The sequence below is a fragment of the Pseudomonas sp. TWR2-1-1 genome (genome assembly GCF_049897045.1).
Taxonomy (GTDB): domain Bacteria; phylum Pseudomonadota; class Gammaproteobacteria; order Pseudomonadales; family Pseudomonadaceae; genus Aquipseudomonas; species Aquipseudomonas versuta.
Window position 1 is genome coordinate 458,504 of the sequence record NZ_JAFCVM010000004.1, and the last position, 57,671, is coordinate 516,174.

General features: G+C 56.9%; 52 protein-coding genes and 1 pseudogene (1 of these 53 cut by a window edge). 24 read left to right on the forward strand and 29 right to left on the reverse strand.

Annotated features, from left to right (window positions below; genetic code table 11):
- Window positions 1-676 precede the first annotated feature (676 nt).
- Entirely contained in the window at window positions 677-1,405 is a 729-nt protein-coding gene (locus ACP7BO_RS13235; protein WP_060691341.1) for a dienelactone hydrolase family protein, read from the reverse strand.
- 59 nt (window positions 1,406-1,464) lie between these two features.
- Window positions 1,465-3,369, reverse strand: a complete 1,905-nt coding sequence (gene htpG / locus ACP7BO_RS13240; RefSeq protein WP_397456157.1) for a molecular chaperone HtpG — start codon at window positions 3,367-3,369, stop codon at window positions 1,465-1,467.
- A 235-nt stretch (window positions 3,370-3,604) separates the two neighbouring features.
- On the opposite strand from htpG, the gene ACP7BO_RS13245 reads away from it, so the two are divergent.
- A complete protein-coding gene (locus ACP7BO_RS13245) occupies window positions 3,605-3,865 on the forward strand; it encodes a hypothetical protein (RefSeq protein WP_003446926.1) in 261 nt (86 codons plus the stop codon).
- Between the two features lie 185 nt (window positions 3,866-4,050).
- Here ACP7BO_RS13245 and brnQ read toward each other — a convergent pair whose 3' ends face one another.
- From brnQ to sdhC, 10 genes are all read right to left on the reverse strand, one after another.
- Complete coding sequence (gene brnQ / locus ACP7BO_RS13250; protein ID WP_060691339.1) at window positions 4,051-5,364, reverse strand: branched-chain amino acid transport system II carrier protein; 1,314 nt, start codon at window positions 5,362-5,364, stop codon at window positions 4,051-4,053.
- 441 nt (window positions 5,365-5,805) lie between these two features.
- Window positions 5,806-6,687 (reverse strand): succinate--CoA ligase subunit alpha, encoded by an 882-nt coding sequence (gene sucD / locus ACP7BO_RS13255; protein WP_060691338.1) that lies wholly within the window; start codon window positions 6,685-6,687, stop codon window positions 5,806-5,808.
- Window positions 6,687-7,853 (reverse strand): ADP-forming succinate--CoA ligase subunit beta, encoded by a 1,167-nt coding sequence (sucC, locus tag ACP7BO_RS13260; protein WP_003446919.1) that lies wholly within the window; start codon window positions 7,851-7,853, stop codon window positions 6,687-6,689. The genes sucD and sucC overlap by 1 nt, the downstream gene beginning before the upstream one ends.
- Window positions 7,854-8,079: 226 nt before the next feature.
- Window positions 8,080-9,516: a dihydrolipoyl dehydrogenase gene (gene lpdA / locus ACP7BO_RS13265; RefSeq protein ID WP_060691337.1), complete on the reverse strand. Its 1,437-nt coding sequence runs from the start codon at window positions 9,514-9,516 to the stop codon at window positions 8,080-8,082.
- Window positions 9,517-9,610: 94 nt separating this feature from the next.
- Window positions 9,611-10,825, reverse strand: a complete 1,215-nt coding sequence (odhB, locus tag ACP7BO_RS13270) for a 2-oxoglutarate dehydrogenase complex dihydrolipoyllysine-residue succinyltransferase (protein WP_426210841.1) — start codon at window positions 10,823-10,825, stop codon at window positions 9,611-9,613.
- A gap of 40 nt (window positions 10,826-10,865) precedes the next feature.
- Complete coding sequence (locus ACP7BO_RS13275; protein ID WP_060691335.1) at window positions 10,866-13,697, reverse strand: 2-oxoglutarate dehydrogenase E1 component; 2,832 nt, start codon at window positions 13,695-13,697, stop codon at window positions 10,866-10,868.
- A 260-nt stretch (window positions 13,698-13,957) separates the two neighbouring features.
- The gene (locus ACP7BO_RS13280; RefSeq protein WP_060691334.1) at window positions 13,958-14,662 is read right to left on the reverse strand and encodes a succinate dehydrogenase iron-sulfur subunit; all 705 of its coding nucleotides are present in this window, start codon (window positions 14,660-14,662) and stop codon (window positions 13,958-13,960) included.
- Window positions 14,663-14,673: 11 nt separating this feature from the next.
- Window positions 14,674-16,449 (reverse strand): succinate dehydrogenase flavoprotein subunit, encoded by a 1,776-nt coding sequence (sdhA, locus tag ACP7BO_RS13285; RefSeq protein ID WP_426210844.1) that lies wholly within the window; start codon window positions 16,447-16,449, stop codon window positions 14,674-14,676.
- Between the two features lie 3 nt (window positions 16,450-16,452).
- A complete protein-coding gene (sdhD, locus tag ACP7BO_RS13290; RefSeq protein WP_003446906.1) occupies window positions 16,453-16,821 on the reverse strand; it encodes a succinate dehydrogenase, hydrophobic membrane anchor protein in 369 nt (122 codons plus the stop codon).
- Window positions 16,815-17,201 carry a succinate dehydrogenase, cytochrome b556 subunit gene (sdhC, locus tag ACP7BO_RS13295; protein ID WP_085985560.1) on the reverse strand — a complete coding sequence of 129 codons (387 nt, stop codon included), beginning with the start codon at window positions 17,199-17,201 and terminating at the stop codon, window positions 16,815-16,817. The genes sdhD and sdhC overlap by 7 nt, the downstream gene beginning before the upstream one ends.
- 350 nt (window positions 17,202-17,551) lie before the next feature.
- On the opposite strand from sdhC, the gene gltA reads away from it, so the two are divergent.
- Window positions 17,552-18,841 (forward strand): citrate synthase, encoded by a 1,290-nt coding sequence (gene gltA, locus ACP7BO_RS13300; protein ID WP_060691332.1) that lies wholly within the window; start codon window positions 17,552-17,554, stop codon window positions 18,839-18,841.
- A gap of 246 nt (window positions 18,842-19,087) precedes the next feature.
- On the opposite strand, the gene ACP7BO_RS13305 is transcribed toward gltA, so the two are convergent.
- From ACP7BO_RS13305 to ACP7BO_RS13315, 3 genes are all read right to left on the reverse strand, one after another.
- The gene (locus ACP7BO_RS13305) at window positions 19,088-20,746 is read right to left on the reverse strand and encodes a cation acetate symporter (RefSeq protein ID WP_060691331.1); all 1,659 of its coding nucleotides are present in this window, start codon (window positions 20,744-20,746) and stop codon (window positions 19,088-19,090) included.
- On the reverse strand, window positions 20,743-21,054 hold the full coding sequence (locus tag ACP7BO_RS13310; RefSeq protein ID WP_060691330.1) for a DUF485 domain-containing protein: 312 nt from the start codon (window positions 21,052-21,054) through the stop codon (window positions 20,743-20,745). Before ACP7BO_RS13310 ends, ACP7BO_RS13305 begins: the two co-directional genes overlap by 4 nt.
- A 223-nt stretch (window positions 21,055-21,277) precedes the next feature.
- Window positions 21,278-22,132 carry a glycine betaine ABC transporter substrate-binding protein gene (locus tag ACP7BO_RS13315; RefSeq protein ID WP_397456155.1) on the reverse strand — a complete coding sequence of 285 codons (855 nt, stop codon included), beginning with the start codon at window positions 22,130-22,132 and terminating at the stop codon, window positions 21,278-21,280.
- A 294-nt stretch (window positions 22,133-22,426) separates the two neighbouring features.
- On the opposite strand from ACP7BO_RS13315, the gene ACP7BO_RS13320 reads away from it, so the two are divergent.
- Window positions 22,427-23,974 carry a beta (1-6) glucans synthase gene (locus ACP7BO_RS13320; protein ID WP_426210848.1) on the forward strand — a complete coding sequence of 516 codons (1,548 nt, stop codon included), beginning with the start codon at window positions 22,427-22,429 and terminating at the stop codon, window positions 23,972-23,974.
- Between the two features lie 67 nt (window positions 23,975-24,041).
- Here the strand turns inward: ACP7BO_RS13320 and ACP7BO_RS13325 are convergent, their stop codons facing one another.
- Window positions 24,042-24,401, reverse strand: coding sequence for a hypothetical protein (locus tag ACP7BO_RS13325; RefSeq protein WP_060691327.1), 360 nt, complete (start codon window positions 24,399-24,401; stop codon window positions 24,042-24,044).
- A gap of 231 nt (window positions 24,402-24,632) precedes the next feature.
- Between ACP7BO_RS13325 and ACP7BO_RS13330 the strand changes: the two genes are divergently transcribed.
- Window positions 24,633-25,931 carry a serine/threonine protein kinase gene (locus ACP7BO_RS13330; RefSeq protein WP_060691326.1) on the forward strand — a complete coding sequence of 433 codons (1,299 nt, stop codon included), beginning with the start codon at window positions 24,633-24,635 and terminating at the stop codon, window positions 25,929-25,931.
- Window positions 25,924-26,712 carry an MlaA family lipoprotein gene (locus ACP7BO_RS13335; protein WP_060691325.1) on the forward strand — a complete coding sequence of 263 codons (789 nt, stop codon included), beginning with the start codon at window positions 25,924-25,926 and terminating at the stop codon, window positions 26,710-26,712. The genes ACP7BO_RS13330 and ACP7BO_RS13335 overlap by 8 nt, the downstream gene beginning before the upstream one ends.
- Window positions 26,713-26,757: 45 nt before the next feature.
- On the opposite strand, the gene ACP7BO_RS13340 is transcribed toward ACP7BO_RS13335, so the two are convergent.
- Together ACP7BO_RS13340 and ACP7BO_RS13345 are read right to left on the reverse strand one after the other, a co-directional pair.
- Window positions 26,758-27,900, reverse strand: coding sequence for a patatin-like phospholipase family protein (locus ACP7BO_RS13340; RefSeq protein WP_397456152.1), 1,143 nt, complete (start codon window positions 27,898-27,900; stop codon window positions 26,758-26,760).
- 27 nt (window positions 27,901-27,927) lie between these two features.
- On the reverse strand, window positions 27,928-28,860 hold the full coding sequence (locus ACP7BO_RS13345) for a lipid A biosynthesis lauroyl acyltransferase (protein WP_073510750.1): 933 nt from the start codon (window positions 28,858-28,860) through the stop codon (window positions 27,928-27,930).
- Between the two features lie 119 nt (window positions 28,861-28,979).
- Here ACP7BO_RS13345 and minC point away from each other — a divergent pair, with 119 nt between their 5' ends.
- The 7 genes from minC (at window position 28,980) to ACP7BO_RS13380 (ending at window position 35,848) form a co-directional block, all read left to right on the forward strand.
- Entirely contained in the window at window positions 28,980-29,717 is a 738-nt protein-coding gene (gene minC, locus ACP7BO_RS13350; RefSeq protein WP_060691322.1) for a septum site-determining protein MinC, read from the forward strand.
- Window positions 29,718-29,917: 200 nt separating this feature from the next.
- A complete protein-coding gene (gene minD / locus ACP7BO_RS13355; protein ID WP_060691321.1) occupies window positions 29,918-30,730 on the forward strand; it encodes a septum site-determining protein MinD in 813 nt (270 codons plus the stop codon).
- 3 nt (window positions 30,731-30,733) lie between these two features.
- Entirely contained in the window at window positions 30,734-30,988 is a 255-nt protein-coding gene (minE, locus tag ACP7BO_RS13360; protein ID WP_003446880.1) for a cell division topological specificity factor MinE, read from the forward strand.
- A 90-nt stretch (window positions 30,989-31,078) separates the two neighbouring features.
- Window positions 31,079-31,714, forward strand: a complete 636-nt coding sequence (locus ACP7BO_RS13365) for an RluA family pseudouridine synthase (RefSeq protein WP_003446879.1) — start codon at window positions 31,079-31,081, stop codon at window positions 31,712-31,714.
- A 236-nt stretch (window positions 31,715-31,950) separates the two neighbouring features.
- Window positions 31,951-33,240 (forward strand): M18 family aminopeptidase, encoded by a 1,290-nt coding sequence (locus ACP7BO_RS13370; RefSeq protein ID WP_060691320.1) that lies wholly within the window; start codon window positions 31,951-31,953, stop codon window positions 33,238-33,240.
- Between the two features lie 157 nt (window positions 33,241-33,397).
- Window positions 33,398-33,589 (forward strand): hypothetical protein, encoded by a 192-nt coding sequence (locus ACP7BO_RS13375; protein ID WP_003446877.1) that lies wholly within the window; start codon window positions 33,398-33,400, stop codon window positions 33,587-33,589.
- 99 nt (window positions 33,590-33,688) lie between these two features.
- Window positions 33,689-35,848 (forward strand): mechanosensitive ion channel family protein, encoded by a 2,160-nt coding sequence (locus ACP7BO_RS13380; protein ID WP_397456150.1) that lies wholly within the window; start codon window positions 33,689-33,691, stop codon window positions 35,846-35,848.
- Window positions 35,849-35,970: 122 nt separating this feature from the next.
- On the opposite strand, the gene ACP7BO_RS13385 is transcribed toward ACP7BO_RS13380, so the two are convergent.
- Complete coding sequence (locus tag ACP7BO_RS13385; RefSeq protein ID WP_426210854.1) at window positions 35,971-36,690, reverse strand: UTRA domain-containing protein; 720 nt, start codon at window positions 36,688-36,690, stop codon at window positions 35,971-35,973.
- 335 nt (window positions 36,691-37,025) lie between these two features.
- Here ACP7BO_RS13385 and ACP7BO_RS13390 point away from each other — a divergent pair, with 335 nt between their 5' ends.
- The 6 genes from ACP7BO_RS13390 to ACP7BO_RS13415 all read left to right on the forward strand — a co-directional run bounded on the left by ACP7BO_RS13390 (window position 37,026) and on the right by ACP7BO_RS13415 (window position 42,270).
- The gene (locus ACP7BO_RS13390; protein WP_397456149.1) at window positions 37,026-38,093 is read left to right on the forward strand and encodes an ABC transporter substrate-binding protein; all 1,068 of its coding nucleotides are present in this window, start codon (window positions 37,026-37,028) and stop codon (window positions 38,091-38,093) included.
- Between the two features lie 67 nt (window positions 38,094-38,160).
- On the forward strand, window positions 38,161-38,976 hold the full coding sequence (locus tag ACP7BO_RS13395; RefSeq protein ID WP_426210943.1) for an alkaline phosphatase family protein: 816 nt from the start codon (window positions 38,161-38,163) through the stop codon (window positions 38,974-38,976).
- Window positions 38,973-39,809 (forward strand): ABC transporter permease, encoded by an 837-nt coding sequence (locus ACP7BO_RS13400; protein WP_060691315.1) that lies wholly within the window; start codon window positions 38,973-38,975, stop codon window positions 39,807-39,809. The genes ACP7BO_RS13395 and ACP7BO_RS13400 overlap by 4 nt, the downstream gene beginning before the upstream one ends.
- Complete coding sequence (locus tag ACP7BO_RS13405; RefSeq protein WP_426210857.1) at window positions 39,796-40,596, forward strand: ABC transporter permease; 801 nt, start codon at window positions 39,796-39,798, stop codon at window positions 40,594-40,596. The genes ACP7BO_RS13400 and ACP7BO_RS13405 overlap by 14 nt, the downstream gene beginning before the upstream one ends.
- Window positions 40,593-41,582, forward strand: a complete 990-nt coding sequence (locus tag ACP7BO_RS13410) for an ABC transporter ATP-binding protein (protein ID WP_426210859.1) — start codon at window positions 40,593-40,595, stop codon at window positions 41,580-41,582. Before ACP7BO_RS13405 ends, ACP7BO_RS13410 begins: the two co-directional genes overlap by 4 nt.
- Before the next feature lie 34 nt (window positions 41,583-41,616).
- Window positions 41,617-42,270, forward strand: a complete 654-nt coding sequence (locus ACP7BO_RS13415; RefSeq protein WP_397456147.1) for an HAD family hydrolase — start codon at window positions 41,617-41,619, stop codon at window positions 42,268-42,270.
- Between the two features lie 118 nt (window positions 42,271-42,388).
- Here the strand turns inward: ACP7BO_RS13415 and ACP7BO_RS13420 are convergent, their stop codons facing one another.
- Window positions 42,389-43,351: an NAD(P)H-quinone oxidoreductase gene (locus ACP7BO_RS13420; RefSeq protein WP_397456146.1), complete on the reverse strand. Its 963-nt coding sequence runs from the start codon at window positions 43,349-43,351 to the stop codon at window positions 42,389-42,391.
- 139 nt (window positions 43,352-43,490) lie between these two features.
- Here ACP7BO_RS13420 and ACP7BO_RS13425 point away from each other — a divergent pair, with 139 nt between their 5' ends.
- Window positions 43,491-45,572: a carboxy terminal-processing peptidase gene (locus ACP7BO_RS13425; protein ID WP_426210862.1), complete on the forward strand. Its 2,082-nt coding sequence runs from the start codon at window positions 43,491-43,493 to the stop codon at window positions 45,570-45,572.
- A gap of 148 nt (window positions 45,573-45,720) precedes the next feature.
- On the opposite strand, the gene ACP7BO_RS13430 is transcribed toward ACP7BO_RS13425, so the two are convergent.
- From ACP7BO_RS13430 to ACP7BO_RS13445, 4 genes are all read right to left on the reverse strand, one after another.
- Window positions 45,721-46,167, reverse strand: coding sequence for a tetratricopeptide repeat protein (locus ACP7BO_RS13430; protein ID WP_426210864.1), 447 nt, complete (start codon window positions 46,165-46,167; stop codon window positions 45,721-45,723).
- On the reverse strand, window positions 46,168-46,536 hold the full coding sequence (locus ACP7BO_RS13435) for a hypothetical protein (protein ID WP_060691308.1): 369 nt from the start codon (window positions 46,534-46,536) through the stop codon (window positions 46,168-46,170).
- The gene (locus ACP7BO_RS13440; RefSeq protein ID WP_397456144.1) at window positions 46,533-46,892 is read right to left on the reverse strand and encodes a multiprotein-bridging factor 1 family protein; all 360 of its coding nucleotides are present in this window, start codon (window positions 46,890-46,892) and stop codon (window positions 46,533-46,535) included. The genes ACP7BO_RS13435 and ACP7BO_RS13440 overlap by 4 nt, the downstream gene beginning before the upstream one ends.
- Before the next feature lie 415 nt (window positions 46,893-47,307).
- The gene (locus ACP7BO_RS13445; RefSeq protein WP_426210866.1) at window positions 47,308-48,027 is read right to left on the reverse strand and encodes an FKBP-type peptidyl-prolyl cis-trans isomerase; all 720 of its coding nucleotides are present in this window, start codon (window positions 48,025-48,027) and stop codon (window positions 47,308-47,310) included.
- 279 nt (window positions 48,028-48,306) lie between these two features.
- Between ACP7BO_RS13445 and ACP7BO_RS13450 the strand changes: the two genes are divergently transcribed.
- A complete protein-coding gene (locus ACP7BO_RS13450; protein WP_426210868.1) occupies window positions 48,307-50,121 on the forward strand; it encodes a di-heme-cytochrome C peroxidase in 1,815 nt (604 codons plus the stop codon).
- Window positions 50,122-50,164: 43 nt separating this feature from the next.
- Complete coding sequence (locus ACP7BO_RS13455) at window positions 50,165-51,301, forward strand: catalase family protein (protein ID WP_426210870.1); 1,137 nt, start codon at window positions 50,165-50,167, stop codon at window positions 51,299-51,301.
- Between the two features lie 62 nt (window positions 51,302-51,363).
- On the opposite strand, the gene cysB is transcribed toward ACP7BO_RS13455, so the two are convergent.
- The 4 genes from cysB to ACP7BO_RS13475 all read right to left on the reverse strand — a co-directional run bounded on the left by cysB (window position 51,364) and on the right by ACP7BO_RS13475 (window position 54,388).
- On the reverse strand, window positions 51,364-52,338 hold the full coding sequence (gene cysB, locus ACP7BO_RS13460; protein ID WP_060691303.1) for an HTH-type transcriptional regulator CysB: 975 nt from the start codon (window positions 52,336-52,338) through the stop codon (window positions 51,364-51,366).
- A 112-nt stretch (window positions 52,339-52,450) separates the two neighbouring features.
- Entirely contained in the window at window positions 52,451-52,951 is a 501-nt protein-coding gene (locus ACP7BO_RS13465; protein WP_426210873.1) for a universal stress protein, read from the reverse strand.
- A gap of 94 nt (window positions 52,952-53,045) precedes the next feature.
- Window positions 53,046-53,963, reverse strand: coding sequence for a 5'-nucleotidase (locus ACP7BO_RS13470; RefSeq protein ID WP_397456140.1), 918 nt, complete (start codon window positions 53,961-53,963; stop codon window positions 53,046-53,048).
- A gap of 38 nt (window positions 53,964-54,001) precedes the next feature.
- Window positions 54,002-54,388, reverse strand: a complete 387-nt coding sequence (locus ACP7BO_RS13475) for a thioredoxin family protein (protein WP_060691300.1) — start codon at window positions 54,386-54,388, stop codon at window positions 54,002-54,004.
- Here ACP7BO_RS13475 and ACP7BO_RS13480 point away from each other — a divergent pair.
- From ACP7BO_RS13480 to ACP7BO_RS13490, 3 genes and pseudogenes are all read left to right on the forward strand, one after another.
- Complete coding sequence (locus tag ACP7BO_RS13480; protein WP_397456138.1) at window positions 54,387-54,833, forward strand: PilZ domain-containing protein; 447 nt, start codon at window positions 54,387-54,389, stop codon at window positions 54,831-54,833. The two genes, ACP7BO_RS13475 and ACP7BO_RS13480, sit on opposite strands and share 2 nt — an antisense overlap.
- A gap of 131 nt (window positions 54,834-54,964) precedes the next feature.
- On the forward strand, window positions 54,965-56,041 hold the full coding sequence (locus ACP7BO_RS13485) for a 3-deoxy-7-phosphoheptulonate synthase (protein WP_060696869.1): 1,077 nt from the start codon (window positions 54,965-54,967) through the stop codon (window positions 56,039-56,041).
- Between the two features lie 201 nt (window positions 56,042-56,242).
- Window positions 56,243-57,351 (forward strand): annotated as a pseudogene (locus ACP7BO_RS13490) (DUF2817 domain-containing protein).
- 111 nt (window positions 57,352-57,462) lie between these two features.
- Here the strand turns inward: ACP7BO_RS13490 and ACP7BO_RS13495 are convergent.
- Window positions 57,463-57,671, reverse strand: partial view of a GNAT family N-acetyltransferase gene (locus ACP7BO_RS13495; RefSeq protein WP_060691297.1) — the 3' portion only. The gene runs 73 nt beyond the window's last position; 209 of the gene's 282 nt are visible here — the last part of the coding sequence; the start codon falls outside the window, past its right edge; the stop codon is at window positions 57,463-57,465.

The window sequence follows — 57,671 nt, forward strand, 5'->3', positions numbered from 1 at the left end:
GCCAGCGATGCAGGCAACCGACTGTATCTGCAGGATTGAGCCGAAACCATCGCCAGCAAGCTGGCTCCCACAGGGCCCGGACCTGACACATACACCCTTGTGGGAGCTGGCTTGCCAGCGAAGCAGGCAACCGCCTGTATCTGCAGGATTGAGCCGAAACCATCGCCAGCAAGCTGGCTCCCACAGGGCCCGGACCTGACACATACACCCTTGTGGGAGCTGGCTTGCCAGCGATGCAGGCAACCGCCTGTATCTGCAGGATTGAGCCGAAGCCATCGCCAGCAAGCTGGCTCCCACAGGGCCCGGACCTGACACATACACCCTCGTGGGAGCTGGCTTGCCAGCGATGCAGCCAACCGGCTGTATCTGCAGGATTGAGCCGAAACCATCGCCAGCAAGCTGGCTCCCACAGGGCCCGGACCTGACACATACACCCTTGTGGGAACTGGCTTGCCAGCGATGCAGGCAACCGGCTGTATCTGCAGGATTGAGCCGAAGCCATCGCCAGCAAGCTGGCTCCCACAGGGCCCGGACCTGACACATACACCCTTGTGGGAGCTGGCTTGCCAGCGATGCAGGCAACCGGCTGTATCTGCAGGATTGAACCGAAACCATCGCCAGCAAGCTGGCTCCCACAATGTTAACGCCCCATCAAGGCAGCGCCCACAGTGTGGTGTCAGTCCCTGAATACTTCATCCAGCAGGTTGTGCATGGCGGTGAAGGCTCGATGTGCGGTTTTGGCGTCGTACATCATTTTGCCCGGCACGTTGGCATGGGGGTCTGTGAAGGAGTGCACGGCGCCGCCATAGCTGGTCAGTTGCCAGTCGATGCCGGCCGCGTTCATCTCGGCTTCGAAAGCCGGCAATTGTTCATGGGGCACCAGCGGGTCGGACGCGCCATGCAGCACCAGCACTGATCCGGTGATGCTCTTGGCATCGATCGGATTCGGTGTATCAAGGGATCCGTGGAAGGAAATGGCAGCTTTCAACGGTGCACCACCACGCGCCAGTTCCAGCGAGCAGCAGCCACCGAAACAGAAGCCAAACGTCGCCAGCTTGCTGCTGTCGACCACGGCCAGGCCCTGGTTTTTCAGCACGTCATAGGCCGCCCACATGCGCTTGCGCAACAGGGCGCGGTCGTTCTTGAGCGGCATCATCGCAGCGCCCGCCTCGTCACCGTTGGCCGGGCGAATGGCCTGGCCGTACAGGTCAGCGATCAGCACCACATAACCCTGCTCTGCCACTGATTTGGCAATCTCTTCAGCGCCTTCGCTAATACCCATCCAGTTTGGTGCCATCAGCAAGCCCGGCAGCGGGTCTTCTCGACTCGGGTCAAAGGCCAGACGGCCTTCGTAAGACAGGCCGTCAATTTGATAGGCAACGGAACTGACCGTAATAGATTTCATTAAAAACTCCTGAATTCGAAACAAAAAAAACCCGCCGAAGCGGGTTTTTTATAGCTCAGTTATACCGACAACTCTACTAACAGTTTATTTAGACGACGGACATAGGCCGCGGGGTCTTTCAAACTGTCACCGGCCGCCAGGGCTGCCTGATCAAAGAGGATGTGCGACAGGTCGCCAAAACGCTCTTCGCTTTGCTCCGCGTCGAGTTTCTCGATCAGCGGATGAGCCGGGTTGAACTCGAAGATCGGTTTGGAATCCGGCACTTTCTGCCCGCTGGCTTCCAGGATCTGGCGCATTTGCATGCCCAGGTCCTGCTCACCGATGGCCAGAATGGCAGGTGAGTCGGTCAGACGGTGCGATACCCGCACTTCGCTGACGCTTTCGCCCAGGGCTGCCTTGATGCGCTCAACCAGACCTTCTTTGGACTTGGCGACTTCTTCTGCGGCTTTTTTGTCCTCTTCCGAGTCCAGGTTGCCCAGATCGAGATCACCGCGTGCCACGTCGACAAAGCTCTTGCCGTCGAAATCGCTGAGGTAGCTCATCAGCCACTCGTCGATACGATCGGTCAGCAGCAGCACTTCGATGCCTTTCTTGCGGAAGACTTCAAGGTGCGGGCTGTTTTTGACCTGGGCGTAGGTTTCGCCGGTCAGGTAGTAAATCTTGTCCTGACCTTCTTTGGCACGGGCCAGGTAGTCGGCCAGAGCAACGTTTTGCTCGCCGTCGTCACCATGGGTCGAAGCAAAACGCAGCAGACCGGCGATTTTTTCCTTGTTGGCGAAATCTTCAGCCGGGCCTTCTTTCATGACCTGGCCAAAGTTCTTCCAGAAGCCCTGATATTTCTCAGGCTCGTTCTTCGCCAGTTTTTCCAGCATGTCGAGTACACGCTTGGTCAGCGCCGACTTCATGGAATCGATGATCGGGTCTTTCTGCAGGATTTCCCGCGACACGTTCAACGACAGATCATTGGAATCGATCACGCCTTTAATGAAGCGCAGGTACAGCGGCAGGAACGACTCTGCCTGATCCATCACGAATACACGCTGCACGTACAGCTTCAGACCTTTTGGCGCTTCGCGCTGATACAGGTCGAACGGAGCACGGGCCGGCACGTAGAGCAGCGAGCTGTATTCCAGCTTGCCTTCTACCTTGTTATGGCTCCAGGCCAGCGGGTTCTCAAAATCGTGAGCAATGTGCTTGTAGAACTCCTGGTACTCCTCGTCTTTGACTTCAGTACGAGGACGGGTCCACAGAGCACTGGCGCGGTTAACGGTTTCCCACTCCAGAGCCGGTGCTTCTTCGCCCTCCGCTACGGTCTGCTCTTTAGGCAGCTCGATTGGCAGGGCGATATGGTCGGAATACTTTTTGATAATGTTGCGCAGACGCCAGCCATCAGCGAACTCTTCTTCGCCTTTCTTCAGGTGCAGCACGATTTTGGTACCGCGATCAGCTTTCTCGACGGTAGCAACTTCAAACTCGCCTTCGCCCTTGGAGGACCAATGCACGCCTTCACTTGCAGGCGTACCGGCACGGCGGCTGAATACGTCAACCTTGTCAGCCACGATAAAGGCCGAGTAGAAACCCACGCCGAACTGGCCGATCAGGTGCGAGTCTTTCTTCTGGTCGCCCGACAGGTTCTTCATAAAGTCAGCAGTACCGGACTTGGCGATCGTACCCAGGTGGGTGATCACGTCGTCACGGTTCATACCGATACCGTTGTCTTCGAGGGTGACGGTATTAGCGTCCTTGTCGAAGCTCACACGGATTTTCAGGTCAGCACCGCCTTCCAGCAGTTCAGGCTTGGAAAGCGCTTCGAAACGTAATTTGTCGACAGCATCAGAGGCGTTCGAGATCAATTCGCGAAGGAAGATTTCCTTGTTGGAATACAGCGAATGGATCATGAGGTGTAGCAGTTGCTTGACCTCGGTCTGGAAGCCCAGGGTTTCTTTTTGAGTTTCCACGCTCATTGTTATCAAACTCCGATTAGATGGCATGAGCCACGCCCGAGAGGGTTGGCGGCGGGATGTCATGAAAGTTGGGGGCTAAGGTTCAAATTTCAAGGCCCGCACAATCAATGCCGCACTTTTCACTCCGTGACAGCTGCATATAACCTCTCGTTTATATATCTGAACGGCCATGGAACTTAAGCGCACAGCACGTGCTCAAACGCCCAGTAGATCTACTCATAAGGAGAAACACCCCATGCGTAATACTTTTGCTGTTGCCCTGATGCTTGCTGCCACCCTCGGTCTCGCTGCTTGCGACAAAAAATCCGAAGACAAGGCCCAGGAAGCTGCTCAACACACCGAGCAATCTCAAGAAAAAATGAATGAAGCCCAAGACAAAGTAAACGATGCGGCCAAAGAGAACGCTGAAGCGGCTAAAGCCCAGGCTGAGTCGAATGAAGCTGCAGCTAAAGAAGCTGCTCCGGCTGCACCTGTGGCAACTCCAGAAAGCAAGTAATCCGCTTTTGTGAGCTGCAACACAAAGCCTGCCAAGTGCAGGCTTTGTTGTATCTGGCTGTTAAGGATTGAAACTCACAATCTTCAATCCCCTGCCAGGAAGTACGCCCATCAAAAAAGCCCTGCATCTAATTAGATGCAGGGCTTTTTGATTGACTCAGTGCACGCTTTTGCCGTGCAGGGTCATTACGCGATAGCTTCTTGACGCTTACCCAACATGCGGTCGCAAATTACCGCACCCAGCAAGGTAACCAGACATGGCACCAGCCACGCCAAACCCTGGCTGCTGAACGGCATGTTAGCCAGTTGGGCAGGAATCCACTCACCCAGGCCTGCACCTTTAAGTGCATCGATGGTGCCGAAAATAAACGACACCAGCATCACCGGGCCAACAATCCGTGCCTGCGCATGCCACAAGCCTTTGCAGAAGCTCAAGGCCACAAGGACGATACACGGCGGGTAAATAGCCGTCAGCAGCGGGATCGAGAACGCAATCAACTTGGTCAGGCCAAGGTTGGATACGAACAGCGAGAACACGGCGAGGATAACTACCAACGTCTTGTAGGACAGCGGCAAAACCTTGCTGAAGTATTCAGCACAGGCACAGGTCAGCCCCACCGCGGTAACCAGACAGGCCAAAGCAATCAGCACTGCCAGGAAGCCACTGCCAAGCGAACCGAAGGTGTGCTGGACATAGGCGTGCAGGACTGCAGCACCGTTGGTTGCACCGGCGGCCACTTCGTGGCTGCCCGACCCCAGACGGAACAGGCTGACATACACCAGCGCCAGACCGACACCAGCGATGAGGCCGGCAATGATTGCGTAGCGGGTAATCAGCTTTGGCGATTCAACACCGCGCGAACGAATCGCGTTGACGATCACGATGCCGAATACCAGTGCTCCGAGGGTATCCATGGTCAGGTAGCCATTGATAAACCCCTGGGAGAACGGTGCTGCCACATATTCCGGGGTCGCAACGCCAACATCACCGGCAGGCAAGGCAAAGGCTGCAATGCCCAGAATCGCCAGCGCAATGATTTTCAGCGGCGCCAGGAACCGGCCAACAGTGTCCAGCAAGCGTCCTGGGTACAGCGACACAAAGAACACGATCAGGAAGTACACGGAGCTGTACAGGAATAGCGCCAGCGGGCTTTCACCGGTCAATGGGGCCAGACCGACCTCAAATGAAACGGTAGCCGTACGCGGGGTGGCGAACAGCGGGCCAACGGCCAGGTAGCACACCGCTGCCAGTATGCCGCCAGCCACTTTGCCGATCGGGCTGCTCAGGGCATCCATGCCGCCGCCGACCTTGGCCAGTGCAATGACGGTGACGACCGGCAGGCCTACAGCAGTGAGCAGGAAGCCCAATGCGGCCAACCAGACATGAGGTCCGGACTGCAAGCCCACGATAGGTGGAAAAATAATATTGCCAGCCCCGACAAACAGGGCAAATGTCATAAACCCAAGTGCCAGAATGTCCTGGCCTTTCAAAACTTTCATTACGGAAATACCACACTACTGAATCGGAATTTAGAGGGGAATTTCCCGTGCGGATGTGGGAAATGCTGTCAGCCTGAATAAGGTTGACCCGTCTAGCGCGCGGCTTCCTTTTGGGATGCATACGCAAAAATGCAGAGTTGGTGGCAAGGTTACCGATTTTTTTCCTGAAACGCACTGTTACAGGGCGGACTGTCCGATGAACGAACGCAGTTGTCGCTTAAGTGACATCGAAAATCGTTTTCCTGTGATTTTCTTATTTCGCAATCAGAACTTTCCTACATATGTAATAGCTGCTGGAGATAACTTTCTCTCAACTCCATTACTTCCGGCATATCAGATGTCTGCAGCGCGAGCTCCTGCAATAAATGCTTTATCCCGCAATGCACAAAGGCCACCCGAAGGTGGCCTTTGCCTGGTGTAACAGTCAGCTAAGCACGTGGCTTATTTGATTGCCCAGCCAGTCAGCTCGGACAGAGCCTTGCCGATGTCTGCCAGCGAACGCACGGTTTTAACGCCTGCGTCTTCCAGAGCAGCAAACTTCTCGTCTGCAGTACCCTTGCCGCCAGAGATGATTGCGCCAGCATGGCCCATGCGCTTGCCAGCAGGGGCAGTCACACCAGCGATGTAGGAAACAACCGGCTTGGTCACGTGTGCCTTGATGTAGGCAGCCGCTTCTTCTTCAGCCGAACCGCCGATCTCACCGATCATTACGATCGCTTCGGTCTTAGGGTCTTCCTGGAACAACTTCAGGATGTCGATGAAGTTGGAGCCTGGGATCGGGTCACCACCGATACCAACGCAAGTCGACTGACCAAAACCGGCGTCAGTAGTTTGCTTGACAGCTTCGTAAGTCAGGGTGCCGGAACGCGACACGATGCCTACTTTGCCTGGCAAGTGAATGTGACCTGGCATGATGCCGATCTTGCATTCGCCTGGAGTGATAACGCCAGGGCAGTTAGGGCCGATCAGGGTAACACCCAGCTCGTCGCACTTAACTTTAGCGTCAAGCATGTCCAGGGTAGGAATGCCTTCAGTGATGCAAACGATCAGCTTGATGCCGCCGAACGCTGCTTCAAGGATCGAGTCCTTGCAGAAAGGAGCTGGAACGTAGATGACGCTGGCGGTTGCGCCAGTGGCTGCTACGGCTTCTTTCACGGTGTTGAACACTGGCAGACCCAGGTGCTCGGTGCCGCCTTTGCCCGGAGTTACGCCACCAACCATCTTGGTGCCGTATTCAATGGCTTGCTGGGTGTGGAAGCTGCCCTGCGAACCAGTGATGCCCTGGCAGATAACTTTGGTGTCTTTATTGATCAGGACGCTCATTACTTGCCCTCCGCAGCTTTAACAACTTGTTGAGCAGCGTCGGTCAAGCTGGTAGCAGCGATGATGTTCAAGCCGCTTTCTGCCAGTACTTTAGCGCCCAGTTCAGCGTTGTTGCCTTCAAGACGAACAACCACCGGGATTTTCACGCCGACTTCTTTCACTGCGCCGATGATGCCTTCGGCAATCATGTCGCAACGAACGATGCCGCCGAAGATGTTGACCAGTACTGCAGCGACATTGCTGTCGGACAGGATGATCTTGAACGCTTCGGTTACGCGTTCTTTGGTTGCGCCGCCACCAACGTCAAGGAAGTTGGCTGGCTTGCCGCCATGCAGGTTGACGATGTCCATGGTACCCATGGCCAGGCCAGCACCGTTGACCATGCAACCGATGTTGCCTTCCAGTGCTACGTAGTTCAGTTCGAACTTGGCAGCGTGCGCTTCGCGCGGATCGTCTTGCGACGGATCGTGGAAAGTTTTCAGCTTTGGCTGACGATACATGGCGTTTGCGTCGATGTTGATTTTCGCATCGAGGCAGTGCAGATCGCCGTCAGTCTTGATTACCAGCGGGTTCACTTCCAGCAGAGCCAGGTCGTGATCCTTGAACAGCTTGGCCAGACCTACGAAGATCTTGGCGAACTGAGCAACTTGCTTGCCTTCCAGACCCAACTGGAATGCCAGCTCGCGACCCTGGAATGGCTGAGCGCCAACCAGTGGATCGATAGTAGCTTTCAGGATTTTTTCTGGAGTGTCGTGAGCGATTTTCTCGATGTCCACGCCACCTTCGGTGGAAGCCATGAACACGATGCGGCGGCTCGAACGGTCAACGACAGCGCCCAGGTACAGCTCTTTAGCGATATCAGTGCACGATTCAACCAGGATCTTGGTGACCGGCTGACCATTGGCATCAGTCTGGTAAGTCACCAGACGCTTGCCCAACCACTGTTGTGCGAATGCTTTAGCGTCTTCTTTGCTGCGAACCAGCTTAACGCCGCCCGCTTTACCGCGACCACCTGCGTGAACCTGGGCTTTGACAACCCATTCAGTTCCGCCGATTTTATCGCAAGCTTCTGCGGCTGCTTCCGGGGTATCTACTGCATAACCCTTGGATACTGGCAGGCCGTATTCAGCGAACAGCTGCTTACCCTGATACTCGTGAAGATTCATGCTTTTTACCGTCTTCGTTAGGTACTGCGCATTCGGCGCTGCACTTTAATTAGTGCCGCACCACCTGTGACTGCTGCTTGTGCTGCCCGGACAAACCCGACTCCCGCGCAGGCGGGGCCGGATCTGGCTCAAGCGACATAAGACTGCGTCCGGCGGAAATTCCGCGGTGAGGCTTGCGTACAAGGCTCACGACGGGCAAACCGCCGTGGTTTCTTATTGTCTGGTATTAACGTTTTTTGCGGTTGGCAATGTGGATGGCGCCGCCATTCACTGCCAGTGCTGCTTCGTGCAACGCTTCGGAGAGGGTCGGATGGGAGAAAACCATCATGCCCAGATCCTCGGCGCTGGTGCCGAATTCCATACCGATAGCGCCCTGCTGAACCAGCTCTGCAGCGCTCGGGCCAATCACGTGGACGCCCAGTACGCGGTCAGTTTTGGCATCGGCAATGACTTTAACAAAGCCACCGGTGTCGTTTGCTGCCATCGCACGGCCACTGGCTGCGAACGGGAAGGTGCCGACGTTAACTTCAACGCCTTCAGCTTTCAAGGCCTGTTCGGTTTTACCGACCCACGCGATCTCCGGGTGAGTGTAAATAACCGATGGAATCAGGTCGTAGTTCATCTCGGTCTTGTGACCCTTGATGCGCTCGACAACCATGACGCCTTCTTCAGAAGCCTTGTGTGCCAGCATCATGCCGCGAACTACGTCACCGATGGCGAATACGCCCGGAACGCTGGTGGCGCAATGATCGTCAACAAACACGAAACCGCGCTCATCGATGGTCACACCGCTGTCAGCTGCCAGCAACTCGGTGGTCACCGGACGGCGACCAACGGCTACGATCAGCTTGTCAAAGGTGATGGTCTGTTCGCCGTTGGCGTCGGTGTAGGTCACAACGACTTCTTCGCCGTTAACCTTGGAACCGGTGACGCGAGCGCCCAGCTTGATGTCCAGGCCCTGTTTGGTCAGGGTTTTGTAGGCTTCTTTGGATACGGCAGCGTCAGCGGCCATCAAGAACGTGTCCAGAGCTTCCAGAACAGTTACCTGAGCCCCCAGACGGGACCATACCGAGCCCAGTTCCAGACCGATTACGCCAGCGCCGATCACGCCCAGACGCTTGGGTACGGACTGGAATTCCAGTGCGCCAGTCGAATCGACGATGATGTTGTTGTCGACCGGTGCAGGTGGAATGTCGATCGGACGCGAGCCCGAAGCCAGAATCACGTTCTCGGCTTCGATGATTTCAACGCTGCCGTCAGGCTTGGTCAGTTCAACTTTCTTGCCGGCCAGCAGCTTGCCGTGGCCTTGCAGGGAAGTCACACCGTTGGCCTTGAACAAGGTAGCAACACCGGAAGTCAGACCTTTGACGATGTTGGCTTTACGGCCGATCATCGCAGCAACGTCCATCTTCACTTCACCGGTGGTGATGCCGTGGATGGCAAAACCATCCTTGGCTTCGTGATACTTCCAGGTGCTGTCCAGCAGCGCCTTGGATGGAATGCAACCGACGTTCAGGCAAGTACCGCCCAGTGCCAGCTTGCCTTCCTTGTCGGTGTACTTTTCGATGCAAGCAGTCGAAAGACCCAGTTGCGCGGCCTTGATGGCGGCCACGTAGCCGCCAGGGCCCGCACCAATCACTACAACGTCAAATTTCTGAGACATGTAAAAGAATCCTCTTTAGCGACAAGCTTCAAGCCGCGAGCTGCAAGTCGAACCCCTTTTGAGGATTGCGGCTTGCAGCTCATGGCTGCTTCTATCAGATATCCAGCAGCAGACGAGCCGGATCTTCCAGCAGGTTTTTGATTGCTACCAGGAAACTTACAGCTTCTTTGCCATCGATCAAGCGGTGATCGTAGGACAGAGCCAAATACATCATCGGACGGATTACAACCTGACCGTTGATAGCCATTGGACGCTGAAGAATGTTGTGCATGCCCAGGATTGCGGCTTGCGGCGGGTTAACGATCGGAGTCGACATCATCGAACCGAAAGTACCACCGTTGGTGATAGTGAAAGTACCACCGGTCATTTCGTCCATCGACAGCTTGCCGTCGCGGGCTTTTTTGCCGTAGGCCGCAATGCCGCCTTCGATTTCAGCCAGGCTCATCAGTTCGGCGTTACGCAGAACCGGTACCACCAGACCACGGTCGCTGGAAACAGCAACACCGATGTCGGCGTAGCCGTGGTAAACAATGTCGGAGCCGTCGATCGAAGCGTTAACAGCCGGGAAGCGTTTCAGCGCTTCGGTGGTTGCTTTCACGAAGAACGACATGAAGCCCAGGCGTACGCCGTTGTGGGACTTCTCGAACAGGTCCTTGTACTTCGAACGCAGTGCCATGACTTCGGTCATGTCCACTTCGTTGAAAGTGGTCAGCATCGCCATGTTCGATTGAGCTTCTACCAGGCGCTTGGCCACGGTAGCGCGAACGCGGGTCATCGGAACACGCTTCTCGACACGGTCGCCCGCAGCCAGAACAGGAGCAGCCGGAGCAGCAGCGGCTTTGGCCGGAGCAGCAGCCGGAGCGACTTTCTTGGCAGCAACAGCAGCTACCACGTCTTCCTTGGTCACACGACCGCCTTTGCCGGTGCCGGCAACGGAGGCGATGTTGATACCGTTTTCTTCAGCGATCTTGCGAGCAGCCGGAGCTGCTACCGGATCGTCTTCGCCTTCGGCAGCCGGGGCAGCAGCAGCCGAAGCAGCAGGTGCAGCGGCGGCTGGAGCAGCGCTGGCGCCGCCTTCAACGATGGAGCCCAGAACTTCGTCGGACAGAACGGTGTCGCCTTCGTTCTTTACGATTGCGCCCAGCACGCCGTCAGCTGTAGCCAATACTTCCAGCACAACCTTGTCGGTTTCGATGTCAACAATCAGGTCGTCGCGCTTTACAGCGTCGCCTGGTTGCTTGTGCCAGGTGGCAACGGTGCCATCGGCAACCGATTCCGGGAAAGTAGGGGCTTTAATCTCGATAGCCATGTTCGTGGTTCCTTAAATTCGGTTTCAGTGCGCGAAGGCGTTAAACAGTAAACGCGTCTTGCAACAGTTTTGCCTGTTGCTCAGCGTGCATCGATGCATAACCACAAGCAGGTGCAGCAGAAGCGTCACGGCCCGCGTACTCAAGTACGAGAGATTTATCGTGACCGCCAATGATGCGGCGCATGTGATGCTGGCTGCAGTACCAGGCACCCTGGTTCATCGGCTCTTCCTGACACCAGACAATATGTTTGGCGTTTTTGTACGGAGCCAGGACTTCAATCAAGTCGTCCTCAGGGAACGGGTACAGCTGCTCAAGACGCACGATGGCGATGTCATCACGACCTTCGGCACGGCGTTTTTCCAACAGGTCGTAGTAGACCTTGCCGCTACACAGAACGATGCGACCAACTTTCGCCGGATCTTGTGCATCGATCTCTGGAATAACGGTCTGGAACGAACCTTCGGCCAGATCTTCCAGGGTCGAGACTGCCAATTTGTGGCGCAGCAACGACTTGGGTGTCAGTACGATCAGCGGCTTGCGCAGCGGACGGATAACCTGACGGCGCAGCAGGTGGTAAATCTGCGCTGGAGTCGTTGGTACGCACACCTGAATGTTGTGCTCGGCGCACAATTGCAGGTAACGCTCAAGACGTGCAGAGGAGTGCTCCGGGCCCTGACCTTCGTAGCCGTGCGGCAACAACATGGTCAGACCGCACAGACGGCCCCACTTGTGTTCACCGCTGGTGATGAACTGGTCAATTACAACCTGAGCGCCGTTGGCGAAGTCGCCGAACTGGGCTTCCCAGATAACCAGAGCATCAGGCGTGGTGGTCGAATAGCCGTATTCGAACGCCAGTACCGCCTCTTCCGACAGCAACGAGTCGTACAGGTCAAAACGTGGCTGACCCTGATACAGGTGCTGCAGCGGGATGTAGGTACCAGCATCTTTCTGGTTGTGCAGTACGGCATGACGGTGCGAGAACGTACCGCGGCCGATGTCCTGACCGGTCATGCGAATCGGGTGACCTTCGAACGCCAGGGTCGCGTACGCCATGGTTTCGGCATAACCCCAGTTGATCGGCAGGCCGCCGGCTTGCATTTTTTGACGATCTTCGTAGATCTTCGCAACCTGGCGCTGAACCACGAAGCCTTCCGGAATTTCCAGCAGCTTGGCCGACAGTTCTTGCAGGGTTTTCAGATCAAAACGCGTGTCGTGACGCGCAGTCCAGGCGTGGCCCAGATACGGACGCCAGTCAACGAACAGCTCTTTGTTCGGCTCTTTGACCAGACTTTTCACAACATGCAGACCGTTGTCCAGCGCGTTGCGGTATTCGTCGATCTTGGACTGAACGCGCTCTGCGTCAACCACGTTTTCCTGAGTCAGACGCTCGGCATACAGTTCACGGGTAGTGCGCTGTTTGGCGATTTGCTGATACATCAACGGCTGAGTGCCGTTTGGCTCATCGGCCTCGTTGTGACCGCGGCGGCGGTAGCAGAACAGGTCGATCACGACGTCGCGCTTGAACTGCATGCGGTAGTCGATTGCCAACTGGGTGACGAACAACACGGCTTCCGGATCATCACCATTTACATGGAGGATCGGTGCCTGAATCATTTTCGCGACGTCAGTGCAGTACTCGGTGGAACGCGAGTCTTCAGGGTTGCTGATGGTGAAGCCAACCTGGTTGTTGATGACCAGGTGAACGGTACCGCCAGTCTTGAAGCCGCGGGTCTGCGACATCTGGAAGGTTTCCATGACCACGCCCTGACCTGCAAATGCAGCGTCACCGTGGATGGAAATCGGCAGCACTTTCTCGCCGGTCTTGTCGTTACGACGATCCTGGCGGGCACGTACCGAGCCTTCAACCACCGGGGAAACGATTTCCAGGTGGGAAGGGTTAAACGCCATCGCCAGGTGGACTTCGCCACCGGAAGTCATGACGTTGGAGGAGAAGCCCTGGTGGTATTTAACGTCACCGGAACCCAGCTCGATTTTCTTCTTGCCTTCAAACTCGTCGAACAGGTCGCGCGGGTTTTTACCGAAGGTGTTGACCAAAACGTTCAGGCGGCCACGGTGAGCCATGCCGATAACGATTTCTTTGGTGCCGTAGTTACCCGAACGCTGGATCAGCTCGTCCAGCAAAGGAATCAGGCTTTCGCCGCCTTCCAGGCCGAAACGCTTGGTGCCCGGGTATTTGGTGCCCAGGTATTTTTCCAGACCTTCAGCAGCAGTCACGCGCTCAAGCAAATGGCTCTTGATTTCAGCCGAATACGTTGGGCGGCCACGTACGCTTTCGAGGCGCTGTTCAAACCAGTGGCGCTGCTCGGAATCGACGATGTGCGTGAACTCGGCGCCAATGGTGCGGCAATATGTCTGCTGCAAAGCTTCGAGAATTTCGCGTAGGCTCGCTTCCTCTTTGCCGATGTACAGGTCGCCGGCACGGAAGGTCGTATCAAGATCGGCATTGGTCAAGCCGTAATGATTGATCGACAGGTCTGCAGGTGCAGGACGCTGCCACAGCCCCAGCGGATCAAGCTGGGCTGCCTGGTGGCCGCGCATCCGATAGGCCTGGATCAATCGCAGCACTTCAACTTGCTTCTTCTCATGCTCACTGCTCACGCTCCCGGCAGAAACCGGTTGGGCGCGGCGCTGGTTCTTTGCCAGCAGCACGAAATGGTCGCGGATTGTAGAGTGCGAAACATCGTTGGCAGAGTTGCCGTCATTGGGCAACGTCTGAAAGTAGGTGCGCCATTCTTCTGGCACAGCGTTAGGGTCGTGCAGGTAGAGCTCGTAGAGCTCTTCCACATAGGCAGCGTTACCACCTGAAAGATAGCCGCTGTTCCACATGCGCTGCATCACGCTTTCTTGCATGCTTGGTCACCCTCGGTTAGGGGACACCATCGACGAGAACACCAGAGCACGCTTGAGAAAGTCCGAATACAGCGACTAAAACAAGCCACTTAGGATCACGCTGATAGTCCGGGTACCAGCCCGGATGCCCCTGCTGGTCTCATTTCTTCAAAATAAGAGCCGCAGCTTTTTGAGCTGTTGCTCAGGTTAAAACTACGGCGCCGGTTGAAGCCTGCGCCGTAGCATCTACGGTTAAAACGGTCTTGCAGTACAGCCTTGAATCACACGCCGCTCTGCAGCAGCATGCTACGCACGTGACCGATGGCCTTAGTCGGGTTCAGGCCCTTCGGACACACGTTTACGCAGTTCATGATCCCGCGGCAGCGGAATACGCTGAACGGATCATCCAGTGAAGCAAGGCGCTCGCTGGTTCTGGTGTCACGGCTGTCAGCCAGGAAACGGTAGGCTTGCAGCAGTGCAGCAGGGCCCAGGAACTTGTCCGGGTTCCACCAGAAGGACGGGCACGAAGTCGAGCAGCAAGCGCACAGGATGCACTCGTACAGACCGTCGAGCTTCTCACGCTCTTCCGGAGACTGCAGACGCTCGATGGCCGGGGCCGGAGTATCGTTCTGCAGGAACGGCTTCACTTTCTCGTATTGCTTGTAGAAGATGCTCATATCGACGACCAGGTCACGGATAACCGGCAAACCTGGCAGAGGACGAACGATCAGCTTGTTACCTTTTACAACAGCAGACAGCGGCGTGACGCAAGCCAGGCCGTTTTTGCCGTTGATGTTCATGCCGTCGGAGCCGCAAACGCCCTCACGGCAAGAGCGACGATAGGAAAAACCTTCGTCCTGCTCTTTGATCAAGGCCAGCACGTCCAGCACCATCAAGTCTTTACCATTGGTATTGACCTGAAACTCCTGCATGAACGGCGCGGCATCCTGATCCGGGTTGTAGCGATAAACACTGACTTTCAACATATCGGCCACCCTTAGTAAGTCCGAATCATAGGTTCAAAGGTCGGAACGGTTTTTGGCGAGAAGTTCACCGCACGTTTGGCTACGCGCTTTTCACCCGGGAAATACAGGGTGTGGCACAGCCAGTTAACGTCGTCACGATCTTCGAAATCTTCACGGGCGTGAGCACCGCGCGACTCTTTACGAACTTCAGCAGCGATTGCAGTCGCTTCAGCCACTTCGAGCAGGTTTTGCAGCTCGAGGGCTTCGATACGAGCAGTGTTGAACGCCTGGCTCTTATCGTTGATTTTCACGTTGGCAATGCGCGCGCGCAGATCAGCCAGCTGGGCAATACCCTTCTGCATGTATTCGCCAGTACGGAATACACCGAAGTAGTTCTGCATGCAGCTTTGCAGCTCTTTACGCAGGGTTGCTACGTCTTCGCCGTCAGTACGTGCGTTCAGGCCATCCAGACGTGCCAGGGCAGCGTCGATGTCGGACTGGCGCGGACGGGCGTAATCAACGCCTTCTTTCAGGGTCTGCTCAAGGAACAGGCCGGCAGCACGACCGAATACCACCAGGTCGAGCAACGAGTTGCCGCCCAGACGGTTGGCACCGTGAACCGATACGCAAGCCACTTCACCCACTGCAAACAGGCCAGGGATGATCTGGTCGACGCCATCAGCGTCCTGAGTGATGGCCTGACCATGAATGTTGGTGGCAACGCCGCCCATCATATAGTGGCAAGTTGGAACTACCGGGATCGGCGCTACGGCTGGATCGACGTGAGCGAAGGTCTTGGACAGTTCCATGATGCCTGGCAGACGGCTGTGCAGAACTTCTTCACCCAGGTGATCAAGTTTCAGCATTACGTGGTCACCGTCCGGACCGCAACCGTTGCCCGCGATGATTTCTTTAACCATCGAGCGAGCTACAACGTCACGACCGGCAAGGTCTTTGGCGTTCGGAGCATAACGCTCCATGAAACGCTCACCGTGCTTGTTGATCAGGTATCCACCTTCACCACGGCAACCTTCTGTAACCAGTACACCGGCGCCGGCAATACCGGTCGGGTGGAACTGCCACATTTCGATGTCCTGAACCGGTACGCCTGCACGCAGCGCCATGCCGATACCGTCACCGGTATTGATCAGGGCGTTGGTAGTAGAGGAGTAGATACGGCCTGCACCACCAGTGGCCAGCACGGTCGCGTTAGCGCGAACGTAAGAGGTTTCACCGGTTTCGATGCAGATCACGATCATGCCTACAAAGGCACCATCTTCGTTCTTCACCAGGTCGACACCGTAGTACTCGTTAAGGAATACAGTGCCGGCCTTCAGGTTGGCCTGGTACAGGGTGTGCAACAGCGCGTGACCGGTACGGTCGGCTGCAGCGCAAGTACGGGCAGCCTGGCCACCCTTGCCGAAGTCCTTGGACTGACCACCGAAAGGACGCTGATAGATACGGCCCTGTTCGGTACGGGAGAACGGCAAACCCATGTGTTCCAGCTCGAAAACGGCTTCCGGGCCTACGGAACACATGTACTCGATAGCGTCCTGGTCACCGATATAGTCGGAGCCCTTGACGGTATCGTACATGTGCCAGCGCCAGTCATCGTTTGGATCCGCAGACGCGATCGCGCAGGTAATGCCACCCTGAGCCGATACGGTGTGGGAACGAGTCGGGAAAACCTTGGTGACTACGGCAGTCTTGTGACCGCCTTGTGCCAGCTGCAGAGCAGCGCGCATGCCTGCACCGCCGCCGCCAATGATGATGGCGTCGAACGAGAGTGTATTAACTGTGTTAGCCATGAATCAGATACCCCAAAGAATCTGCACACCCCAGACGAAGTAAGCGAACATTGCAACGCCGCAGACTGCCTGGAAGAGGAAACGTACTGCTGTCGCGGACTTGCCCAGCGCCATTGGCGTCAGGTAGTCGGTCGCGATGGTCCACATGCCGACCCAGGCGTGTGCGCCCAGAGCAACAAGGGCCAGCAGGCTGAAGATACGCATCCAGTTGCTTGCGAACAGCTCATGCCATTGGGCGTAGCCAATGCCTGGGTTCGCAACGAGGTATCCGATCAGGAAGATGAAATAAGCCGCTAGAACAACCGCAGACACACGCTGTGCCATCCAGTCATAGAGGCCCGAACGCGACAGGTTCGTAACGCTGGTTACCATATCCAAACTCCCGCCAGAACAATCATCACCACAGAAATGACGATTACGATTTTCGAGCCCAGTCGGCCGCCTTCAAGCGTCTCACCGATGCCCATGTCCATGATCAAGTGGCGCACACCGGCAACCAGGTGATACAGCAAGGCAGAGAGCAGGCCCCACGCAACGAATTTGGCCAGCGGGCTGGTCAAGCATGCCTTCACCTCGGCAAAACCTTCTTCGGAACCCAGGGATTTGCTCAATGCATAAAGCATGAAGCCCAGGCCGAGAAAAAGAATGATGCCCGATACACGGTGCAGAAATGACGTAACGCCGGTGATGGGGAGTTTGATGGTCCTTAGGTCTAGGTTTACAGGTCGTTGGCTATTCACGGCTTTTTTCACACTGAAGAGCCCCTAACAATCAGGGCAAGTTTGTTGGGATGCGCACTGGTCAGGTACCCACCACCCGGGAGTGACGACCCCCATCTAAACAGGCCCAAAAGCCCCTGGCGGTCGGCTGCCGAGTATAGACAGTTAGGTCGCTAATGACAACGCAATCACCTTCCCCTAATAGCGCATTGCGCTTCGGGCATAAAAGGCGTAAACGGCCGGGATATTCGCTAAAAATCGCTGTTCAAAGCCTTGTACAGCAAGACTTTAGGCAAATTGACATTCGAATTTATCTCACTATAGTGGTGCGGGCCCTGCGTGGGGGGTCTGTCTGATGATTTCAAGCATAAATAGGAGGCCACATGGCTGACAAAAAAGCGCAGTTGATCATCGAGGGCGCAGCCCCCGTCGAGCTGCCCATTTTAACTGGCACCGTGGGTCCCGATGTAATCGATGTGCGAGGCCTTACGGCCACGGGCCGGTTCACATTTGACCCTGGCTTCATGTCGACCGCATCTTGCGAGTCGAAGATCACCTATATTGATGGTGACAACGGTATCCTGCTGCACCGCGGCTACCCGATCGAACAGCTGGCCGAACACTCTGACTATCTTGAAACCGCTTACCTGCTGCTGAACGGCGAATTGCCGACCGCAGAGCAGAAGGCTCAATTTGTCAGCACCGTGAAGAACCACACCATGGTTCACGAGCAGTTGAAGACTTTCTTCAACGGCTTCCGTCGTGACGCCCACCCGATGGCGGTCATGTGCGGTGTAGTCGGCGCCCTCTCGGCCTTCTACCACGACTCCCTGGACATCAATAACCCGCAGCATCGCGAAATCTCTGCGATCCGTCTGGTTGCCAAGATGCCTACCCTGGCTGCGATGGTTTACAAGTACTCCATGGGTCAACCCATGATGTACCCGCGTAACGACCTGACCTACGCCGAAAACTTCCTGCACATGATGTTCAACACGCCGTGCGAGATCAAACCGATCAGCCCGGTACTGGCCAAGGCAATGGATAAAATCTTTATCCTGCACGCTGACCATGAACAGAATGCTTCGACCTCCACCGTACGCCTGGCAGGCTCTTCGGGTGCCAACCCGTTTGCCTGTATTGCTGCCGGTATCGCTGCACTGTGGGGCCCTGCCCACGGCGGCGCCAACGAAGCCGTGCTGACCATGCTCGACGAAATTGGCGATGTGTCCAACATCGACAAATTCATCGCCAAGGCCAAGGACAAGAACGATCCGTTCAAACTGATGGGCTTCGGTCACCGGGTTTACAAAAACCGCGACCCGCGCGCCACGGTCATGAAAAAGACCTGCGACGAAGTACTCAAGGAACTGGGCATCAAGAACGATCCGCAACTCGAACTGGCCATGCGCCTGGAAGAGATCGCCCTGACCGACCCGTACTTCATCGAGCGCTCGCTGTACCCGAACGTCGACTTCTACTCGGGGATCATCCTCAAGGCGATCGGCATTCCAACCAGCATGTTCACCGTGATCTTCGCCCTGTCGCGTACAGTCGGCTGGATCTCGCACTGGAAAGAAATGCTCTCCAGCCCGTACAAGATCGGCCGCCCGCGCCAGTTGTATACCGGCTACGAGCAGCGTGACATCACCAAACTGGAAGACCGCAAGTAAGGCCTGTCCCACGATAGAGTCCTGATTGCAGCCAATACGGCCCCTGCCTCTTAACAAGAGCAGGGGCCGTATTAGTTTGTGCTGAATGCAACTGCCTGCAGGAGCGAGCTTGATCGCGAGCTCTTGTAGCGCCAACCAATAGCTCGCGACCAAGCACGCGCCTACACATTATTGAGCAGCGATACAAACAAAAATCCCCCTGCCTTGCGACAGGGGGATTCTTTTGCACCTACCCTTTACAGCCGATTAATGATCCACCGCCCCGCTCGCCCCCAGGCCGGTCTGAGAACGCACAAACTGAGGAAAGAACAGTGCCCGCTCTTTCTCTGCAGCCTTGGACTTGTCAGTGATGGAGAAGAACCAGATACCCGCAAACGCGATGATCATCGAGAACAACGCCGGGTACTCATAAGGGAAGATGGCTTTTTCATGGTGCAGGATCTGCACCCAAATGGTCGGGCCAAGGATCATCAGGCCAACAGCACTGATCAACCCCATCCAGCCGCCAATCATCGCACCGCGGGTGGTCAGGTTTTTCCAGTACATGGAAAGCAGCAAGACCGGGAAGTTACAGCTGGCAGCAATCGAGAACGCCAGGCCAACCATGAACGCAATGTTCTGGCTTTCAAACAGAATGCCAAGACCAATCGCCAGCACGCCCAGGATCACAGTAGTGATCTTCGAGACGCGGATTTCATCCTTGTCGTTGGCTTTGCCTTTCTTGATCACGCTGGCATACAGGTCATGGGACACCGCCGAAGCGCCCGCCAGGGTCAAACCTGCAACCACCGCCAGGATGGTGGCAAAGGCCACTGCCGAGATAAAGCCCAGGAAGATACTGCCGCCGACCGCATCTGCCAGATGCACTGCCGCCATGTTATTACCGCCCAGCAAGGCACCGGCAGCATCCTTGAACGCAGGATTGGTGCTCACCAGCAGGATCGCGCCAAAACCGATAATGAACGTCAGGATATAGAAGTAGCCAATAAAGCCGGTCGCGTAGAGCACACTCTTACGGGCTTCTTTTGCATCACTTACGGTGAAGAAGCGCATCAGGATGTGAGGCAGACCCGCAGTACCGAACATCAGCGCCAGCCCGAGGGAGAATGCCGAAATCGGATCCTTCACCAAACCACCGGGGCTCATGATGGCCTCGCCCTTTGGGTGGACCTTGATGGCTTCGGCAAACAGCGAGTTGAAGTCGAAGTTAACGTGCTTCATCACCATTACGGCCATGAACGTAGCGCCCGACAACAGCAGAACCGCCTTGATGATCTGTACCCAGGTGGTCGCCAGCATGCCGCCGAACAACACGTACAAGCACATCAGAATACCCACCAGAATCACTGCAACGTGGTAGTCCAGACCGAACAGAAGCTGAATCAGCTTGCCCGCCCCCACCATTTGCGCAATCAGATAAAACGCCACCACTACCAGCGAGCCGCAGGCAGACAGCGAGCGAATCTGGGCCTGGCCCAATCGATAGGACGCCACATCGGCAAAGGTGTATTTGCCCAGGTTACGCAGACGCTCTGCGATCAGAAACAGAATGATTGGCCAGCCTACAAGGAAGCCGATCGAGTAGATCAGGCCGTCGTAGCCAGAGGTGTACACCAGCGCGGAAATACCCAGAAAAGACGCGGCAGACATGTAGTCGCCCGCAATAGCCAGGCCATTCTGAAAACCGGTGATTTTGCCGCCCGCAGCGTAATAGTCCGCTGCCGATTTATTGCGCTTTGAAGCCCAATACGTAATGCACAAAGTTGCCCCGACAAACAGGACAAACATAATGATCGCCGAAACGTTAAGCGGCTGTTTTTGAACTTCTCCGGTCAGGGCTTCTGCTGCCCAGACACTCGGAGCCAGGGCTGCAATTCCCAGTGTTGCCAATAGACGCCTGATCATTGCCCCGCCTCCTTGAGAATTGCATTGTTCAGGTCATCAAACTCGCCATTGGCCCGGTGTACATAAATGGCCGTCAGAATAAAAGCCGAAACAATCAGCCCCACTCCGATGGGTATGCCCCAGGTAATGGACGAATCAGGGGTTAACTTGGCCCCCATGATGTGCGACCCATAAGCAATCAAAAGGATAAAGGCGGCATACAACCCGAGCATGATTGCCGAGAGTATCCAGGCGAAGCGTTCTCTTTTTCTGACCAGTTCCTTGAAGAGGGGACTGTTTTGAATAGAGAGGTAAATGCTGTCGTTCATTATTTTTGTCCTCGCAGCACAGATGAGATGGAACGTTTTCACTATTAGGGGGCTTCAAATTCAATTCCAGACGACTTTAGTAGTAGAGCCTCAACTGCGCTCAAGCCCCCGGTTTCTCTAGTCTGCAAGGACGATGTGCACCCGCAACAACCCCCGTAAACGCAAAAACCGTTTGGCGTAAACACCAAACGGTCTTGTGTACTGCGAGCTAGACACTTCGCGATTAGTTAGCGGTCCACTGGGCAACACGCTCCGGGTGCTTGGCAACCCACTCTTTTGCCGCAACTTCAGGTTTTGCACCCTCCTGAATAGCCAGCATTACCTCGCCAATCTCATCTTTGGAGTTCCACGAAAACTTTTTCAAAAAGGCAGCAACTTCAGGGGCTTTCTTGCCCAGCTCTTTGCTGCCGATACTGTTAACAGTTTCTGCGGCCCCATAAACACCTTTCGGATCATCCAGGAAACGCAGTTTCCACTTGGCAAACATCCAGTGCGGCACCCAGCCAGTGACGACGATCGGCTCGTTTTTAGCGTAAGCGCGACCCAGCTCCGAGGTCATGGCCGCTCCGGAACTGGCTTGCAGTTTATAGTCCAGCCCATAGTCCTTGATCGCTTCGTCAGTTTTCAGCATGACGCCCGATCCGGCGTCAATGCCGACGATTTTCTTTTTGAAACCGGCATCGTCCTTCAAGTCGGCTATGGACTTGACGGCTACATAGTCAGGCACGATCAGGCCAATTTTTGCGTCTTTGAAATTAGGCCCGTAATCGACAACCTTGTCCTTGTTCTTGGCCCAGTATTCGCCGTGGGTAACCGGCAACCAGGCTGACAACATGGCATCGAGCTTACCGGTCGCCACACCCTGCCACATGATGCCGGTGGCGACCGGCATCAGCTTCACGTCATAGCCCAGCTTCTGCTTGATCACTTCAGCAGCCACATGGGTGGTCGCTACGCTATCGGACCAGCCATCGACATAACCAATATTCAGCGTCGGCTTGCTCTGGGCACTCGCCAACCCCGCACTCATCGCCAGCACCAAGGCAGCTCCCGCGCTCAAAATTCGTCGCATCTTCATTAATGATTCCCCACAGTGCAGGGCCCGACGAGTGCCGGGCCACATCAAGATCATTTCGGAGCCGGCCAGGCACCCCGACACAATACGCACCTGATCATCAACCCCGCCCGCCCACAGGCCTGCTCTGACGACGACGCCCAGGCAACCACCAACGACATGCACCGCAATGGCGTAACAGCAACCTGTATTGCAATCACACAATCAATCAAAGGTTACGTGTCCAAATTTTACCGGGCGCGCCGGGGCCTCCAATAGCAGGTAAGATGCGCGGCTTTGCTCCCATACGGCCTGACCATGTCCGCGACTGCACGCTTCCCCGTCCTGCCTTATCTGTTCGCCTGTTTACTGGGCGTATTTGCCATTGCCGGCTTCTGGTACGGCCTTGGCAAACCGGTGATTTTGCCCGACGCTGCCACCCCGACCCACAAGCTGCAATGTGCGTCATATACGCCGTTCGACAAGGATCAGTCACCGTTCGACCAGCCTTTCGTACCCCGGCTTGAGCGGATGGACGCGGATCTGGCGCTGCTTGCCACACGCTTCGAATGTATTCGTACTTACTCGCAGGCGGGCCTTGAACAATTGCCCGAACTGGCTCGCAAGCACGGCCTGAAGCTGATGATCGGCGCCTGGGTGAGCAGCAATGCGCAGACCACTGCTGAAGAAGTGGATGCACTGATTGCTTCGGCCAATGCCAACCCGGACGTGGTCACGTCGGTGATCGTGGGCAACGAGGCCTTGCTGCGCAAGGAAATCACAGCGCCTCAACTGGTCAAGCTGATCAATCAAGTCAAAAGCCGGATCAAGCAGCCTGTCACCTACGCCGACGTCTGGGAGTTCTGGTTGCAGCATCCGGAAATTGCCCCGGCCGTGGACTTCCTGACCATCCACCTCCTGCCTTATTGGGAAGATGATCCTGCGGGCATCGACCAGGCAGTGAACCATGTGGCGCAAGTTCGCGAGGTATTCGGCAACAAGTTCGCACCTAAAGACATTCTGATTGGCGAAACCGGCTGGCCAAGCGAGGGCCGCCAGCGTGAAACAGCCCTGCCCAGCCGGGTCAACGAAGCAAAATTCATCCGTGATTTTGTCAACCTGGCCGAACAAAATGGCTGGAAGTACAACCTAATCGAAGCCTTCGACCAGCCTTGGAAACGCGGCAGCGAAGGGGCTGTAGGCGGCTACTGGGGGTTGTTTGATGCCGATCGCCAGGACAAGGGCATCCTCGCCGGACCTGTCACCAACCTGCCTCACTGGCCAGTCTGGCTAGGGCTTGGCGTTGCGTTGTTTGTAAGCACACTGCTGATTGGCGGACGCGTTCGCACCACTCGCTCAGCCCTGCTATTGCCTGCGCTTGGCGCGGTGGCGGGTTGCAGCATCGTGGCATGGGCCGAGCTGGCTTCGGTCACCAGCCGTTTTGCCGGGGAATGGCTGTGGGCCGGCATTCTGATCGCCTTGAACTTCATTGTGTTGGCCCATGGCGCTCTGGCCCTGGGCCAAAACAATGGCTGGCGCGAGCGACTGTTCAATGCACTGGATAATCGGGCTGGATGGTGGCTGGCCGCGGCAGGCTTTGCCGGTGCCGTGATGATGCTGGGGCTGGTTTTCGAACCGCGCTATCGCAGCTTCCCCAGCGCAGCTCTGCTACTGCCCGCACTGGTTTACCTGCTACGCCCGGCACGGGGACCGCGCCGGGAATTCGGACTGCTGGCAATGATCATTGGTGCCGGGATACCGCTGCAGCTATACCGTGAAGGCCTTCACAATGAACAGGCCTGGACATGGGCACTGGTTTGCGTACTGATGGTGGCGGCGCTCTGGAGTAGCCTCAGGGTTCGCTGAGAGGCTTTAACTGATCGCGGGCAAGCTCGCTCCTGAGGGTCGAGCTTGCCCGCGATGGTTAATACACCTAGCCCGCCCTGACTAACCGCAACCCCGCGATCACCACTGCGAACACCGCCAGGCTGGCGTTATACAGCGCCAGCGCAGGAAAACCGAACAACAACGCCAGGACTGCCAGCGCACTGCCAACCCGCCCGCGCACAAAAAATGCGATCACCGAGGTGGCCACTGCCACCCAGCCCAGCACCCTGAAGTGGATCAACCAACCCAGATTCGCCCGCAACTGGCACTCCCAGCGCGCCGCCTCTGCAACACACGTCCCCACCCATTGCGAATCTTCCATCAAGCCGTAACGCAGGCCGTAACTGGCAGCCAGCCACAGGGCCAGGACGAGAAGCAGCAAGATCAACGGCATACGCGCACGCATAAGAAACTCCAAAAGGCAAAACGGCGCCCAGCTTAATCCCCCCTCTTGGGTATGCAAGCCTTGCAATCAGATATCTGTTCACTAAAGTCATTCAACGTGTATCGTCTGGTAGCTTTTTGCCTGCTCGAAACAAAACCGGGGGATTTAATCGTGCTGCTCAATGGCACTTTGACGGTAGCCCTGTGGTCATAGCCTGCGAATCTTCTGCGCACCTTCTTAGGGATAGTCTTCATGCTTCGTTCTCTGCCTCTCGCCGCCTTGCTATGCGGCCTTTTATTGAGTGCGTCCGCACAGGCGGTTGATATTGACCCCGCCACCTATGGCTACCCGCTGACCAACCCGTTTGAAGCAACAATTGCGACCACTCCTCCGGAGATGCGCCCGCTGCTTCCCGACGACGACGATATCAGGCAGTCGGATTACAGCCTCAAGCTGCGCCCTGAACGTGAGTTCACACTGCCCGCCAACTTCTGGGCAGTTAAAAAGCTCACCTACCGCATAGCCAGACAAGACCATCCGGCCCCCCTGATGTTTCTGATTGCAGGCACCGGCGCGCCTTATGACAGCAGCCTCAACGAGTTCCTGAAAAAGCTCTTCTACAAGGCGGGCTACCACGTGGTGCAACTGTCATCGCCCACCAGCTATGACTTTATGAGCGCTGCCTCGCGCTATGCCACACCCGGCGTCAGTCAGTACGATGCAGAAGATTTGTATCGGGTAATGCAGGCAGTGCGCGCGCAACAGGCGGACGTCCCGGTCACCGACTACTACCTGGCGGGTTACAGCCTGGGGGCACTGGACGCTGCGTTCGTCAGCCACCTGGATGAAACCCGTAAAAGCTTCAACTTCAAAAAAGTCCTGATGCTAAACCCGCCCGTCAACCTCTATACCTCCATCAGCAACCTCGACAAGCTGGTACAGACCGAGGTGAAGGGCATCAATAACAGCACAACGTTCTACGAACTGGTGCTGGAAAAACTGACCCGCTACTTCAAGCAAAAAGGCTATGTCGACATTAATGCGGCCCTGGTCTACGACATACAGAATTCCAAGGAGCGCCTGACCAACGAGCAAATGGCGATGCTGATCGGCACCATGTTCCGCTTCTCATCAGCCGATATCGTGTTCACCTCGGACCTGATCAACCGCCGCGGACTGATTACCCCGCCGAACTACCCGATCACCGAAGGCACCAGCCTCACGCCGTTCCTCAAGCGCTCGCTGCAATGTGACTTTGACTGCTATCTCACCGAGCAGGTGATCCCGATGTGGCGCGCCAGGACTGATGGCGGCACCCTTTTGCAGCTGATAGATCAGGTCAGCCTGTATGCGCTTAAGGATTACCTGCAAAACAGCCCCAAGATTGCCGTTATGCACAACGCCGACGACATCATCCTGGGTCCTGGCGATCTTGGATTTCTGCGTAAAACCTTCGGCAATCGCCTGACGGTCTACCCGTATGGTGGCCATTGCGGCAACCTCAACTACCGTGTCAACGCTGACGCTATGCTGGAGTTCTTCCGTGGCTAAACATATTTTGCTTCTCGCCGCCTTACTCAGTGCCGGCTATGCCCAGGCCGACGACGGCAAGACTCAGACAGAGCGCACTCAAGACATCGACGGCTTTACTCAGCCGCTGAAACTCCTGAAGTTCAACCCCGGTCTTGACCAGCGTGAGTTTGAGCGCGCGACCATGAACGCATTGAGCGTGTATGACCCGCTGGAATCGATTAACCGCCGGATCTACCACTTCAACTACCGCTTCGACCAGTGGGTCTTCCTGCCGGTGGTTGACGGTTACCGCTATGTCACCCCGAGCTTTCTGCGCACCGGGGTGAGCAACTTCTTCAATAACCTGGGTGATGTGCCCAACCTGTTCAACAGCCTGCTGCAACTCAAGGGGCATCGCTCTTTGGAGACCACTGGCCGATTGCTGTTGAACACTACGCTGGGGGTGGGCGGTTTGTGGGACCCGGCGACGTCTATGGGCCTGCCACGCCAGAGCGAAGACTTTGGTCAGACTCTGGGCTTTTACGGCGTACCCGGCGGCGCTTACCTGATGCTGCCGATCCTCGGCCCTTCAAACCTGCGAGACACCACGGGCCTGGTGGTCGACTATGGTGCCGCCCAGGAAATCAACTTCCTCAACGTGCCTCACGAAAGTACCCGCCACCCGGAAATCTGGGTGCTGGGCGCTATCGACAAGCGCTACAACACCAGCTTCCGCTATGGGCAGTTTGACTCACCCTTTGAGTACGACAAGCTGCGCTACATCTATACCGAAGCGCGCAAGCTGCAAATCGCCGAGTAATCCGGATGCTCACAGGGCTGCCCGCAGGCAGCCCTGCCTGCACCGCTAAACGCCCAGAAAACGGGATAACACTTCGCGTTTAGCCATCGCATCACGCCTCCCCAGTTCGATCAATTCCCGACAATAGCCTGATTCAAACAACAGATAGCTGAGCACCCCTGCTCCGCTGGTTTTGGTTGCACCCGGACCGCGCAAAAACATGCGCAGCGCCGAAGGCAATTCATGCCGGTGACGGGCAGCTATTTCGTCGATCGGCTGACTCGGGGCGATGATCAGCACCTCTACCGGTGCCAAGCCCAGATTGTCAGATTGATGCGGCAACAAGCGGGCAAAGTGGTTCATGCGCTCGAGCAGTTCAATGTCACTCTCCAGACTGTCAATAAACGTACTGTTGAGCATGTGCCCGCCAATCTGTGCCAGTGTGGGTTGTTGAGCGTTGTTGTCCTGTTGCACGACACGCAGGTCAGGCCCGCGAGGATTGCCGCTCACGCCCACCACCAATACCCGATTGGCCCCCAGATGCAGCGCGGGGCTAATGGGTGCCGGCTGACGGACCGCACCGTCGCCAAAGTACTCCTGCCCCACCTTGACCGGAGCAAACAACAGCGGGATCGCAGAGCTGGCCAGCAAATGTTCGACCGTCAATGACGCGGGCAAACCTATGCGCCGGTGGCGCAACCAGCCTTCGATTGCCACCTGTCCTTGATAAAAAGTCACCGCCTGGCCTGTGGAGTAACCAAAGGCCGTCACCGCCACAGCGCGCAGCCGTTGCTCGGCAATTGCCTGATCAATCCCGGCAAAATTGATTTTATCGGCAAGTAAATTGCGTAATGGCGAACTGTTAAGCAAGGCCACGGGGACATGTGAGCCCAGCCCGAGCAAGCTGTGACTCAAAAAGCGTGAAGCCTGATGGATGACACCCGGCCAGTCGCTGCGCAACACCAGATGGCTTTCGAAGCCTTGCCAGAACTCAGTCAGGTGTTCGACTGCCCTGGCAAAATCCATCGCCCGGCTCGCCAGACTGACCGCATTTATTGCCCCGGCCGAGGTGCCGACAATGACCGGGAACGGGTTAGCGGCGCCTGCTGGCAGCAACTCGGCAATAGCCGCCAGCACACCGACCTGATAGGCCGCCCGCGCACCGCCACCGGACAGGATGAGGCCCGTAACCGGCGCCACCTGCCTCAAGGCAGCTCGACCTTGCCACAGACAGGCTCAACGGCGCTTGTCGTAGAGCTTGGGCTCACCCGGCGGACGGGTTTTGAAACGTCGATGGGCCCACAGGTATTGTTCCGGGCATTCGCGTATCGCTCGCTCGACCCATTGATTGATTCGCAGGCAGTCAACCTCATCGCTTTCTCCGGGGAAATTGCTCAGGGGCGGATGAATCACCAGTTTGTAACCACTGCCATCCGCCAGTCTCTGCTGAGTAAAGGGCACAACCTGCGCTTTGCCCAGTCTGGCGAACTTGCTGGTAGCGGTCACCGTCGCGGCCTCAATCCCGAACAGCGGCACAAAAATACTTTGCTTGGCGCCGTAGTCCTGGTCAGGCGCGTACCAGATGGCCCGTCCTGAGCGCAGCAGCTTGAGCATCCCGCGTACATCATCGCGCTCCACAGCCAGCGAATCGACGTTATGACGCTCACGGCCGCGACGCTGGATAAAATCGAACAGCGGGTTGTTGTGCTCGCGGTACATGCCGTCAATGGTGTGTTGCTGGCCAAGCAAGGCGGCACCGATTTCCAGGGTCGTGAAGTGGAAGGCCATTAAAATAACGCCCTTGCCTTCACGTTGCGCCTGCTTGAGGTGCTCCAGCCCTTCAATATGTGCCAGCCTGGCCAGACGCGGCTTGGACCACCACCAGCTCATGGCCATTTCAAAGAAGGCGATACCGGTTGAGGCGAAGTTGTCTTTGAGCAATTGCTCGCGCTCGGCACCGGACTTTTCAGGGAAACACAGCTCGAGGTTACGCGCCGCAATGCGTCGACGATCGCCGGCCACCCGATACATCAAGGCTCCTAGCACGCGACCGATACACAATTGGGCTTTATAAGGCAGTTGGACGACCAGCCACAGCAGGCCTAAACCTAGCCACAGCAGCCAAAAACGCGGATGAAAAAAAGCAGCACGAAAACGCGGGCGATCCATTAATGATTCCGGACAGACACATGGCCGGCCATTCTACATCGTTCGACCCCGCTTGCGGCCCGCGGGCGATCTCGCTATAAGTCTCAGCACTTTAAGTGACAAGCCGCGTTAAACAGACCATGAGCCCAACCGAATCGCTAGACCAAGCCCCTGTGTTCCAGCTAAAGGGCAGTATGCTCGCCATTACGGTGCTGGAACTGGCCAAAAACAACCTTCAAGCCCTTGACCGCCAACTGGCCGCCAAAGTGGCTCAAGCGCCGAATTTTTTCAGCAACACACCACTGGTGCTGGCGCTGGACAAACTGCCCGCCGGTGAGGGCGCGATCGATTTGCCCGGGCTGATGCGCGTTTGCCGCCAGCATGGCCTGCGCACTCTGGCCATTCGGGCCAACCGCATCGAAGACATTGCCGCCGCCATCGCCATCGATCTGCCAGTACTGCCGCCCTCTGGCGCCCGCGAACGACCGATCGAACCGGTAGAAGCCGTAGAGCCGAAAAAACCCGAAAAACCGCCTGAGCCAGTGATCAAACCGACCAAAATTATCACCAGCCCGGTACGCGGGGGGCAGACCGTGTACGCAGAAGGCTGCGACCTGGTGGTGATCGCCTCCGTCAGCCCGGGTGCGGAACTTATGGCCGATGGCAACATCCATGTTTACGGGCCAATGCGCGGTCGTGCGCTGGCCGGACATAAAGGCAACACCAAGGCACGGATTTTTTGCCAGCAATTGAGTGCCGAACTCGTGTCCATTGCCGGCAAGTACAAGGTTTCTGAAGATCTGCGTCGCGACCCCTTATGGGGCTCTGGGGTGCAAATCAGTCTGTCAAGTGACATGTTGAACATCACCCGTCTTTAACGGATACTCTCGCCATTTTCCAACCATCTCCAAAGCGTAGGGATAAAGATTCAACCTTGTAGGAAATCAATACTCAGACTGTGCTTATGTTGTGTAAGCCGGACCTGCAAAGATGACCCACCAGGGCTGTTCACCTGCCGTCGTTTATAGAGATGTTATTCAGGGGCTAAAAAGTCCTTTTTCCTTAGGGGTGAAACACCTTGGCCAAGATTCTAGTGGTTACATCCGGCAAGGGTGGTGTGGGTAAGACCACCACCAGCGCCGCTATCGGTACCGGCCTCGCTCTGCGCGGCCACAAAACAGTGATCGTCGACTTCGACGTTGGCCTGCGTAACCTCGACCTGATCATGGGTTGTGAGCGCCGCGTGGTGTATGACTTCGTTAACGTAGTCAACGGCGAAGCCAATCTGCAGCAGGCCCTGATCAAGGACAAGCGTCTGGAAAACCTGTACGTACTGGCCGCCAGCCAGACACGTGACAAGGATGCCCTGACCAAAGAAGGCGTCGAAAAAGTTCTGATGGAACTCAAGGAGACCTTCGAATTCGTGGTCTGCGACTCCCCGGCAGGTATCGAAACCGGCGCCCACCTGGCCATGTACTTCGCCGATGAAGCGATTGTCGTGACCAACCCGGAAGTCTCCTCGGTACGTGACTCCGACCGTATGCTGGGCCTTCTGGCAAGCAAGTCGCGCCGCGCCGAACTGGGCGAAGAGCCGATCAAGGAACACCTGCTGCTGACCCGCTACAACCCTGAGCGCGTAAGCAAAGGCGAAATGCTCGGTGTTGAAGACGTTAAAGAAATTCTGGCCGTGGCCCTGCTGGGTGTCATTCCTGAATCCCAGGCCGTACTCAAGGCATCCAACCAGGGTGTGCCCGTGATCCTCGACGATCAGAGTGACGCCGGTCAGGCCTACAGCGATGCTGTTGATCGCTTGCTGGGCAAAACCGTGGAGCATCGGTTCCTCGATGCACAGAAGAAGGGATTCTTCGAGCGCCTGTTTGGAGGCAACTAAGCAATGAATATTTTTGACTTCTTTCGTGCCAACAAAAAGGTAAGTACCGCGTCGGTCGCGAAAGAGCGTCTACAGATCATCGTGGCGCACGAACGCGGCCAACGCAGCACCCCGGACTACTTGCCTGCTTTGCAAAAAGAGCTGGTGGAAGTAATCCGCAAGTACGTCAATATCGAATCCGATCAAGTACAAGTTGCGCTGGAAAACCAGGGCAGCTGCTCGATTCTGGAACTCAACATCACGCTGCCAGATCGTTAATCAATCCGGCTGAAACCACGGCGAGCTGGATGTTTCTCTACAAAGGGAAACATCCAGCTCGCCGTTGGCGTTTGTTAAGAGGCTGTTTTAATGCCGTTGTCGAACATCCACATCATCCATCAGGACGCCGGCGTTCTGGTCGTCAACAAGCCGACGCTGCTGCTCTCAGTGCCGGGCCGGGCTGAAGACAACAAGGATTGCCTGATTACCCGCCTGCAAGAGAACGGCTATCCCGAGGCGCGTATCGTCCATCGCCTGGACTGGGAAACCTCCGGGATCATTCTGCTGGCCCGTGATGCCGATACTCACCGCGAGTTGTCACGACAGTTTCATGACCGCGAAACCGAAAAGGCTTACACCGCACTGGCCTGGGGTCAGCCCGAACTGGACAGCGGCAGTATTGACTTGCCACTGCGGTACGACCCGCCGACCAAGCCTCGGCATGTGGTCGACCACGAGTTCGGCAAAAACGCCCTGACCTTCTGGAAAGTGCTGGAGCGCTGCGGCGATTACTGCCGGGTTGAACTGACGCCGATCACCGGGCGTTCGCACCAGTTACGCGTGCACATGCTGTCTATCGGCCACCCGCTGTTGGGAGATGGCCTGTACGCACATCCTCAGGCGCTGGCTGCCTGGCCGCGCCTTTGCCTGCACGCAAGCATGCTCAGCTTTACCCACCCGCAAACGGGCGAGCGTCTGCGTTTTGAGTGCCCGGCACCTTTCTGATAGATGATGCAATCGTCGGCAAGCCGGCTCCCACAAGTTTTGTGCTGGCTCGAGACCAAAGACAACTCATTGTGGGAGCTGGCTTGCCAGCGATTCAGACGGCATGGCCTATCAGAAAACAAGGTAATGCCATCGAAGCCAAGCCAGCTCCCAAAGAGCCCCGGCCACGCTCTTACACCTCAACAATTCTTGCGATCAATGCGCTAAACTCGCGGCCTTGCTGTCTGGAGTAACTTATGCGCGAAGAGTTGAACCAAGGCCTGATCGACTTTCTGAAGGCCTCCCCTACCCCGTTCCATGCCACTGCAAGCCTTGTCCAGCGTCTGGAGGCCGCCGGTTTTCAGCGCCTCGACGAACGCGAGACCTGGTTCACCGAAGCCAACGGTCGCTATTACGTCACCCGCAATGACTCTTCCATTGTTGCCTTCAAGCTGGGTCGCCACTCGCCCCTGCTAGGCGGCATTCGCATGGTGGGTGCACACACAGACAGCCCGTGCCTGCGGGTCAAGCCACAGCCGGAATTGCAACGTCAGGGTTTCTGGCAACTGGGCGTCGAAGTCTACGGTGGCGCCCTGCTGGCTCCCTGGTTCGACCGCGACCTGTCTTTGGCCGGCCGGGTGACCTTCCGCCGCGATGGCAAGGTCGAAAGCCAGCTGATCGACTTCCGGGCACCTATCGCCACCATCCCCAACCTGGCCATCCACCTTAATCGCACGGCCAACGAAGGCTGGGCGATCAACCCGCAGACCGAACTGCCGCCGATCCTGGCCCAGGTCGCAGGTGATGAGCGCGTAGACTTCCGCGCCCTGCTCACTGATCAGCTGGCGCGCGAACACGGCCTCAACGCTGACGTGGTACTGGATTACGAGCTGAGCTTCTACGACACCCAAAGCGCTGCCGTCATCGGCCTCAACGGCGACTTCATTGCCGGTGCGCGCCTCGACAACCTGTTGTCCTGCTATGCCGGACTGCAGGCCCTGCTCAACACCGAAACCGAAGAAAGCTGCCTGTTTGTGGCCAACGATCACGAAGAAGTCGGCTCGTGCTCGGCCTGCGGCGCCGACGGCCCGATGCTGGAGCAAATCCTGCAGCGCCTGCTACCTGAAGGTGACGAGTACGTACGCACCATTCAGAAGTCGCTGCTGGTTTCGGCTGACAACGCCCACGGCGTACACCCTAACTACGCAGACAAACACGACGCCAATCACGGCCCGAAACTCAATGCCGGTCCGGTGATCAAGGTCAACAGCAACCAGCGCTACGCCACCAACAGCGAAACTGCCGGGTTCTTCCGTCATCTGTGCATGGCTGAAGAAGTGCCGGTACAGAGTTTTGTCGTGCGCAGCGATATGGGTTGTGGCTCCACCATTGGCCCGATCACCGCCAGCCATTTGGGCGTTCGCACCGTGGACATCGGCCTGCCGACGTTCGCCATGCACTCCATCCGCGAACTGGCAGGCAGCCATGACCTGGCGCACCTGGTCAAGGTGCTGAGCGCGTTCTACGCCAGCAACGAACTGCCATAAGAGGTACCCCGTAGGAGCGAGCTTGCTCGCGAGATCTTAAAGGCTCGCAAGCAAGTTCGCCCTGCGGGGGCAGTTGATTCATTTTTGATGCATGTCACCGCACTTTCCGGGAAAGCGACCTAGACTGTTGGGCATTAATTCCTTCAGGTCATTACCCATGATTGAGCTGTCAGCGTTTCACTCCATGATGATTCCGATTGTCTGCGGCATGTTGCTGCTGACCATTGGCTTCACCCTTCGTGACCGCCCCAGCGGCGTCGGCGTACTGATGATCTGGTGTGGCATGCTGCTGATTTTCGGCACCATCATCTTCAAGATCGTTGCCAAGCTGAACGAATCCTCACTCTGACGTTTGTCCAGGAACCGCGATCACTGATTTATACAAATGAATGATTGCGGGCCCTAGCGTACACTCGGCAAATCCGCTCCCGTCGAGGTTGATTGCCCAGTGTTTCTTCGTCTTTTCGCCCTGCCCTATTGCCTGCTTGTTTGCTTGCTGACCCTGCTGCCCATGACTTCGGCACAGGCTGTCGGCATCACCAGCCTGCTCGGCAATTCAGATAAAACCCAGGCGCAACCGACCGAGCCGCTGGGCCAGTCGCTGGACGAGGTGATCAAAAACCTCGAAAACGACCAGCAGCGCAGCAAGTTACTGACCGACCTGAAAAAGCTGCGCGACGCCACCAAAAAGGCCCAGCCCGAAGCCGAAATCGGCGTTCTGGGCCTGATCGGCAGCACCCTGGCCGACCTCGAGAAGCAGTTCTCGGGCACCGATAGCCCCACCTACCGCTGGTCCAAGGAAATCAGCCAGGCCAAAGACGAACTGGTTGCCCTGATGTTGCCGGCCAGTCAGTGGCTGCCAATCATTTTTGCCTTCGCCTTGATCATCATGGTCTGGAGCTTGCTGGCGGCGCTGCTGATCTGGGTCAGCCACCGCGTACGCCTGCGCTTTGGCCTGAGCGAAGAGCTGCCGCAACATCCCAAGGCTGTCGACATGCTGCGCTTTGCCCTGCGCAAACTGGGGCCGTGGCTAGTGGCGCTGGTGATCACGGTGTATGGCAGTTACGCTCTGCCGTCCTCCCTGGGCAAAGACCTGGCCATGGTGCTGGCCTACGCGCTAGTGATCGGTACCTGCTTCTCGGCCATTTGCGTCATCGCCTTCTCGTTGCTCGACGGGCCACACCGCCATCGCGCCCTGCATATCCTGCGCCACCAGGCCTTCCGCCCGCTGTGGTGGATCGGCAGTTTCGCCGCCTTTGGCGAGGCCTTGAGCGACCCGCGACTGGTCGCCACCCTCGGCGTGCACCTGGCCCACACGGCAGCCACCTTTGCCAATGTGATGGCGGCACTGTCCACCGGCTTGTTCATCATCCGTTTCCGCCGGCCCATTGCCCACTTGATCCGCAACCAGCCCTTGTCCCGCCGCCTGACCCGTCGTGCCTTGAGCGACAGCATCGAGATCCTCGGCACTTACTGGTATATCGCGGCGCTGATTCTGGTGGGCATCTCGCTGTTCGCGACGTTTCTTTCGGCCGGCGATACCAGTACCGCATTACGTCAGTCACTGATCTGTACGGTGCTGGTGGTGTTGTGCATGGTCATCAACGGGCTGGTGCGACGTCATTCGCAACGGCCGCAACGCGGGCACAAACGCCACGCGCTGTATTCCGAGCGACTTAAAAGCTTCATCTATACCTTGGCGCACCTGGTGGTGTGGCTGGTCTTTATCGAACTGGGGCTGCGGGTCTGGGGCTTGTCGCTGATCAGTTTTACCGAAGGTGACGGGCATGAGATCAGCGTCAAGCTGTTCGGCCTTGGCGGCACGCTACTGTTTGCCTGGCTGATCTGGATTCTCGCCGACACCGCGATCCACCACGCCTTGACCCGCTCGCGCAAAGGCCTGGCCAATGCGCGCGCCCAAACCATGATGCCGCTGATTCGCAACGTCCTGTTTGCGGCGATTTTCATCATTGCCCTGATCGTTGCCCTGGCCAACATGGGCATGAACGTCACCCCCCTGCTGGCCGGTGCGGGCGTGATCGGTCTGGCCATTGGTTTCGGTGCACAGTCACTGGTTGCCGACTTGATTACCGGGCTGTTCATCATCATTGAGGACTCGCTGGCCATCGACGATTACGTGGATGTCGGCGGGCACCTGGGCACGGTTGAAGGCCTGACGATTCGCACCGTGCGCCTGCGTGACATCGACGGCATCGTGCACACGATTCCGTTCAGTGAAATCAAAAGCATCAAGAACTACTCCCGTGAGTTTGGCTACGCGATCTTCCGTGTGGCGATCCCCTACAACATGGAAATCGACGACGCTATCAAACTGATGCGCGAGGTCGGGCAAAAGATGCGCACTGATCCGCTGCAGCGCCGCAACATCTGGTCGCCACTTGAAATCCAGGGCGTCGAGAGTTTTGAGTCAGGCAGCGCGATTCTGCGCGCCCGCTTCAAGACTGCACCGATCAAGCAGTGGGAAGTGTCACGGGCGTTCAACCTGTCACTCAAACGCCATCTGGACGAAGCCGGGCTGGACCTGGCCACACCGCGCCTGAGCGTACAGGTGGTGACGGCAGGCAGCGGCATATTGCAGAAGGATTGATCCACTTACCGACTCGCTGGAGCCGCCGGTGGACGCTCGAGTGCTCGCTAGCTCTTCTGCGAGATCGCCAACATCTCTCGGTAGAGCTCGCGAGCAAGCTCGCTCCTACAGGGTTTGGGGGTTCAGCGTTCGGAGATATCCACTGCGACATGAATCGCATCGTGTCGCCAGTACTCCAGGTCACAGTCGATCAGCCGCTCGTGCTGGTCGTAATTGATCCGGGCAATTCTCAGGCCCGGGCTCCCCGCAGACACTTTTAGCGTGGCAGCTGCCTCCAGCGGCAATGCGGTGGGCACGATCTCAAAACGCACCCGACCGTAATGCAAATCGTAATGCCGGGCATACAGCTCGGTGATCGACTGCGTAAGGTCAAATTCCAGGATTTGCGGGAAGTATTGCGGGTTCAGGTAGTGCTCGACATACAGCACCAGCCGCCCGTCAATCCGCCGCCCGCGACAAATCCGGATCACGCTGGACAGTGCCGGCAGTTGCAAGCGTTCACACACCGCGGCGGAGGCCGGTTGCAGGCGCGCCGAAATCACCTCGGTGGTCGGCACCCTGCCCTGGGCACTGACCATGGCGTGAAAGTGGCTGCGCTGCATAAGGTTGTAGGCCAGGCGCGGCGGCGAAACAAACCAGCCACGCCGTTCTTCGCGATAGACCAGCCCCTGGGATTCGAGCTGCAACAGGGCCTCGCGCACGGTGACTCGGGTGGTGGTAAACAACTCACTGAGTTTGCGCTCTGCCGGCAGCTGGCTGCCGCACGCCAGCAAGCCGTGCTCAATCTGTTCTTGCAGTGCGCGTCCGATCGCTGTCACCGCCTTGAATGCACCTTCTCGCATCAATGTTACCTATCTGGACTAGTCCAGCACCAAATGTGGGCAGGTCAGGCCTGCAAAACTATCAATTCTTGAGGCTGTCAGCCTAGGCAGTGCAGATGACTGTTGGATGACACACGCCCTCGATTTACCCGCCAACCCCCGACCCGTCGGGGCTTTAGCCATGGTCTACGCTAAGCCGGAGTGTCAGAAACAGTCAGCAAACTGAGTTGCACAATCAATGCCGACATCAAAGTGTCATGAGTGCAGCTTAACTTGGCTCAGGTATTGCTGACCTAGACCAACCCACCGCAAAAGAGCAATAAAACCCAGCGTTGAAAACGCCCAAGGAGCTTCGGATGAAACAGTTTTTCCTGGCATCACTGTTAGGCACCAGCATCGCCCTTTGCACCTCGGCCATGGCCGGCGATGTGGACTTGAAAACCCTCGAAGCCGCTGCAAAGGCAGAAGGCGCGGTCAACAGTGTCGGCATGCCCGATGACTGGGCCAACTGGAAAGGCACTTGGGCGGACCTGAACACGCTGTATGGCCTCAAGCACATCGACACCGACATGAGTTCGGCACAGGAAGTGGCCAAGTTCGATGCTGAAAAAGACAATGCCAGCGCCGATATCGGTGACGTCGGCGCCGCCTTTGGCCCGATTGCGGTGGCCAAGGGCGTGACCCAACCCTACAAGCCGACCACCTGGGACCAGATCCCCGAGTGGGCCAAGGACAAGGACGGCAACTGGGCTCTGGCGTATACCGGCACCATCGCGTTCATCATCAACAAAAAACTGCTGCATGGCTCCGAAGCCCCCACCAAGTGGTCTGACCTGAAGACCGGCAAATATAAAGTCTCCATCGGTGACGTAAGCACCGCAGCCCAGGCAGCAAACGGCGTACTGGCTGCAGCCCTGGCCAACGGCGGGGATGAAAAGAACATTCAGCCTGCCTTGCTGATGTTTGCCGACATTGCCAAGCAAGGTCGTCTGTCACTGGCCAACCCGACCATCGCCACCATGGAAAAAGGCGAAGTTGAAGTGGGTGTGGTCTGGGATTTCAACGGTCTGAGCTATCGCGACAAGATGGTCAAGCCAGATGACTACATTGTGCTGATCCCTTCCGATGGCTCGGTGATTTCCGGCTACACCACAATCATCAACAAGTACGCCAAGCACCCGAATGCCGCCAAACTGACCCGTGAATTCATTTTCAGCGATGCTGGCCAGACCAACCTGGCGCGAGGCAATGCACGGCCGATTCGAGCCGAGCATCTGAAGCTGCCGGCTGAGGTTCAAGCCAAGCTGCTGCCAAATGAACAGTACAAGACCGTGACCCCGATCAAAGACGCCGCCGCCTGGGAAAAAACCTCCAAGGCGCTGCCGCAGCAGTGGCAGGAAGAAGTCATTATCAATATGCAGTAACCCTGCAACTTTGATCTCTGTAGGAGCGAGCATGCTCGCTCCTACAGGTTTTGTGGAGTCGTCGTACATGAAACACAACGTTATCCTGGTTGTACTCGACGGACTGAACTATGAGGTCGCCCGCCAGGCCATGGGGCATTTGCAGGCCTACGTCGGGGCAGGACGCGCCGCACTGTATAAACTCACCTGTGAACTGCCTGCGCTTTCGCGCCCCCTCTATGAATGCATCCTCACCGGTGTGCCTCCGATTGAAAGCGGCATTGTGCACAACAATGTGTCGCGCCTGTCCAATCAACGCAGCGTGTTCCATTACGCACGCGAAGGCGGCCTGAGTACGGCTGCCGCTGCTTATCACTGGGTCAGTGAGCTGTATAACCGCTCGCCCTTTGTGGTTGCTCGTGACCGTCATACCCGGGCCACCGATTTACCGATCCAGCACGGGCATTTCTACTGGAGCGACCATTACCCCGACTCCCATCTGTTCGCCGACGCCGAAAGCCTGCGCCTTGCTTGTGCTCCCAACTTTCTACTGGTCCACCCCATGAATATCGACGACGCCGGACACAAGCACGGCCTCGACACCCCGCAATACCGCAACAGTGCACGCTCGGCCGACATCATTCTGGCCGACTACCTGCAGGGCTGGCTTGAGGCCGGGTATCAGGTACTGGTGACTGCCGATCACGGCATGAACAACGACCGTTCGCACAACGGCATCCTGCCCGAAGAACGGGAAGTACCGCTGTTTGTGCTGGGCGAGGCGTTCAGCCTGAACCCGGATGCCACGCCCGGACAGACAGAGCTGTGCGGAACCATCTGCGAACTGCTGGGGGTTGCCCACGACAAACCGGTCTGCCGCGACTTGCTGAGACCCGCACCATGAGCCGGGGTAAATGGCTGGCACTGTTGTGTCTGGTGCCCTTCGCAGTATTTTTTTTCGTCTTTCAAATCGCCCCGCTGCTGTGGGTACTGGTTCACAGCGTGCAGTCGGAAGAGAGCGGCTGGGGCCTGGCCAACTTCAGCAAAATCTTCAACTCCAAGTTCTACTTGCAAGCGATCCAGCACAGCCTGGAAATCAGTTTTTGGTCCAGTCTGTTCGGCATCGTGATCGCAGTACTGGGCAGTTACTCGCTACGCAAGGTGGACTCGCGGTTGCGCAACTTCGTCAACGCATTCGCCAACATGACCAGCAACTTCTCCGGGGTGCCGCTGGCTTTCGCGTTCATCATTTTGCTGGGCTTTAACGGCAGCATTACGATCATGCTCAAACAGGCGGGGATCATCGAGGATTTCAACCTCTACTCCAAAACCGGCCTGATCATTCTGTACACCTACTTCCAGATCCCCCTCGGCGTACTGCTGCTGTATCCGGCATTTGACGCACTGCGTGAAGACTGGCGCGAGTCGGCTTCATTGCTGGGCGCCAGCAGCTGGCAATTCTGGCGGCATATCGGCCTGCCGGTACTCACCCCGGCCCTGCTCGGCACCTTTGTGATTTTGCTGGCCAATGCCCTGGGTGCCTATGCCACGGTCTATGCACTGACCACCGGTAACTTCAACGTATTGCCAATCCGGATTGCGGCAATGGTCTCGGGCGACATCAGTCTTGATCCCAACATGGCCAGCGCCCTGGCGGTGATTCTGGTGGGCTTGATGACCCTGGTAACGCTGGTGCATCAGTGGCTGTTAAAGAGGAGCTACCATGTCGCGCGCTGAATCTGCTTCCGCCAGCCTTTACCACCGCAGCGTGGTCTTTGTGCTGCTGATCATTCTGGTACTGCCTCTGGCCGGCACCCTGATTTACTCCATCGCCAGCAGTTGGTCGGCAACCATTTTGCCCAGCGGTTTCACCTTCAAGTGGTACAGCCAGCTGTGGAGCGACCCGCGTTTTCTGGCCGCCTTCGGCCAGTCATTACTGGTCTGCGTTGCTGCACTGGCGCTGTCGGTGATCCTGATTTTGCCGTTGCTGTTTGTGGTGCATTACCACTTCCCCAAACTCGACGCGCTGATGAATATCCTGATCCTGCTGCCCTTCGCCGTACCGCCAGTGGTGTCATCGGTGGGCCTGCTGCAACTCTATGGTTCCGGGCCGTTGCAGATGGTCGGAACGCCGTGGATCCTGATCGGTTGCTACTTCACCGTGGCGCTGCCGTTCATGTACCGGGCAATCACCAACAACCTGCAGGCCATTAACCTGCGCGACCTGATGGATGCCGCCCAACTGCTCGGCGCCAGCACCTGGCAGGCAGCATTTCTGGTGGTACTGCCCAATTTACGTAAAGGCTTGATGGTGGCACTGCTGCTGTCGTTCTCGTTCCTGTTCGGCGAGTTTGTGTTTGCCAACATTCTGGTGGGCACCCGCTACGAAACCTTGCAGGTGTTCTTGAACAATATGCGCAACAGCAGCGGTCACTTCACCAGTGCGCTGGTGATCTCCTACTTCCTCTTTGTACTGGTGCTGACCTGGGTTGCCACCTTCCTGAACAAGGACAAAAGCCAATGAGCTTCGTCAGCGTTGAACACCTGCAGAAATCCTATTCCGGCACCCCGGTTTTCAGCGATATCAACTGCAGCATCGCCAAAGGCGAGTTCGTCACCCTGCTCGGCCCCTCGGGCTGCGGCAAGTCCACATTGCTGCGCTGCATTGCCGGGCTTACGCCGGTAGACGGCGGCAAAATCCTCCTCGATGGCGAGGACATTGTGCCGCTGAGCCCGCAAAAGCGTGGCATCGGCATGGTGTTCCAAAGCTACGCCCTGTTCCCCAACATGACCGTCGAGCAAAACGTAGCGTTCGGCCTGCGCATGCAAAAGGTCAAACCCGATGACAGCCAAAAACGCGTGGCCGAGGTGCTGCAACTGGTTGAGCTCAATGACTTCGCCAAGCGCTACCCGCATCAGTTGTCCGGTGGCCAGTGCCAACGTGTAGCCCTGGCCCGTTCGCTGGTCACCCGTCCTCGCCTGTTGCTTCTGGATGAACCGCTGTCAGCGCTGGATGCCCGTATTCGCAAGCACCTGCGCGAGCAGATCCGCAATATTCAGCGCGAGCTGGGCCTGACCACAATCTTCGTGACCCACGACCAGGAAGAAGCCCTGGTGATGAGTGACCGCATCTTTTTGATGAACCAGGGTCGCATTGTGCAGAGTGGCAATGCGCAGACGCTGTATGCCGCGCCGGTGGATGTATTCGCCGCCGGTTTTATCGGCAACTACAACCTGCTGGACGCCGCCACCGCCAGCCGTTTGCTGCAACGGCCGGTCACCAGTCGCATCGCGATTCGCCCGGAAACCCTGGGCCTGAGCCTTCAAGGCGAGCCCGACACCCTTATCCGCAACCACAGCCTGCTGGGCAATGTGATTCGCTATTGCGTCGAGGTACGTGGTGTGGAACTGATCGTCGACGTGCTCAACCGTTCTCCCGACGATTTGTATCCGGATGGCCAGCGCGTGGCGTTGTCCATCGATACCAGCACCCTTTGTGAGGTAGCCTGATGCCTTTGAACCCATTAAAGAGAGAGTTGCGCTGATGGCCTTGGCAATTTTTGATCTGGACGAGACCCTGATTCACGGCGACTGCGCCACTTTGTGGAGCGAGCAGATGGGCCGCCTGGGCTGGGTCGATCCGCAGTCGTTCATGCAACGTAACAACGAGCTGATGGCGGCCTATAGCAAGGGCGAACTGGCGATGGAAGTCTTCATGGACTTTAGCCTGGAGCCGTTGATAGGCCGCACACCCGAAGAAGTGGCGCATTTGGTGGGGCCGTGGGTTGAGGACTACATCGAGCCGATCATCTTCAGCGACGCGACCAAAACCATAGCCGCACATCGTAAAGCCGGGGACCGGATTCTGGTGATTTCGGCCTCGGGCACGCACCTGGTCAAACCGATTGCCGAGCGGCTGGGGGTCGATGAAGTACTGGGGATCGAACTTGAAGTCAAAGGGGGCATCTACACCGGCAACACCGTGGGCACCCTGACTTACCGCGAAGGCAAGATCACTCGCTTGCTTGAGTGGCTGGACGCCGAAGAAGAAAACCTGGAAGGCGCGAGCTTTTACTCCGACTCACGTAACGACTTGCCGCTGCTGCTAAAGGTCGATCACCCGCATGTGGTCAACCCCGACCCGGTACTGCGTGAGCACGCAGAAAAGGCCGGATGGCCGATTCATCACTGGAAATAACCCCCCTCACGCCTGCTTTGTGGGAGCCAGCTTGCTGGCGATGCAAGCAACCGGATCTACAGCTGAAACCCGGTTGAGACCATCGCTGGCAAGCCAGCTCCCGCAGTATCCAGGCGGTTTAGACCAAACTCGGGTCTATGACCACCACCAGCTTGCCCGATACTTGATTGCTGGCCAATTCGGCATAGGCCTCCTGAGCCTCTTCCATCGGGTAAGCCCTGGCCAATTGCGGGCTTAAGCGCCCCTCGTTGAACAGTGGCCATACCTGCTGGTTAAGATCGCTGAGCAAGTCGGCCTTGAACTGGTCGTTTCGAGTGCGCAGGGTCGAACCCAACAACTGGATGCGCTTGCCCAGAACCAGCGCCATATCCAGTTCAGCCTTGCGACCGCCCATCAAGCCGATCAGCACCCAACGCCCGTCCAGTGCCAGCAGCTTGAGGTTGGACTCGGCGTAGTTGGCACCCACCGGGTCCAGTACTACATCGAACGGCCCAAAGGGCTTCAACCCCTCCAGCCCCTCAGCCCGCAACACACCGCCCTGGGCACCAAGCTCCTGGCAGTAGGCCAATCGCTCGGCTGACCCTACGCTTACCCAACACGGACTGCCAAATGCCTTGCACAGCTGAATGGCGGCTGAACCAACACCACTGGCCCCGGCATGCAGCAATACTTTTTCCCCGGGTTTGAGACCCGCCAGCTGAAACAGGTTCAGCCATGCCGTGCTGTACACCTCGGGCAGAGCGGCCGCTTGTGCCAGTGACAGCCCTTCCGGTACCGGCAAGGCATGACGGGCATCTACCACTACCTCTTGCGCCATGCCACCGCCAGCCAACAGCGCGCAAACCCGGTCACCGACTTGCCACGAAGAGCCGGGGCCGACTTCACTGACTACGCCCGAACACTCAAGGCCCAGAAACTGACTGGCTCCAGGCGGCGGCGGATACATGCCCGCGCTTTGCAACAGGTCGGCCCGATTGAGGCCAGCCGCGGCTACGCGAATCCGAATTTGCCCTACATCACAGGTGGGGCTTGGCTCTTCAACCCACTTCACTTGACCTTCAACGCCTTGCAATGCTTTCACAGTGCCTCCATAGTGAGTCTGGACTGAGCCCGGCGCTGTTGCACCGGGCTTCTTGCATTATGCGGTCGGTCCTTAACGGAACCGGCGACTTCAAAGACGGCCTAATATGCGTTATCAATTGCCCCCGCGTCGAATCAGCATGAAGCATTTATTCCCTAGCACCGCACTTGCCCTATTCATTGGCCTGGGCGTATTGCCGTTTTCGGCCAATACGTTCGCCGCTAACAGTTGGGATAACCTTCAGCCCGATCGTGATGAGGTAATTGCCAGTCTTAACATCGTTGAGCTGCTCAAACGCCATCACTACAGCAAGCCGCCACTGGATGATGCGCGTTCAGCCATCATCTATGACAGCTATTTGAAGCTGCTCGACCCTTCACGCAGTTACTTCCTGGCCGGCGACATTGCCGAATTCGACAAATGGAAATTCCAGTTTGACGACTTCCTTAAAAGCGGCGATCTGAACCCCGGTTTCACCATCTACAAGCGCTACCTGGATCGTGTTAAATCGCGACTGGATTTCGCCCTTGCCGAGCTGAACAAAGGGGTTGACTCGTTTGACTTCAACGCCAAGGAAACCTTGCAGATCGACCGCAAGGACGCTCCATGGCTCAAGAGCGAAGCCGAACTCAATGACCTGTGGCGCAAACGCATCAAGGACGAAGTCCTGCGCCTGAAAATCGCCGGCAAAGAGCCTGCGAAAATTCAGGAACTGCTGACCAAGCGCTACAAAAACCAGCTCGCGCGTCTTGATCAGACCCGCAGCGAAGACATCTTCCAGGCCTACATCAACACCTTCGCCATGTCTTACGATCCGCACACCAACTATCTGTCACCGGATAACGCGGAAAACTTCGACATCAACATGAGCCTATCGCTGGAAGGCATTGGCGCCGTGTTGCAGAGCGATAACGACCAGGTGAAAATCGTGCGCCTGGTGCCGGCCGGCCCTGCCGACAAGACCAAACAGGTGGCTCCGGCCGACAAGATCATCGGTGTTGCCCAAGGCGATAAAGAGATGGTCGATGTCATCGGCTGGCGTCTGGACGAAGTGGTCAAGCTGATCCGTGGTCCTAAAGGCTCCGTAGTCCGCCTGGAAGTGATTCCGGCGAGCAACGCGCCAAACGACCAGACCAGCAAAATTGTTTCCATTACCCGCGAAGCGGTGAAGCTTGAAGAACAGGCGGCGAAAAAGTCGATCCTGAACCTCAAGCAGGATGGCAAGAACTACAAGCTGGGCGTTATTGAAATCCCGGCCTTCTACCTGGATTTCAAAGCGTTCCGCGCTGGCGATCCGAACTACAAGAGCACTACCCGCGACGTTAAAAAACTGCTGACCGAGTTGCAGAAAGAAAAAGTCGATGGCGTGATCATCGATCTGCGCAACAACGGCGGCGGTTCGTTGCAGGAAGCCACCGAGCTGACCAGTCTGTTCATCGACAAAGGGCCAACGGTGCTGGTGCGTAACGCTGACGGTAAAGTCGACGTGCTTGAAGACGAAAACCCGGGCGCGTTCTACAAAGGCCCGATGGCGTTGCTGGTCAATCGCTTGTCGGCTTCGGCCTCGGAGATTTTCGCCGGTGCCATGCAGGACTACCATCGTGCGCTGATTGTCGGCGGCCAGACGTTCGGCAAAGGGACGGTGCAAACCATCCAGCCGCTGAACCATGGCGAGCTGAAACTGACACTGGCCAAGTTCTACCGGGTTTCCGGCCAGAGCACCCAGCATCAGGGCGTACTGCCTGACGTTGCCTTCCCGTCGATAATCGACACCAAGGAAATTGGCGAAAGCGCACTGCCTGAAGCCATGCCGTGGGACACCATCCGCCCTGCGATCAAGCCTGCCGTTGACCCGTTCAAGCCCTACATTGATCAGCTTAAAGCCGAGCATGATGCGCGGGTGGCTAAAGATGCCGAGTTCATCTTTATTCGCGACAAGCTGGCCCTGGCCGATAAATTGATGGCCGAGAAAACCGTCAGCCTCAACGAAGCAGAGCGTCGCGCCCAACATGCCGACATCGATGCCAAACAGCTGGTGATGGAAAATGCCCGCCGCCAGGCCAAAGGTGAAGCACCGCTCAAAGAAATGAAGAAAGAAGACGAAGATGCATTGCCGGTTGAACCTGAAAAGACCAAACCGGAAGACGACGCCTACCTGAGCGAGACCGGGCGCGTTTTGCTGGACTACCTCAAGCTCAGCTCACAGGTAGCCAAGAAATAAAACCTGCCAAACACCTGTAGGAACAAGCTTGCTCGCGAGCTGTTGGATGCGGCAATGAAAAGCTCGCTCCTACAGGGTAGGGACAACGATGTTAAAAAGGGCGGGCCGCATAACACGGCCCGCCCTTTTTATTGGCAAAAATATAACTCTAAGACTGGTAGTGGCTGGCCAATTGCGGATCAGGCAACAAGCCAGGTCCGCCCTGCTGATACAACTCGGCCAGCTTGAGTGTGGCCAGTGGATGACCGGCCTTGGCTGCCATCACCCACCAGCGCGCAGCCTCTGCTGCATCCGGGGTTTTGAGGGACGTACCTGCCAGGCTGAAAACCCCCAACTGGTACGCCGCCTTGGCGTCGCCGCCCAGAGCCGCCAGGCGCAACAAACGCACACCTTCCTCACGAGCACCCAGACCTTGACCGCGAAAGGCCAGGATGTGCCCATAGAAGCTTTGGGCACGGGTATCACCCAGGTTGGCCATGCGTGAAAACTGCCCTTCCATCCAGCCCCAAATGCGCGGCTGACGCATACACCAGGACTGGTGGAACAACTTGCGCGCCACTAAGTAGCCCAGACGCGCTTTAAGCCGCCCGGGCATTCAAGCCTCCTCATGCTCATAAGAATACTCAAACACCCGAACCACTTCAGAGGCGTGCCACGATGCTGCAGCAACACCATCAGGCGGGCCGGGAAAGCGACCCAGCCTTTCCACGCATTCAAAAAAGCCGGTGCGTGGCAAGCGACTCGCTCCCTGGCTGATTACCAGCGAACTGCGTAACGGTTGGTCGGCCCTGGCATCCATTGCCGCCAGATGCTCAAGGGCCGCGGTCAGTGTCTGCATCGCCGGGCTAGGTAACTGCAAACGCTCTAGCAACGCACGGTATGTCAGCAAGTGTCGTTGTTGACGCGCTTTATCAAGCTCAGCCAGTAACCCATCCCAGTGTTGACGACTGATGCGTACATTCATGATGTTTCCCTCCAGCCCGGGACACCCAGCTCCCAGGCCAAGCTGCGACGAATGGCGAGATCGGGTTGACGCTCACCGGTTTCAATCATTCCCAGATATGAAGGGCTAATGCCTACAGTACGTGCCAGCACTTCAAGGGGCAGCCCCTTGCTCTCGCGCAGACCACGCAGCTGATCGAGCCCGGGCAACACCTGCTTTGGCTCAGGTGGCTGTGGTGCGGCCTCAGGTGTTTGCAATGCTGCAGGGGGGACCGCCTGATCATTGAGACCTGCGGCTTTGAGCAGCGTCTGATAGTTTTCCCATGACAGGACTGCGTATTCAGGTTCGCCATTTCGCTTGATTACTTGAACATCCATTTTCCAAACCCCGTCAGACTTTTACATAAATCGAGTCGGAACTTTCCTAAGAAGCTTAATCCTAACAGCCGCCAAGGTCTCTCGGGTTTTTGATCTGGAGAGCCAATTTCATGCAGAACCGGCAAAACCGGGCGATGTCCGGCAAATGTTATCCACACAAATTGTGGATAACCTTGTGAACAGAGCTGATTTTCATCGCTGAAAGCCCCGTTCTATAAGGGCTGCGCTCAGATCGGGCATTTTTTACACACATAAAAAAACCCATAAATTCATTGACTTGGCAGTCAGCAACTATTAGCCAGTGAGCGTCTGGGGCAATTTGTCGCGTACCAATCAGGGCCCGATAGACCGCAAACGGTACTGCAGAAACAACAACGCCCCGTCGAGACGGGGCGTTGTGTGGGCAAGCTGCAGATTACTTGGCTGCGTCTTGCTCAGCTTTTGTAGGGTCTTTGATACCCAGCAGTTCCAGATCGAATACCAGCACCGAGTTGGCCGGGATCGCCGGGCTTGGGCTTTGCGCGCCGTAAGCCAGCTCGCTAGGGATGTAGAGCTTGTACTTCTCGCCCACATGCATCAATTGCAGACCTTCAACCCAACCCGGAATCACGCCGCTGACTGGCAGATCGATCGGGCTGCCGCGCTCAACCGAGCTGTCGAAAACCTTGCCATCAATCAGCTTGCCTTCGTAGTGGACAGTTACCACGTCGGTAGCTTTAGGTTGTGGGCCATCGGCCTTTTTGATCACTTCGTACTGCAGGCCCGAAGCGGTAGTAACAACACCGGCTTTCTTGCCATTTTCTTCGAGGAATTTTTTGCCTGCTGTAGAGGCTTCTTCGCTCATTTTGGTCAGGCGTTCTTCAGAACGCTTTTGCAGCGCTGCGAACGCTTCGATCAGCTCGTCATCCTTGAGCTTTTGCTCTTTCTTGCCAACGGCGTCTTCAATACCCAGGGCGACAGCCTTGGAATCCAGATCGTCCATGCCTTCTTGAGCCAGGCTTTTGCCCATGTTCAGGCCAATGCCGTAAGAGGCTTTTTGCGCCGGGGTTTTCAGCTCTACGCTGGTCTGCGAATCACAACCCGCCAGTACCAGGCTTACCAGGGCCACAGCTGCCGCCAACCTATGCTGTTTCATGCTATTTCCTTGTTCATGCGCCAAATGGGCAATCGAATAAAGCCGCGAGCTTATCAGGCGGCCGCGACCAATGGCTACCGGCATGAGAGGGCCTAATCGTGGATAAGTTCACGGCTGAAGGTCACTCTCATCACAATTCATATTTACCGCTTCTTTTGCCTGCACATCAGAGATCCTGCCAAACCGCGCTCTGATCATAGGCACTGAATCACATGACTGCTTGCTGCAAAACGGCAGCTAGGGCATAAGACTGTGAAAAAATTTACAAGGAGCGTTACTGTGCGTTTGTTTTACCGTGTTCTGCTGGTGCTGTTCTTGGCGCTGGCTCTGGGTCTTGGCGTAGTCCTTTACTTCATCGCCAACCCGAAACTACCTGCCTACCAAGCCCCGCAGCAGTTGCATTTTATGGATCAGTGGAGCCCGGCTGATCGTCAAACCTATTACTACACGCCTCAGGGCACGCAAGTTAAAGGCCTGCATTACGACTGGTTCAGCGCACTTGAGCTGCCCTTTTCCAGGCAACCGTTCGCCGCACCCGAGTACTTGGCGCGTTTCGGCTTCCTGGTCGATCCCGGGCAACAGGCCAGCGCCGCCAACCCGGGCAACCTGCCAGTAGGTTTCACCCGCCATCAAAACCCGGGCAGCAACGTGAATTATCTGGATATCACCTGCGCGGCCTGCCACACCGGTGAACTGCGCTTCAAAGGTCAGGCCCTGCGCATTGATGGCGCGCCCGCACAACACGTATTGCCCTCAAGCGTACCGACTTTGCAGGGTGGCAGTTTCGGTCAGGCGCTGGTTGCCAGCCTGGCTGCGACCTACTACAACCCATGGAAATTTGAGCGTTTCGCCCGCAGGGTTCTGGGCGACCAGTACGAGGCGCAGCACAAACAGCTGCGCAAAGACTTCAAGGTGTCGCTGGATAACTTCCTGGCGGTGGCCTGGAATGACACCCATCGCGGGCTCTATCCAACCCTCGAAGGCCCGGGGCGCACCGATGCCTTCGGCCGGATCGCCAATGCCAGCTTCGGCGATGCCATTACCCCCGACAACTACCGGGTTGCCAACGCTCCGGTGGACTACCCGCACCTGTGGGACATGTGGACGTTCGACTGGGTACAGTGGAACGGCTCGGCCAAGCAACCGATGGCACGTAATATCGGCGAAGCACTGGGGGTGGGCGCGACCCTGAACTTCTTCGACAACCATGGCCAGCCCCTGCAGGGCGATGCGCGTTATCCATCGAGTGTCAGGGTTCAGGACCTGCATCTGATCGAACAAACCCTGCAAAAGCTCAAGCCCCCGGCTTGGCCCGAAGAGTTGTTTGGCAAGGTTGATCGCCCGTTGGCGGCCAAAGGGCGCGCGCTGTTCGCTGAAAATTGCTCCGGGTGCCATGTCCCTCCTCTGGTTGAAGAGAATGGCCGAAGGGTCAAGCAACTGAAAATGCTGCCCGTTGAAGTAATCGGCACCGATCCCAATACCGCCAACAACATTGCCGACAATCGCTACGACCTGAGCGCCCTGCAATGGGACCCGGCCGAGTTGGCCAGGATGAATGTGGACCTGTACCCCAAGAGCGACACGCCGCTGGACATGAGCAAAATGTCAGTGGCAAAAGGGTTGGCTTACGTCACGGCCTTTGTTGAAAAGCATGCTTATCACGAGGCCGGGGTCAGCCCTGAGGAACAGGACCGCCTCAATGGCTTTGGCCTGCCGATTGGCGTGATGGAACTGCGCGCCTACAAGGCGCGGCCGCTGGACGGGATCTGGGCTACGGCACCGTATCTGCACAATGGCTCGGTACCCACGGTGTATCAGTTGCTTTCACCACAATCAGAGCGCGACGAAACCTTCTATCGCGGCAGTTTCGAGTACGACCCTCGCCACCTTGGCTACCGCACAGAAGCATTTGACGGCGGGTTTGTGCTCGACACGCGCATCAGCGGCAACCACAACAGTGGTCACGAGTTCCGCGCCGGCCCCCGTGGTAACGGGGTGATTGGCCGTCTACTGCAACCGCAAGAACGCTGGGCATTGCTGGAGTACTTGAAAGTCCTCGGCAGCCCGCTCGAACAACAGTTGCCCAACGAATGACGGGCCTTCAACGCACCCCGGACTTAACTAAAAGGATGTTTGCATGCTGACCACATTCTGGCTGCGACTCGGCTCCTGGCTGGGCAAGCTGCTGCTGATTGTAATAACGCTGGGATTGCTCGGCTGGGCACTGGCCAGCGGCTGGTTCGCCTGGCAGCACCGTGGTCCGGTAGCGGCTCAGGAGCAGATCCCGGCGGGTGAAGCCGCGATGACTCAGGACACGATCCAGACTGCGATCAAAATTGTCGATCAGCACCGCGAAAACACACGGTATTTGCGCGATGCCCACGCCAAGGCCCATGGCTGCGTCAAGGCGCAAGTGCAGGTACTGGATGATCTGGACCCGGCATTGCGCCAAGGGGTATTCGCCACCCCGGGTCATACCTGGCAAGCGGTCATGCGCCTGTCCAATGGCAACGCCTACCCGCAATTCGACAGTATCCGCGATGCGCGGGGCATGGCCCTCAAGCTGCAGGACGTACCGGGGACTCAGCTATTACCAAGCCAGCAAGGCCGTGGCGAACAAGACTTTGTGATGTTTAACCATCCCAACTTCTTCGTCAGCGATGTCGCCGAGTATCGTCAAAACATTGCCGCCCAGGCGGATGGAAAAAAGGTTCTGGCGTTCTTCCCTTCATGGGACCCGCGCAGTTGGCAGGTCCGTCATCTGTTTATCGCGTTGGCTACGCTGGCGCCTGCGCCGGTCAGCCCCGCGCAAACCACCTACTTTTCGGTCTCGCCCTACAAGTTCGGCAGTGCAAATGCCAAATACCGCGTAGCCCCTGATCCTGACAGCTGCCCGGCCTATACCCTGGCAGAACAAAATCAGGCGCTGCCCAACTTTTTGCGCAATGCACTGAACCAGCAATTATCGACCGATCGGGTACCGGCGTGTTTCGTGCTGCAAATCCAGCGCCAGAATGCCAATCGTTTTATGCCAATCGAAGACACCAGCATTCAATGGCAAGAGTCAGATGCACCTTTCGAGACTGTGGCCAGGGTCAAGGTGCCTGCGCAGGACTTCGATACACCGGCTCAGAACCTTGCCTGTGACAATCTGTCTTTCAGCCCCTGGCATGGCATCGAAGAACATCGGCCGATTGGTGGCATCAACCGCCTGCGCAAGGCGGTGTATGACGCAGTGAGCCAATACCGGCACACCCGTAACGCCGAACAATAACCTCAGGATGCAACCGCGGCCGGGGGCTTCCACAAGCCCTGGGCCAGCGACTGATAACGGCCTCAGTGAACCGGCAGTTCAACGCCTTCAAACAAATCTTCGAGTTCTTGTTTGTTGTGGCACTGGATGGCCTTGGCCATTACTTCGCGGGTCAGGTGCGGCGCGAACTTTTCAATAAAGTCGCACATGAAGCCGCGCAGGAACGTGCCCCGACGGAAGCCGATCTTGGTGATACTGGACTCAAAAAGTTCGCTGGCATCCAGCACGACCAGATCCTTGTCGAGGTTGGTGTCCACGGCCATTTTGGCCACGATGCCAACGCCCAGCCCCAGGCGCACATAGGTTTTGATCACGTCAGCGTCAGCTGCGGTAAACACCACTTTGGGAGTCAAGCCGCGATGACTGAACGCTTCATCGAGTTTGGAGCGGCCGGTGAAGCCAAATACGTAGGTCACGATCGGATACTCGGCCAACGCCTCCAGAGTCAGCTTCGGCAGCTTGGCCAGCGGGTGACCCTGGGGCACGACCACGCAGCGATTCCAGCGATAGCAAGGCATCATCACCAGATCGCCGAACAGTTCCAGTGCCTCGGTGGCAATTGCAAAATCGACGGTACCATCGGCGGCCATTTCGGCAATTTGCATTGGCGACCCCTGATGCATGTGCAACGCAACATCCGGGTACTGCTTGATGAAATTGCTGATTACCGGCGGCAATGCATAGCGCGCCTGGGTGTGGGTTGTGGCAATCGACAGGGTGCCTTTTTTCTCGTTGGAAAATTCCTGGGCGATTTGCTTGATGCTTTCGACCTTGCGCAGAATCTCGCCAGCGGTAGTGATGATGCGTTCACCTGCGGGCGTTACACGGGTCAAATGTTTGCCGCTACGGGCAAACACCTCGACACCCAATTCATCTTCAAGCAAGCGGATCTGTTTGCTGATACCCGGCTGTGAGGTGTAAAGGCTCTGCGCGGTAGCCGAAACGTTGAGGTCGTGGTGCGCCACTTCCCAGATGTAGCGCAATTGTTGAAGCTTCATATGCATCCCTCAAAGCAGATAGGCGCCAGGGTATCGGCGGCGATATATAACTATATGGAAGGTAAGAACAATAAATCTAGAACTTTTTTATCATTTTTGCCGCTCTACACCTTCATCCGTCTGCGCGACGGCGACGCTGCAATAGCGGTACCAGGTACACAGGCACCTGCGCCAACTCGATAACCCGGGCGGCCGTGCGCCCTAACCGGGTACCCCCCCCCACTGGCTGGCTATGGCCTCCTAAAATCAGCAGGTCGACGGCAAGCTTTAGCGACTGCTCCAGAATGACCTGTGAAGGCTCTCCCTGGATAACCTTGACCGAGCGAATCAAAGCCAGATCTTGCTGTCTCTCGGCAAACTCCTCGCGAAGACTGTCAAGTACACGTTGCTCGATATTGGACAGCATGGTGCTGATACCTTGCTGCTGCAGTTCGTTCAGAGCCCGCTCATCGAGATAGCTTTGCAATACCGACTCGGCAAACAGGCCCATGGGCTCAACTACATGCACAACATACAAGTCGGCGCGGAAGCTCAGGGCCATACCCAATGCATGCTGCATTACAACCGGAGCGTAAATTCCGAGGTCTGTGGCATACAGTATCGAGCGAATCATGCGACCTCCCCGACTGCCTGAATGGCCGAGATGGATTCAGCTTAGCAGCGCCCTGACAAGTACGATGACCCGTACGATGACTTACACATAGTGCTTAATCGGACGTGAGGTCCCTGGTCTCATTGCTTATGCCATGAGGTACATGACCGGTGGCGACAACTTGACGCGCCCTCTCACAATGGCCGGCCTGATCATCAAAAAACACATCGGCCGCAAAGGCTTCAAGAAATGCTGATTTATCCAGCCCACCGAGAAACAGGGATTCGTCCAGACGAATATCCCAGTCGCGCAACGTGCGGATCACCCGTTCATGGGCAGGCGCCGATCGCGCCGTCACCAGTGCGGTACGAATCGGGCACGTGTCGTCAGCAAACTCTCTCTGTAACAGGTTGAGGGCCTCCAGAAAGCCCTTGAACGGGCCGCCCCGCAACGGACTACGGGCTGATTCACGCTCCAGGGATTGAAATGCCTCAAGACCGCCTGCCTGGAAAACACGCTCGGACTCATCCGAAAACAGCACCGCGTCACCGTCGAACGCGATACGCAACTCGTTGCTTTCGGCACGCCGCGCACCACCGGAGAGAATCGTCGCCGCCGCAAAACCGGCGTCCAGCGCGCTACGCACGTCTTGTGCATGGGTCGACAAAAACAGATCGCAGCCAAATGCACTGAGATACGCGTGGGGATTGCGGCCACCCGAAAATGCCGCCCGGGAGATGCCCAGGCCGTAGTGCTGGATAGAATTGAACACCCGCAACCCGGTATCCGCACTGTTACGCGACACCAGCACCACCTCGACCCGCTCATGGCCGAGGCTGGCATTGAAACTGAGCAGTTTTTTTACCAGCGCAAATGCATCCCCGGGCGCCAGCACCTCATCTTCATGTTCGATCTGGTACTGGCGGTAAGCCTCGATTCCTTGTGTCAGATACACCTGATGGCTGATGCTCAAATCGAATAATGCCCGGGAAGAAATGGCCAGCACCAGCTTGCCCTTTAAGCCTTTGCTCATGTCGCCTCCGCAGGTTCAATCCGGCTTTCAATACCGATTCAAGGTAGTTCGTCAGGCTCAAGCAGCAAAGCCAGGCGAATGTGGTGCGCCAGCTCACCCTCGCTCAAACGTGATTTCAATTCACCGTAAAACGCTCCGTTATGCACAACGAACAGGCTTGGCAGATGAAAAATCTCATAGCGCTCGACCAGACCACCGTTATCACCTGCGTCGATCCAGCACAGTTGATCGATGGGTAACTGCATATGAGGCAACATTTTGCGCGCCGTGCGGCACGCCGCGCATCCGGCGCTGGTAAACACCACCAGCGAGGTACCGGGCAAGGCCAGCAGACGCTGATCCGCATCAAAATCAGTCAGATCCATTTCACTCACTATACTCAGGAAAACAATATCAAAGTGCTGGCACTTGGAGTGTGTGTACATGGGTCGTTTCTTACCTCACCCAGATGATGTTCCTGTTGAGATAACACCCCGCAAACAACCTTCTCTTTCACGCCAGAAGCTGCACTCTATCAGCCTCGGCGGCGTGTCATGCAATAGCGATAGAGGCTGGCGAAGCGGTACGGCTGTAGACATGTGCATGCCGACCCTGGGGGAGAACGCACGCTATCCAGGGTACATAGCCTGGTGCAAGAAACAGCCCGAGGGCTACAGGGTCGGGGTCGCGTTCACTGATGATCAGACTCTGTTTGGCGCGCGAATGGGCGAACAGGTATGTCAGATCGAGCACTACTGCCGCCTCCAGCACCAACAGGCCCTGCCCCCGGCAAATATTGAAACTCTGGCTCTGGAGTGGGTCAATCGTCACGCCGTGGAGTTCTCTCAGGCCACACTTGACCGTGCCCTGGCCCATACAGCACAGGATTAAAGCTGCGCCTGCCCATTGTCGAATAAGCGGATAACGCGTTAAGGTTCGGCTCCCCGGTGCGCTCAATCATGCTGTGCTCCGCCGCTCGGGGATCGCTGGCGGCCGGCACCCGTGACCTGACGAGTAACACGATGGCTGATTTACCGATTGACGACCTAAACGTTGCCTCCAACGAAACCCTTATCACCCCGGAGCAGCTCAAGCGCGAGATGCCTTTGCGTGCAGCGGCACTGCAGACCGTGACCAAAGGGCGTGAGGTAATTCGCAATATCCTGGATGGCAAAGACCATCGACTGTTCGTTGTCATCGGGCCTTGCTCGATTCACGATATCAAGGCTGCCCACGAGTACGCCGAGCGCCTCAAGGTGCTCGCCGCAGAAGTCAGCGACACGCTGTATCTGGTGATGCGCGTCTATTTCGAAAAACCACGGACAACGGTCGGCTGGAAAGGCCTGATCAACGACCCGTACCTGGATGACTCGTTCAAGATCGAAGACGGCCTGCATATCGGTCGCAAACTGCTGCTGGACCTGGCCGAAATGGGCCTGCCAACTGCAACTGAAGCCCTTGATCCGATTTCTCCGCAGTACCTGCAGGACCTCATCAGCTGGTCGGCCATTGGTGCGCGTACCACCGAATCGCAGACTCACCGCGAAATGGCTTCCGGCCTGTCCTCGGCTGTAGGCTTCAAAAACGGTACTGACGGCGGCCTGACCGTTGCAATCAACGCCCTGCAGTCGGTTTCCAGCCCGCATCGCTTCCTGGGTATCAACCAGGAAGGTGGCGTGTCGATCGTCACCACCAAGGGCAACGCTTACGGGCACGTGGTATTGCGCGGCGGCAACGGCAAGCCGAACTATGACTCGGTCAGCGTCGCTCTGTGCGAGCAAGCGCTGAACAAGGCAAAAATCAGCCCCAACATCATGGTCGATTGCAGCCACGCCAACTCCAACAAGGACCCGGCCCTGCAACCGCTGGTGATGGAAAACGTGGCCAACCAGATCGTCGAAGGCAACCAGTCGATTATCGGCCTGATGGTCGAGAGCAATCTGAACTGGGGCTGCCAGGCGATTCCCAAGAACCTTGAAGACTTGCAGTACGGTGTCTCCATCACTGATGCCTGCATCGACTGGGCCAGCACTGAAACCACCTTGCGCAGCATGCACGCCAAGCTCAAGGATGTATTGCCAAAACGTACCCGCGGCTAATCGTCAACATCCCTTGCCGGAGCTCACCTGCTCCAGCAAGGGATAGACGCGAAATACCGGCATTCGGGCTGCAGATATCTGCTCTCTCTCCCGCGAGCCACCAACCACCGCTCAAAAATCGTAGCTATGGGGCTTGCGGCCATACCCCGTTTATTTCCGAATGCTTGAATGCCATGGTGCGTTTATCGACAGGAGAGAAGCATGAGCACAGGTTTCCCGTCACACCGCAACTTTACCCGCCAGCGTGAACAGTTTTTGGCCGCAGCCACTGCGGCAAACGCGCGTCTTTACCACTACCCACACCCTCTCTGCGGTCCATTTGGCGAAGCACTGAGCACCGATGTCGCCCTGATCGGCAACCCCCAGGCAAAGCGCGTATTGATCGCGCTGAGCGGCACTCATGGTGTGGAAGGCTTTTATGGCTCTGACTGCCAACGCCAGTGGCTGCAGACATTCAACCCGCAAACCCTGCCTGACGACGTTGCGGTGTTGATGATTCACCTGATCAACCCGTGGGGCACTGCCTGGATACGTCGGGTCAACGAGGACAATATCGACCTCAATCGTAATTACCTGGACTTCAGTCAGGCACTGCCGGACAACCAGGCTTACGATGCGCTGCATGCCATCTACACCTGCGATCAATTACGCGGCCCGCACCGCGATCAGGCCGATGCCCTGCTCAATGAGCGAGTTCAGAGCGAGGGTTGGCCGGCAGTCATGTCAATTGTCGAGGCAGGCCAGTATCACCATCCCGACGGACTGTTTTATGGCGGTAACAGGGCCTGCTGGTCGAACCGCACCCTGCACCGGATTCTGCAGGAGCACCTTGGCGCTGCCAGCGTTGCAATGTGCTTCGACCTGCATACCGGCGCGGGCGATTATGGCCATCCAATGCTCTGACTATTACTCAGGCCGCCTACCCGGCCCTTGCAGATGCACAACAGCTGTTTGGCCCCTGGTTGTTCACCCTGATCACCGGGGCCAATAGCCACAGCGATACAGGGGTTGCCGCAACTGCCACCGGATACGCCTCTCAAGCGATCATTGATGCCCTGCCCCACGTACGCCTCATGCCATTTGTAATCGAGTGCGGCACCTATCCCGGCGAGCAGATTCACAACGTTCTGCGCGATGACCAGTGGCTGCATCTGTACGGCAACCTGGACAGCCCGCAGGCGCACCGGATCAAGGAGCAATTGCTCGAACAGTTTTTTCCGGCCGACAGCGACTGGCAAGAGCTGGTGTGGGTGCGCACGCGACAGATATGGGATCGGGCGCTGGTGGCCTTGATCAAGATGCAGGGCTGAAGAGCGTCACCTGGCGCTACGGGCGGGGCTGGAGGCGGCAGGGGGTTGATCAGGATTTTAAAGCACACGCAAAAACGCCGGGGCATGCCCGGCGTTTATGTGTCTCTGGTTTCAGGTTTTCGCCTGGACGCGCTTGTGGCGTTCCATATAACGCTCTACATAAGAGCAAGAAGGAATCACTTCGTATCCCATCTTTTCGGCGTAATCGAGCGCCTGTTCCGTCAATGCTGCCGCAATTCCCCGACCACGCAAGGCATTGGGTACAAAGGTGCGGTAGATATCCAGAGTCTGCTTGCCCAGATCCATGTAGGTCAGGTAAG

Coding starts and splice junctions, on each gene's coding strand:
- ACP7BO_RS13470 (WP_397456140.1), bottom strand. CDS start 53,963: ATGAGCAAAGGCTTAAAGGGCAAGCTGGTGCTGGCCATTTCTTCCCGG.
- ACP7BO_RS13480 (WP_397456138.1), top strand. CDS start 54,387: ATGGGTCGTTTCTTACCTCACCCAGATGATGTTCCTGTTGAGATAACA.
- ACP7BO_RS13400 (WP_060691315.1), top strand. CDS start 38,973: ATGAGCCGGGGTAAATGGCTGGCACTGTTGTGTCTGGTGCCCTTCGCA.
- ACP7BO_RS13445 (WP_426210866.1), bottom strand. CDS start 48,027: ATGAAACAGCATAGGTTGGCGGCAGCTGTGGCCCTGGTAAGCCTGGTA.
- sucD (WP_060691338.1), bottom strand. CDS start 6,687: ATGAGCGTCCTGATCAATAAAGACACCAAAGTTATCTGCCAGGGCATC.
- ACP7BO_RS13395 (WP_426210943.1), top strand. CDS start 38,161: ATGAAACACAACGTTATCCTGGTTGTACTCGACGGACTGAACTATGAG.
- ACP7BO_RS13235 (WP_060691341.1), bottom strand. CDS start 1,405: ATGAAATCTATTACGGTCAGTTCCGTTGCCTATCAAATTGACGGCCTG.
- ACP7BO_RS13315 (WP_397456155.1), bottom strand. CDS start 22,132: ATGAAGATGCGACGAATTTTGAGCGCGGGAGCTGCCTTGGTGCTGGCG.
- ACP7BO_RS13455 (WP_426210870.1), top strand. CDS start 50,165: ATGCTGACCACATTCTGGCTGCGACTCGGCTCCTGGCTGGGCAAGCTG.
- sdhD (WP_003446906.1), bottom strand. CDS start 16,821: ATGGTAACCAGCGTTACGAACCTGTCGCGTTCGGGCCTCTATGACTGG.
- ACP7BO_RS13415 (WP_397456147.1), top strand. CDS start 41,617: ATGGCCTTGGCAATTTTTGATCTGGACGAGACCCTGATTCACGGCGAC.
- ACP7BO_RS13425 (WP_426210862.1), top strand. CDS start 43,491: ATGAAGCATTTATTCCCTAGCACCGCACTTGCCCTATTCATTGGCCTG.
- gltA (WP_060691332.1), top strand. CDS start 17,552: ATGGCTGACAAAAAAGCGCAGTTGATCATCGAGGGCGCAGCCCCCGTC.
- ACP7BO_RS13485 (WP_060696869.1), top strand. CDS start 54,965: ATGGCTGATTTACCGATTGACGACCTAAACGTTGCCTCCAACGAAACC.
- ACP7BO_RS13310 (WP_060691330.1), bottom strand. CDS start 21,054: ATGAACGACAGCATTTACCTCTCTATTCAAAACAGTCCCCTCTTCAAG.
- ACP7BO_RS13325 (WP_060691327.1), bottom strand. CDS start 24,401: ATGCGTGCGCGTATGCCGTTGATCTTGCTGCTTCTCGTCCTGGCCCTG.
- sucC (WP_003446919.1), bottom strand. CDS start 7,853: ATGAATCTTCACGAGTATCAGGGTAAGCAGCTGTTCGCTGAATACGGC.
- ACP7BO_RS13405 (WP_426210857.1), top strand. CDS start 39,796: ATGTCGCGCGCTGAATCTGCTTCCGCCAGCCTTTACCACCGCAGCGTG.
- ACP7BO_RS13435 (WP_060691308.1), bottom strand. CDS start 46,536: ATGAATGTACGCATCAGTCGTCAACACTGGGATGGGTTACTGGCTGAG.
- ACP7BO_RS13465 (WP_426210873.1), bottom strand. CDS start 52,951: ATGATTCGCTCGATACTGTATGCCACAGACCTCGGAATTTACGCTCCG.
- ACP7BO_RS13385 (WP_426210854.1), bottom strand. CDS start 36,690: ATGCGAGAAGGTGCATTCAAGGCGGTGACAGCGATCGGACGCGCACTG.
- brnQ (WP_060691339.1), bottom strand. CDS start 5,364: ATGAAAGTTTTGAAAGGCCAGGACATTCTGGCACTTGGGTTTATGACA.
- ACP7BO_RS13330 (WP_060691326.1), top strand. CDS start 24,633: ATGCTTCGTTCTCTGCCTCTCGCCGCCTTGCTATGCGGCCTTTTATTG.
- ACP7BO_RS13430 (WP_426210864.1), bottom strand. CDS start 46,167: ATGCCCGGGCGGCTTAAAGCGCGTCTGGGCTACTTAGTGGCGCGCAAG.
- ACP7BO_RS13390 (WP_397456149.1), top strand. CDS start 37,026: ATGAAACAGTTTTTCCTGGCATCACTGTTAGGCACCAGCATCGCCCTT.
- lpdA (WP_060691337.1), bottom strand. CDS start 9,516: ATGTCTCAGAAATTTGACGTTGTAGTGATTGGTGCGGGCCCTGGCGGC.
- ACP7BO_RS13275 (WP_060691335.1), bottom strand. CDS start 13,697: ATGCAAGAAAGCGTGATGCAGCGCATGTGGAACAGCGGCTATCTTTCA.
- ACP7BO_RS13410 (WP_426210859.1), top strand. CDS start 40,593: ATGAGCTTCGTCAGCGTTGAACACCTGCAGAAATCCTATTCCGGCACC.
- minC (WP_060691322.1), top strand. CDS start 28,980: ATGAGCCCAACCGAATCGCTAGACCAAGCCCCTGTGTTCCAGCTAAAG.
- ACP7BO_RS13245 (WP_003446926.1), top strand. CDS start 3,605: ATGCGTAATACTTTTGCTGTTGCCCTGATGCTTGCTGCCACCCTCGGT.
- ACP7BO_RS13320 (WP_426210848.1), top strand. CDS start 22,427: ATGTCCGCGACTGCACGCTTCCCCGTCCTGCCTTATCTGTTCGCCTGT.
- ACP7BO_RS13305 (WP_060691331.1), bottom strand. CDS start 20,746: ATGATCAGGCGTCTATTGGCAACACTGGGAATTGCAGCCCTGGCTCCG.
- minE (WP_003446880.1), top strand. CDS start 30,734: ATGAATATTTTTGACTTCTTTCGTGCCAACAAAAAGGTAAGTACCGCG.
- ACP7BO_RS13365 (WP_003446879.1), top strand. CDS start 31,079: ATGCCGTTGTCGAACATCCACATCATCCATCAGGACGCCGGCGTTCTG.
- ACP7BO_RS13375 (WP_003446877.1), top strand. CDS start 33,398: ATGATTGAGCTGTCAGCGTTTCACTCCATGATGATTCCGATTGTCTGC.
- ACP7BO_RS13475 (WP_060691300.1), bottom strand. CDS start 54,388: ATGTACACACACTCCAAGTGCCAGCACTTTGATATTGTTTTCCTGAGT.
- odhB (WP_426210841.1), bottom strand. CDS start 10,825: ATGGCTATCGAGATTAAAGCCCCTACTTTCCCGGAATCGGTTGCCGAT.
- htpG (WP_397456157.1), bottom strand. CDS start 3,369: ATGAGCGTGGAAACTCAAAAAGAAACCCTGGGCTTCCAGACCGAGGTC.
- cysB (WP_060691303.1), bottom strand. CDS start 52,338: ATGAAGCTTCAACAATTGCGCTACATCTGGGAAGTGGCGCACCACGAC.
- sdhA (WP_426210844.1), bottom strand. CDS start 16,449: ATGGCTAACACAGTTAATACACTCTCGTTCGACGCCATCATCATTGGC.
- ACP7BO_RS13280 (WP_060691334.1), bottom strand. CDS start 14,662: ATGTTGAAAGTCAGTGTTTATCGCTACAACCCGGATCAGGATGCCGCG.
- ACP7BO_RS13370 (WP_060691320.1), top strand. CDS start 31,951: ATGCGCGAAGAGTTGAACCAAGGCCTGATCGACTTTCTGAAGGCCTCC.
- ACP7BO_RS13345 (WP_073510750.1), bottom strand. CDS start 28,860: ATGGATCGCCCGCGTTTTCGTGCTGCTTTTTTTCATCCGCGTTTTTGG.
- ACP7BO_RS13440 (WP_397456144.1), bottom strand. CDS start 46,892: ATGGATGTTCAAGTAATCAAGCGAAATGGCGAACCTGAATACGCAGTC.